Annotated in this window: 36 protein-coding genes; 18 read left to right on the forward strand and 18 right to left on the reverse strand. The window is 51.3% G+C overall.

Translation table 11 applies throughout. From position 1 onward, the window contains the following. Window positions 1-361: 361 nt before the first annotated feature. From glyS to ACJHYD_RS22420, 3 genes are all read right to left on the reverse strand, one after another. A complete protein-coding gene (gene glyS / locus ACJHYD_RS22410) occupies window positions 362-2,431 on the reverse strand; it encodes a glycine--tRNA ligase subunit beta (protein ID WP_001551819.1) in 2,070 nt (689 codons plus the stop codon). Between the two features lie 9 nt (window positions 2,432-2,440). Then, on the reverse strand, window positions 2,441-3,352 hold the full coding sequence (gene glyQ / locus ACJHYD_RS22415; protein WP_001168544.1) for a glycine--tRNA ligase subunit alpha: 912 nt from the start codon (window positions 3,350-3,352) through the stop codon (window positions 2,441-2,443). A 94-nt stretch (window positions 3,353-3,446) separates the two neighbouring features. Continuing rightward, window positions 3,447-3,755, reverse strand: coding sequence for a YsaB family lipoprotein (locus ACJHYD_RS22420; RefSeq protein WP_001551820.1), 309 nt, complete (start codon window positions 3,753-3,755; stop codon window positions 3,447-3,449). 174 nt (window positions 3,756-3,929) lie between these two features. Here ACJHYD_RS22420 and wecH point away from each other — a divergent pair, with 174 nt between their 5' ends. Further along, entirely contained in the window at window positions 3,930-4,925 is a 996-nt protein-coding gene (gene wecH / locus ACJHYD_RS22425; protein WP_001551822.1) for an O-acetyltransferase WecH, read from the forward strand. Between the two features lie 41 nt (window positions 4,926-4,966). Here wecH and yiaA read toward each other — a convergent pair whose 3' ends face one another. The 4 genes from yiaA to xylA form a co-directional block, all read right to left on the reverse strand. Next, window positions 4,967-5,404: an inner membrane protein YiaA gene (gene yiaA, locus ACJHYD_RS22430; RefSeq protein ID WP_001322902.1), complete on the reverse strand. Its 438-nt coding sequence runs from the start codon at window positions 5,402-5,404 to the stop codon at window positions 4,967-4,969. A 45-nt stretch (window positions 5,405-5,449) separates the two neighbouring features. Next, window positions 5,450-5,791, reverse strand: a complete 342-nt coding sequence (gene yiaB / locus ACJHYD_RS22435; RefSeq protein ID WP_001339904.1) for an inner membrane protein YiaB — start codon at window positions 5,789-5,791, stop codon at window positions 5,450-5,452. Between the two features lie 167 nt (window positions 5,792-5,958). Continuing rightward, entirely contained in the window at window positions 5,959-7,413 is a 1,455-nt protein-coding gene (gene xylB / locus ACJHYD_RS22440; RefSeq protein WP_001551823.1) for a xylulokinase, read from the reverse strand. A 71-nt stretch (window positions 7,414-7,484) separates the two neighbouring features. Continuing rightward, on the reverse strand, window positions 7,485-8,807 hold the full coding sequence (gene xylA, locus ACJHYD_RS22445; RefSeq protein WP_001149573.1) for a xylose isomerase: 1,323 nt from the start codon (window positions 8,805-8,807) through the stop codon (window positions 7,485-7,487). 365 nt (window positions 8,808-9,172) lie between these two features. Between xylA and xylF the strand changes: the two genes are divergently transcribed. From xylF to xylR, 4 genes are all read left to right on the forward strand, one after another. Further along, window positions 9,173-10,165: a D-xylose ABC transporter substrate-binding protein gene (gene xylF, locus ACJHYD_RS22450; protein ID WP_001306606.1), complete on the forward strand. Its 993-nt coding sequence runs from the start codon at window positions 9,173-9,175 to the stop codon at window positions 10,163-10,165. Between the two features lie 77 nt (window positions 10,166-10,242). Then, on the forward strand, window positions 10,243-11,784 hold the full coding sequence (gene xylG, locus ACJHYD_RS22455) for a D-xylose ABC transporter ATP-binding protein (RefSeq protein WP_001146509.1): 1,542 nt from the start codon (window positions 10,243-10,245) through the stop codon (window positions 11,782-11,784). Continuing rightward, on the forward strand, window positions 11,762-12,943 hold the full coding sequence (gene xylH / locus ACJHYD_RS22460; RefSeq protein WP_000045978.1) for a xylose ABC transporter permease XylH: 1,182 nt from the start codon (window positions 11,762-11,764) through the stop codon (window positions 12,941-12,943). Before xylG ends, xylH begins: the two co-directional genes overlap by 23 nt. A gap of 77 nt (window positions 12,944-13,020) precedes the next feature. Further along, window positions 13,021-14,199, forward strand: a complete 1,179-nt coding sequence (xylR, locus tag ACJHYD_RS22465; protein ID WP_000494484.1) for a D-xylose utilization transcriptional activator XylR — start codon at window positions 13,021-13,023, stop codon at window positions 14,197-14,199. Between the two features lie 107 nt (window positions 14,200-14,306). Here xylR and ACJHYD_RS22470 read toward each other — a convergent pair whose 3' ends face one another. Continuing rightward, complete coding sequence (locus ACJHYD_RS22470) at window positions 14,307-15,131, reverse strand: protein bax (RefSeq protein ID WP_001297957.1); 825 nt, start codon at window positions 15,129-15,131, stop codon at window positions 14,307-14,309. Between the two features lie 319 nt (window positions 15,132-15,450). On the opposite strand from ACJHYD_RS22470, the gene malS reads away from it, so the two are divergent. Beyond that, window positions 15,451-17,481, forward strand: a complete 2,031-nt coding sequence (gene malS, locus ACJHYD_RS22475; RefSeq protein ID WP_001551825.1) for an alpha-amylase — start codon at window positions 15,451-15,453, stop codon at window positions 17,479-17,481. A gap of 177 nt (window positions 17,482-17,658) precedes the next feature. Next, window positions 17,659-18,912, forward strand: coding sequence for a valine--pyruvate transaminase (gene avtA, locus ACJHYD_RS22480; protein ID WP_001551826.1), 1,254 nt, complete (start codon window positions 17,659-17,661; stop codon window positions 18,910-18,912). Window positions 18,913-19,062: 150 nt separating this feature from the next. Here avtA and ACJHYD_RS22485 read toward each other — a convergent pair whose 3' ends face one another. Next, window positions 19,063-19,536: a 4Fe-4S binding protein gene (locus tag ACJHYD_RS22485; RefSeq protein WP_001315901.1), complete on the reverse strand. Its 474-nt coding sequence runs from the start codon at window positions 19,534-19,536 to the stop codon at window positions 19,063-19,065. 101 nt (window positions 19,537-19,637) lie between these two features. Continuing rightward, window positions 19,638-20,486 carry an IclR family transcriptional regulator YiaJ gene (gene yiaJ / locus ACJHYD_RS22490; RefSeq protein ID WP_000514244.1) on the reverse strand — a complete coding sequence of 283 codons (849 nt, stop codon included), beginning with the start codon at window positions 20,484-20,486 and terminating at the stop codon, window positions 19,638-19,640. Window positions 20,487-20,686: 200 nt separating this feature from the next. Here yiaJ and yiaK point away from each other — a divergent pair, with 200 nt between their 5' ends. The 9 genes from yiaK to araD all read left to right on the forward strand — a co-directional run bounded on the left by yiaK (window position 20,687) and on the right by araD (window position 28,735). After that, window positions 20,687-21,685, forward strand: coding sequence for a 3-dehydro-L-gulonate 2-dehydrogenase (gene yiaK, locus ACJHYD_RS22495; RefSeq protein WP_000869042.1), 999 nt, complete (start codon window positions 20,687-20,689; stop codon window positions 21,683-21,685). A gap of 11 nt (window positions 21,686-21,696) precedes the next feature. Continuing rightward, a complete protein-coding gene (locus ACJHYD_RS22500) occupies window positions 21,697-22,164 on the forward strand; it encodes a YhcH/YjgK/YiaL family protein (protein WP_000576069.1) in 468 nt (155 codons plus the stop codon). A gap of 117 nt (window positions 22,165-22,281) precedes the next feature. Beyond that, on the forward strand, window positions 22,282-22,755 hold the full coding sequence (yiaM, locus tag ACJHYD_RS22505) for a 2,3-diketo-L-gulonate TRAP transporter small permease YiaM (RefSeq protein WP_001551827.1): 474 nt from the start codon (window positions 22,282-22,284) through the stop codon (window positions 22,753-22,755). Between the two features lie 2 nt (window positions 22,756-22,757). Then, entirely contained in the window at window positions 22,758-24,035 is a 1,278-nt protein-coding gene (yiaN, locus tag ACJHYD_RS22510) for a 2,3-diketo-L-gulonate TRAP transporter large permease YiaN (protein WP_000279612.1), read from the forward strand. Between the two features lie 12 nt (window positions 24,036-24,047). Continuing rightward, window positions 24,048-25,034, forward strand: coding sequence for a 2,3-diketo-L-gulonate TRAP transporter substrate-binding protein YiaO (yiaO, locus tag ACJHYD_RS22515; protein WP_001551829.1), 987 nt, complete (start codon window positions 24,048-24,050; stop codon window positions 25,032-25,034). Window positions 25,035-25,037: 3 nt separating this feature from the next. Further along, entirely contained in the window at window positions 25,038-26,534 is a 1,497-nt protein-coding gene (lyxK, locus tag ACJHYD_RS22520) for an L-xylulokinase (protein ID WP_001551830.1), read from the forward strand. Beyond that, complete coding sequence (gene ulaD, locus ACJHYD_RS22525; RefSeq protein WP_001551831.1) at window positions 26,531-27,193, forward strand: 3-keto-L-gulonate-6-phosphate decarboxylase UlaD; 663 nt, start codon at window positions 26,531-26,533, stop codon at window positions 27,191-27,193. Before lyxK ends, ulaD begins: the two co-directional genes overlap by 4 nt. Then, the gene (locus ACJHYD_RS22530) at window positions 27,186-28,046 is read left to right on the forward strand and encodes an L-ribulose-5-phosphate 3-epimerase (protein WP_001551833.1); all 861 of its coding nucleotides are present in this window, start codon (window positions 27,186-27,188) and stop codon (window positions 28,044-28,046) included. The genes ulaD and ACJHYD_RS22530 overlap by 8 nt, the downstream gene beginning before the upstream one ends. Then, a complete protein-coding gene (gene araD / locus ACJHYD_RS22535; RefSeq protein ID WP_000893126.1) occupies window positions 28,040-28,735 on the forward strand; it encodes an L-ribulose-5-phosphate 4-epimerase in 696 nt (231 codons plus the stop codon). The genes ACJHYD_RS22530 and araD overlap by 7 nt, the downstream gene beginning before the upstream one ends. Before the next feature lie 31 nt (window positions 28,736-28,766). Here the strand turns inward: araD and ACJHYD_RS22540 are convergent, their stop codons facing one another. After that, on the reverse strand, window positions 28,767-29,582 hold the full coding sequence (locus ACJHYD_RS22540; RefSeq protein ID WP_000891823.1) for an AraC family transcriptional regulator: 816 nt from the start codon (window positions 29,580-29,582) through the stop codon (window positions 28,767-28,769). A gap of 225 nt (window positions 29,583-29,807) precedes the next feature. Between ACJHYD_RS22540 and ACJHYD_RS22545 the strand changes: the two genes are divergently transcribed. Both ACJHYD_RS22545 and ACJHYD_RS22550 read left to right on the forward strand, forming a co-directional pair. Then, the gene (locus ACJHYD_RS22545; protein ID WP_000204811.1) at window positions 29,808-31,208 is read left to right on the forward strand and encodes an MFS transporter; all 1,401 of its coding nucleotides are present in this window, start codon (window positions 29,808-29,810) and stop codon (window positions 31,206-31,208) included. A gap of 10 nt (window positions 31,209-31,218) precedes the next feature. After that, the gene (locus ACJHYD_RS22550) at window positions 31,219-33,183 is read left to right on the forward strand and encodes a glycoside hydrolase family 127 protein (protein ID WP_001551835.1); all 1,965 of its coding nucleotides are present in this window, start codon (window positions 31,219-31,221) and stop codon (window positions 33,181-33,183) included. 71 nt (window positions 33,184-33,254) lie between these two features. Here ACJHYD_RS22550 and ACJHYD_RS22555 read toward each other — a convergent pair whose 3' ends face one another. The 7 genes from ACJHYD_RS22555 to ACJHYD_RS22585 all read right to left on the reverse strand — a co-directional run bounded on the left by ACJHYD_RS22555 (window position 33,255) and on the right by ACJHYD_RS22585 (window position 41,154). After that, a complete protein-coding gene (locus ACJHYD_RS22555) occupies window positions 33,255-33,665 on the reverse strand; it encodes a type II toxin-antitoxin system HicB family antitoxin (RefSeq protein ID WP_000499744.1) in 411 nt (136 codons plus the stop codon). A 16-nt stretch (window positions 33,666-33,681) separates the two neighbouring features. Beyond that, window positions 33,682-33,867 carry a type II toxin-antitoxin system HicA family toxin gene (locus ACJHYD_RS22560; RefSeq protein ID WP_000833473.1) on the reverse strand — a complete coding sequence of 62 codons (186 nt, stop codon included), beginning with the start codon at window positions 33,865-33,867 and terminating at the stop codon, window positions 33,682-33,684. Window positions 33,868-34,135: 268 nt separating this feature from the next. After that, the gene (gene aldB / locus ACJHYD_RS22565; RefSeq protein WP_001551836.1) at window positions 34,136-35,674 is read right to left on the reverse strand and encodes an aldehyde dehydrogenase AldB; all 1,539 of its coding nucleotides are present in this window, start codon (window positions 35,672-35,674) and stop codon (window positions 34,136-34,138) included. A gap of 200 nt (window positions 35,675-35,874) precedes the next feature. Continuing rightward, entirely contained in the window at window positions 35,875-37,026 is a 1,152-nt protein-coding gene (gene yiaY, locus ACJHYD_RS22570) for an L-threonine dehydrogenase (RefSeq protein ID WP_000741501.1), read from the reverse strand. Window positions 37,027-37,215: 189 nt separating this feature from the next. Beyond that, on the reverse strand, window positions 37,216-39,060 hold the full coding sequence (selB, locus tag ACJHYD_RS22575) for a selenocysteine-specific translation elongation factor (protein WP_001551838.1): 1,845 nt from the start codon (window positions 39,058-39,060) through the stop codon (window positions 37,216-37,218). Then, complete coding sequence (selA, locus tag ACJHYD_RS22580) at window positions 39,057-40,448, reverse strand: L-seryl-tRNA(Sec) selenium transferase (protein WP_000206248.1); 1,392 nt, start codon at window positions 40,446-40,448, stop codon at window positions 39,057-39,059. The genes selB and selA overlap by 4 nt, the downstream gene beginning before the upstream one ends. A gap of 97 nt (window positions 40,449-40,545) precedes the next feature. Beyond that, window positions 40,546-41,154: a glutathione S-transferase gene (locus ACJHYD_RS22585; RefSeq protein WP_000779792.1), complete on the reverse strand. Its 609-nt coding sequence runs from the start codon at window positions 41,152-41,154 to the stop codon at window positions 40,546-40,548. Between the last annotated feature and the right edge of the window lie 221 nt (window positions 41,155-41,375).

Below are 41,375 nucleotides of genomic sequence, written 5' to 3' on the forward strand. Positions count from 1 at the left end.
CAGTTGTGAAGTAGTGATTCACGACTTCAAGGCGCTTTTCAAAAGGGTATTTTGGCTTTGACATATTAGGGGCTATTCCATTTCATCGTCCAACAAAATGGGTGCAGTACACTTTGATTTATAGTCAGGTGGGGCTTTTCTCTGTCTGCCTTTCGGTGAATACCTGAGACAAACAGTCTCAAGCACCCGTGGCTATTCTAGCTTAATAAGTTCGTTTCTTCTCCTTGATATAATCCTAAAAAAATCTCATAAAATTAATATATGAGATAATCTTTATTCATCAGAAGATTATTAAAGGTTGCTGTATTATTTAGCGATAAAAAAAGCCTGCCAGATGGCAGGCTTTTTAATAACGACGTTATTACTGCAACAGCGAAATATCCGCAACTCGCAGGAACAGTTCGCGCAGTTTCTCCAGCATGGTCAGACGGTTGAGACGCAATTCTTTGTCATCAACCATGACCATCACTTTATCGAAGAAAGCATCAACTGGCTCACGCAGCTCTGCCAGTTCGACCAGCGCATCCTGGTAACGACCTTCAGCAAAGTACGGCTCCAGTTTATCGCGCAGCACAACCACCTGCATCGCCAGTTTAATTTCTTCCGGCTCTTTCAGAGTAGAAGCATTCACGCGATCGCTCAGCACTTCGTCAGACTTCGCCAGAATGTTAGATACACGCTTGTTTGCCGCCGCCAGTGACGCTGCCGCATCCAGAGTACGGAAGTGCGATACTGCCTTCATACGGGCATCAAAATCTGCCGGACGCGTCGGACGACGTGCCAGTACCGCCTGGATTGTGTCAACGGTGTAACCTTCGTCCTGATACCAGGCGCGGAAGCGACCGAGCATAAAGTCGATAACATCATCAACCACGTTGGCATTAGTCAGCTTATCGCCATACAGACGCACTGCTTCTTCGGTCAGCGTTTGCAGATCAAGGTTGAGGTTCTTCTCAACGATAATACGCAGTACGCCAAGTGCGGCACGACGCAACGCAAACGGGTCTTTGTCGCCTTTCGGATGCTGGCCGATACCGAAGATACCCGCCAGAGTATCCATCTTGTCAGCAATCGCCAGCGCACAGGCTACCGGGTTAGACGGCAGGTCATCACCGGCAAAGCGCGGCTGATACTGCTCGTTCAGCGCCACTGCAACATCTTCCGCTTCGCCATCGTGACGCGCGTAGTGCATCCCCATAACGCCCTGGGTGTCGGTGAACTCGAAGACCATGTTGGTCATCAGGTCGCACTTAGACAGCAGGCCCGCACGGGTAGCATGGTTAACGTCAGCGCCAATCTGTTCAGCAATCCAGCCAGCCAGTGCCTGGATGCGGTCAGTTTTGTCACGCAGTGTACCCAGCTGTTGCTGGAACAGCACGGTTTGCAGGCGCGGCAGGTTATCTTCCAGACGTTTTTTACGGTCGGTATTGAAGAAGAACTCAGCATCCGCCAGACGTGGACGAACGACTTTCTCGTTACCGGAGATAATCTGCTGCGGATCTTTCGATTCGATGTTGGCAACGAAGATAAAGTTCGGCAGAAGTTTGCCGTCGTTCGCATACACCGGGAAGTACTTCTGGTCACCTTTCATGGTGTAAACCAGCGCTTCAGACGGCACCGCGAGGAATTTCTCTTCGAATTTTGCGGTCAGCACAGCCGGCCATTCCACCAGCGAAGCGACTTCTTCCAACAGGCTTTCGCTTAAGTCAGCGTTACCGCCAATCTTACGCGCCGCTTCTTCAGCATCGGCTTTAATCTTCGCTTTACGTTCTTCGTAATCGGCGATGACTTTACCGCGCTCACGCAGAATTTCCGGATACTGATCGGCATCGTCGATAGTGAATTCCGGCTCGCCCATAAAGCGGTGGCCGCGAATCACGCGATCGGACTGAATGCCCAGAATGGTAGCCGGAATGACTTTGTCGCCCAGCAGCAGGGTCACGGTGTGCACCGGACGCACGAAGTGCACGTCGCTTGCGCCCCAGCGCATCAGTTTCGGGATCGGCAGTTTCGCCAGCGAAGTCGCAACCATATTCGGCAGCAGTGCTTCGGTGCTTTCGCCCTTCACGTGGGCGCGATACAGCAGCCATTCACCTTTATCGGTAGTCAGACGCTCAGCCTGGTCTACGGTAATACCGCAACCACGCGCCCAGCCTTCTGCCGCTTTGCTCGGTTTGCCTTCAGCGTCGAACGCCTGAGCAATCGCCGGGCCGCGTTTTTCGATTTCACGATCCGGTTGCGCTTCCGCCAGGTTAGCTACTTTCAGCGCCAGACGACGCGGAGCAGCAAACCATTGAACGGTGCCGTGTGCGAGGCCGGCGTTATCCAGCTCCGCAGTGAAGTTCGCAGCAAAGGACTCAGCCAGGCTGCGCAGTGCTTTTGGTGGCAGCTCTTCAGTGCCGATTTCCACCAGAAAAGTTTTCTCAGACATAGCCGCCTCTTACTTATCTTTGTTGCACATCGGGAAGCCGAGGGCTTCACGGGAAGCGTAGTATGCTTCAGCCACTGCTTTGGTCAGGGTGCGAATTCGCAGAATGTAGCGCTGACGCTCGGTGACGGAGATGGCTTTACGCGCATCCAGCAGGTTGAAGCTGTGGGCGGCTTTCAGAATACGCTCGTAGGCTGGCAGCGGCAGCGGATTTTCCAGCGCCAGCAGCTGCTGCGCTTCTTTCTCGTACTGCTCAAAGCAGGTGAACAGGAAGTCCACATCCGCGTATTCGAAGTTGTAAGTGGACTGCTCCACTTCGTTCTGATGGAACACGTCGCCGTAGGTGGTTTTACCCAGCGGGCCGTCGCTCCAGACCAGGTCGTAAACGCTGTCTACGCCCTGAATGTACATTGCCAGACGTTCCAGACCGTAGGTGATCTCGCCGGTAACCGGTTTACACTCCAGACCACCAACCTGCTGGAAGTAAGTGAACTGCGTCACTTCCATGCCGTTCAGCCACACTTCCCAGCCCAGCCCCCAGGCACCCAGCGTCGGGTTTTCCCAGTTATCTTCCACGAAACGGATGTCGTGGATGGTCGGGTCCATGCCCAGCTCTTTCAGAGAACCAAGGTACAGCTCCTGAATATTGTCCGGCGATGGCTTAATGACCACCTGGAACTGATAGTAGTGCTGTAAACGGTTGGGGTTTTCGCCGTAGCGACCATCGGTCGGGCGACGAGAAGGCTGAACATAAGCAGCCGCCATCGGTTCTGGCCCCAGCGCGCGCAGACAGGTCATTGGGTGAGAGGTTCCCGCGCCGACTTCCATGTCCAATGGTTGAACAATGGTGCAGCCCTGGCGAGCCCAGTAATCCTGTAAGGTCAGGATCAAGCCCTGGAAGGTCCTGGTATCAAACTTTTGCATATTATTTCGTGCTGGATACGTGTGGATTTAAAGGAAGGGATCAGTATACCCGCTGGATGGAAGATATACAGTACGAAACGGGAAAAAGCAGGGCTTAACGCATGGAAAGATGCAAAAAATGGCCATCTGCGTCAAAAGAACAGACAAACTGCTCTTTACGGAAGGTATAACCGCGCATTTCATAGCTTACCTGAAATTGTTCAAAAGCAGTGACGTCGATTTTTTGCTCGCCGGTGTTATAACGTTTTGCCGCCTGATCCTTGCATAACGCTTCCATATTCAACGAACGCAGAGGATCAACCTTTACCCGTTGTGCTTTCTGCACGGGTGGCGGTGTAGAACAACCCACTAGCGCCATAAGCACCATAAGCGCCATTGCCGGAAAGAAAGAGTTCATCATCATTAAATTACCGTCTGGTTTGCAGGTGAGTCTTATTATTTATATCGGTATAGTGGCTGATATCTTACGAATTTCCTTAAGCCTCTATAAGCTGTAGTGATAAAACTCAGATTATTCCAGTGCGCCAACCGAATGATTTATCGGTCAGACTTTTTTTAACCAGATACAGAGACACAGATGCAGCCCAAAATTTACTGGATTGATAACCTGCGAGGGATAGCGTGTTTAATGGTGGTGATGATTCACACCACTACCTGGTATGTGACCAATGCTCATAGTGTTAGCCCCGTCACCTGGGATATCGCCAATGTTCTGAATTCTGCCTCTCGTGTCAGCGTGCCGCTATTTTTCATGATTTCCGGCTATCTCTTTTTTGGCGAACGCAGCGCCCAGCCGCGCCATTTTTTACGTATCGGCTTATGTCTGCTTTTTTATAGCGCAATCGCACTGCTCTACATTGCGCTGTCTACCTCCATCAATGTGGAGTTAGCGCTGAAAAACCTGCTGCAAAAGCCAGTGTTTTACCACTTGTGGTTTTTCTTCGCGATTGCGGTGATTTATCTGGTTTCACCGCTGATTCAGGTGAAGAACGTCGGCGGAAAAATGTTGCTGGTGCTAATGGTGGTGATTGGTATTATCGCTAACCCAAACACAGTGCCGCAGAAAATTGACGGTTTTGAATGGCTGCCAATTAACTTATATATCAATGGCGATACTTTTTACTACATCCTTTATGGCATGTTGGGCCGCGCTATAGGGATGATGGACACACAGCATAAAGCACTGTCGTGGGGGAGCGCCGCACTGTTTGCGACGGGGGTTTTTATTATCTCTCGCGGGACATTATATGAATTGCAGTGGCGCGGAAATTTTGCCGATACCTGGTATCTTTACTGTGGGCCGATGGTTTTTATCTGCGCAATCACGCTATTGACTCTGGTTAAAAACACGCTTGATACGCGTACCGTTCGCGGACTTGGCTTAATCTCCCGCCATTCGTTGGGTATATACGGATTCCACGCCTTGATTATCCATGCACTGCGCACCCGGGGGATTGAGCTTAAAAACTGGCCAATACTCGATATTATTTGGATCTTTTGCGCGACGTTGGCAGCGAGTTTGTTACTTTCTATGCTGGTACAACGAATCGACAGAAACAGACTAGTGAGTTAAATAAAAGCCCGGTCACATTGGACTGACCGGGCTTATGTGAATTATTCGCTGTATTCTTCCTGGGTAATCTGTGTTTCTTTTGGTGGGTTTATTCCGGCATCACGAATATTCTTCTGCACCGCTACTGCACCAAACAAGCTTAAGAAGAAAGCCAGTCCATAAAAACCTTTCTCGCTGAGTAATAACGTCGCATTCCACAGACCTACCATCAGTAACGCAACAGAGATAATAAAGACAGTCAGGCAGGTCATATAATAAATGGAGGTGGTCGGTATGCCTTCATACTTGTCCCGAACGGTCTTTTGATAAGACGCCGCAGAAAACAGTCCTAATACCAGTACGGCAAAATAATATCCTTTTTCATTTAACTGCATCTCTGCATTCCATAGCCCTAACAGATAGGTAACGATACCACCAACGAGAGCTATCCATGACACAATACTGAATGCCGGAGAATAGGTTGATATTTTGTTGTCCATCACAGTATTCCTTTCATTCCTGAATGTGTAAGAGGTTTATGTTGCTCATGCCGAGCGAAACAAACGCATTTGACCAAACAAGCAGACAAAAAAGGCGATGGGATAAATCACCATTTCATAAGCATTGATAGGTGCGTTTAAAACACCGATAAACAAGAGACCGATAGTGATCAACGCAACTAACTGGCAGATATGGATAAAAAAATCATCCAGTTGCCCGAGTTTTTCTGCGCGAAGATATGCATAGTTACCAAAAGTTGCTGTCATTAACACGCCAAGAAAATAGCCTTTTCCACTTAACAATGGGCATGAGATCCATAGCCCAACCAGATAAACCAGCGCCCCAACAACAAATAATAGTTTTGCAACAGTCTTTGAGGTTTTCATAACGATCTCCATATCTACCAGCGATACATTACGAGTAACCAACGAAAGACAAAACTGAAAAATGCCATTAACAAATGATTTCAGAATAAATTCATACTAAATATTAATTAATTACTGATATATATAGATGTGAATTATCCCCCACCCGGTCAGGCAGGGGATAACGTTTACGCCATTAATGGCAGAAGTTGCTGATAGAGGCGACGGAACGTTTCTCGTCGTGGCTGATAAGCGGCATAACGCTGCGCATCTGGTAGATGCGACTGTTCTAACGGCAGTTGTGGCAACAACTCAATGAGCGATTTCTCTGGATTCGCCGCAATCTGCGCCAGCCTTGCTGCGCCCAGTGCTGGCCCCACATCCCCCCCCGTGCGGTAATCGAGTTGCTGACCGCTGATATCCGTCAGCATCTGACGCCAGTACTCACTACGCGCCCCGCCACCAATCAACGTAACACTTTGCGGTTTAATGCCGCAGGCATGCACGACATCCATGCCATCTGCCAGCGCATAACCCACGCCTTCCAGCACTGCTCGCGCCAGTTCATTGGGGCCATGTTGATGAGTCAAACCAAAGAAAACCCCCTTCGCCTGGGGATTATTGTGTGGTGTACGCTCGCCGGAAAGATAAGGCAGAAACCAAACTGGCTCGGCACTTTCATCAGCCTGTTGAGCAGCCGCGATTAAAGCTGGGACATTGTTCAGGCCCGTTAATTTCGCAGCCCAATCCAGACACGACGCTGCACTCAGCATCACAGACATTAAATGCCAACGCTGCGGTAGCGCATGGCAAAAGCTGTGTACGGCGCTTTCTGGCTTGCTTAAGAACCCTTCGCTGACAGCAAAATAGACTCCCGACGTCCCCAGCGATAACATTGCCTGATTAGCATCAACCATTCCTACACCAACCGCACCAGCTGCATTATCACCACCGCCTGCGACAACTGGCACCGCCGCCATACCCCACGCTTTCGCAACTTCAGGTAGCAAAGCACCAGTAATTTCGCTGCCTTCGTATAATGCGGGCATCTGGTCACGAGATAAGTGGCAAGCCTGCAGCATGTCGTCACTCCAGTCACGCTTTGCGACATCCAGCCACATGGTGCCAGCTGCGTCAGACATATCGCTGGCAAACTCCCCCGTCATACGCAGACGCAAGTAATCTTTCGGTAACAATACTTTGTCGATTTGACGGAATATCTCCGGCTCATGCCGCTGAACCCATAGCAATTTAGGCGCAGTAAATCCGGGCATCATCAGGTTACCGGTAATCACCCGCGATTGCGGAACTCGCGCTTCCAGCAAAGCGCACTCTTGCGCACAGCGCCCGTCGTTCCACAAAATGGCAGGGCGTAATAACCGTTGCTGGGCATCCAGTAAGGTTGCACCGTGCATCTGGCCGGCAATACCCAATGCTTTAACGTCCTGCAGAGAATGCTGATCGCCCAGGGCTTTCATTGCGCGATCAGTTGCCTGCCACCACTGTTCCGGGTCTTGTTCCGACCAGAGTGGATGCGGGCGCGAAACGGTCAGCTTTTCCGTTTGCGCAGCAACCACCTCGCCCTGCTCGTTGAGCAAAATAACTTTTACGCCCGAGGTGCCAAGATCTATCCCGATATACATATCGATCGTTCCTTAAAAAAATGCCCGGTATCGCTACCGATAACCGGGCCAACGGACTGCACAGTTAGCCGTTATTTGTCGAACAGATAATGGTTTACCAGATTTTCCAGTTGCTCCTGGCGACCACTCTGATGCACCGGAGACAAATTGTGTTCCTGAGCATATTTGGCTAAATCTGCCAGTGACATTTGGCCTTTCAGGATTTGCTGGCCTAATTCGCTATTCCAGCCGGAATAACGCTGCGCGATGCGTTTATCCAGCTCGCCATCTTCAATCATGCGTGCTGCAATTTTCAGCGCCAACGCCATCGTATCCATCGCGCCGATATGACCGTAAAACAGATCATATTTATCAGTACTTTGACGACGTACTTTGGCATCGAAGTTCAGACCGCCGGTGGTGAAACCGCCTGCTTTGAGAATTTCATACATCACCAACGCATTCTCTTCCACACTGTTCGGGAACTGGTCGGTGTCCCAGCCCAGTTGTGCATCGCCACGGTTAGCGTCGACAGAACCGAACAGGCCAAGCGCAATGGCGGTGGCTATTTCATGATGGAAAGAGTGACCTGCCAGCGTCGCGTGGTTAGCTTCAATGTTCAGTTTAATCTCTTTTTCCAGACCAAACTGTTTCAGGAAGCCATAGACTGTCGCAGCATCGTAATCATATTGATGTTTGGTCGGTTCTTGCGGTTTCGGTTCGATAAGCAACGTACCCTGAAAGCCGATTTTATGTTTATGCTCAACCACCATTTGCATAAAGCGGCCCAGCTGTTCACGCTCCTGACGCAAGTCGGTATTTAACAACGTTTCGTAACCTTCACGACCGCCCCACAGGACATAGTTTTCACCGCCCAATTTATGGGTTGCTTCCATCGCTGTAACAACTTGCGTTGCCGCCCAGCTGAAGACTTCTGGATCTGGGTTCGTCGCCGCACCCGCGCCGTAGCGAGGGTTTGTAAAGCAGTTAGCGGTTCCCCACAGCAGCTTCACGCCGCTCTCTTCTTGCTTGCCTGCCAGGACATCAACCATTTGCGCAAAATTATTGATGTACTCTTTTAACGACGCGCCCTCAGGGGAAACATCCACGTCGTGGAAGCAATAAAATGGCACATGTAACTTGTGGAAAAACTCAAATGCGACATCTGCTTTACGCTTCGCCAACGCCAGTGCCTCACCAGGCTGCTGCCACGGACGATTAAACGCCCCCACACCAAACATGTCCGCCCCGTTCCAGCAGAAGGTGTGCCAGTAGCAGGCGGCAAAACGCAAGTGCTCTTCCATACGCTTGCCCAACACCAGTTCGTCGGGATTATAGTGATGGAATGCTAACGGGTTAGAGGATTTTGAGCCTTCATAACGAACGCGATCGAGCTGGTCAAAATAGGCTTGCATATTGAACTCCATAATCAGGTAATGCCGCGGGTGATGGATGATGTCGTAATATTGGGCACTCCCTTTCAGTTGCTCAATTATGTTATTTCACACTGCTATTGAGATAATTCACAAGTGTGCGCTCGCTCGCAAAATAAAATGGAATGAGGAAACTGGGTAATTCCTCGAAGAGAAAAATGCAATAAGTACAATTGCGCAACAAAAGTAAGATCTCGGTCATAAATCAAGAAATAAACCAAAAATCGTAATCGAAAGATAAAAATCTGTAATTGTTTTCCCCTGTTTAGTTGCTAAAAATTGGTTACGTTTATCGCGGTGATTGTTACTTATTAAAGCTGTCCTCTACCTACAGAAGGCCCTACACCATGAAAATAAAGAACATTCTACTCACCCTTTGCACCTCACTTCTGCTTACCAACGTTGCGGCACACGCCAAAGAAGTCAAAATAGGTATGGCGATTGATGATCTCCGTCTTGAACGCTGGCAAAAAGATCGAGATATTTTTGTGAAAAAGGCAGAATCTCTCGGCGCGAAAGTATTTGTACAGTCTGCAAATGGCAATGAAGAAACACAAATGTCGCAGATTGAAAACATGATTAACCGGGGCGTCGATGTTCTTGTCATTATTCCGTATAACGGTCAGGTATTAAGTAACGTTGTAAAAGAAGCCAAACAAGAAGGTATTAAAGTATTAGCTTACGACCGTATGATTAACGATGCGGATATCGATTTTTATATTTCTTTCGATAACGAAAAAGTCGGTGAACTGCAGGCAAAAGCCCTGGTCGATATTGTTCCGCAAGGTAATTACTTCCTGATGGGCGGCTCGCCGGTAGATAACAACGCCAAGCTGTTCCGCGCCGGGCAAATGAAAGTGTTAAAACCTTACGTTGATTCCGGAAAAATTAAAGTCGTTGGTGACCAATGGGTTGATGGCTGGTTACCGGAAAACGCATTGAAAATTATGGAAAACGCGCTAACCGCCAATAATAACAAAATTGATGCTGTAGTTGCCTCAAACGATGCCACCGCAGGTGGGGCAATTCAGGCATTAAGTGCGCAAGGTTTATCAGGGAAAGTAGCAATTTCCGGCCAGGATGCGGATCTCGCAGGTATTAAACGTATTGCTGCCGGTACGCAAACTATGACGGTGTATAAACCTATTACATTGTTGGCAAATACTGCCGCAGAAATTGCCGTTGAGTTGGGCAATGGTCAGGAACCAAAAGCAGATACCACTCTGAATAATGGTCTGAAAGATGTTCCCTCCCGCCTGCTGACACCGATCGATGTGAATAAAAACAACATCAAAGAAACGGTAGTTAAAGACGGATTCCACAAAGAGAGCGAGCTGTAAGCGTTACGCCCCGGCGGGGAGCGGGGGCGTGATTTCTCTCCATGCCGCGTGAATGAATTGGCTTAGGTGGAGTCGTTATGCCTTATCTACTTGAAATGAAGAACATTACCAAAACCTTCGGCAGTGTGAAGGCGATTGATAACGTCAGCTTGCGGTTGAATGCTGGCGAAATCGTCTCACTCTGTGGGGAAAATGGGTCTGGTAAATCAACGCTGATGAAAGTGCTGTGTGGTATTTATCCCCATGGCTCCTACGAAGGCGAAATTATTTTTGCGGGAGAAGAGATTCAGGCGAGTCACATCCGCGATACCGAACGCAAAGGTATCGCCATCATTCACCAGGAATTGGCCCTGGTGAAAGAATTGACTGTGCTGGAAAATATCTTCCTGGGTAACGAAATAACCCACAATGGCATTATGGATTATGACCTGATGACACTACGCTGTCAGAAGCTGCTCGCACAGGTCAGTTTATCCATTTCACCCGATACCCGCGTTGGCGATTTAGGGCTTGGGCAACAACAACTGGTTGAAATTGCCAAGGCACTTAATAAACAGGTGCGTTTGTTAATTCTCGATGAACCGACAGCCTCATTAACTGAGCAGGAAACGTCGGTTTTACTGGATATTATTCGCGATCTGCAACAGCACGGTATCGCCTGTATTTATATTTCGCACAAACTCAACGAAGTCAAAGCGATTTCCGATACGATTTGCGTTATTCGCGACGGTCAGCACATTGGTACGCGTGATGCTGCCGGAATGAGTGAAGACGATATTATCACCATGATGGTCGGGCGAGAGTTAACCGCGCTTTACCCTAATGAACCACATACCACCGGAGATGAAATATTACGTATTGAACATCTGACGGCATGGCATCCGGTTAATCGTCATATTAAACGAGTTAATGATGTCTCGTTTTCCCTGAAACGTGGCGAAATACTGGGTATTGCCGGACTCGTTGGTGCCGGACGTACCGAGACCATTCAGTGCCTGTTTGGCGTGTGGCCCGGACAATGGGAAGGAAAAATTTATATTGATGGCAAACAGGTAGATATTCGTAACTGTCAGCAAGCCATCGCCCAGGGGATTGCGATGGTCCCCGAAGACAGAAAGCGCGACGGCATCGTTCCGGTAATGGCGGTTGGTAAAAATATTACCCTCGCCGCACTCAATAAATTTACCGGCGGTATTAGCCAGCTTGATGACGCGGCAGAGCAAAAATGTATTCTGGAATCAATCCAGCAACTCAAAGTTAAAACGTCGTCCCCCGACCTTGCTATTGGACGTTTGAGCGGCGGCAATCAGCAAAAAGCGATCCTCGCTCGCTGTCTGTTACTCAACCCGCGCATTCTCATTCTTGATGAACCTACCAGGGGTATCGATATTGGCGCGAAATACGAGATCTACAAATTAATTAACCAACTCGTCCAGCAGGGTATTGCCGTTATTGTCATCTCTTCCGAATTACCTGAAGTGCTCGGCCTTAGCGATCGTGTACTGGTGATGCATGAAGGGAAACTAAAAGCCAACCTGATAAATCATAACCTGACTCAGGAGCAGGTGATGGAAGCCGCATTGAGGAGCGAACATCATGTCGAAAAGCAATCCGTCTGAAGTGAAATTGGCCGTACCGACATCCGGTGGCTTTTCCGGGTTGAAGTCACTGAATTTGCAGGTCTTCGTGATGATTGCAGCTATCATCGCAATCATGCTGTTCTTTACCTGGACCACCGATGGTGCCTACTTAAGCGCTCGTAACGTCTCCAACCTGTTACGCCAGACCGCGATTACCGGCATCCTCGCGGTAGGAATGGTGTTCGTCATAATTTCTGCTGAAATCGACCTTTCCGTCGGCTCAATGATGGGGCTATTAGGTGGCGTCGCGGCGATTTGTGACGTCTGGCTAGGCTGGCCTTTGCCACTTACCATCATTGTGACGTTGGTTCTGGGACTGCTTCTCGGTGCCTGGAACGGATGGTGGGTCGCGTACCGCAAAGTCCCTTCATTTATTGTCACCCTCGCGGGCATGTTGGCATTTCGCGGCATACTCATTGGCATCACCAACGGCACGACTGTTTCCCCCACCAGCGCCGCGATGTCACAAATCGGGCAAAGCTATCTACCCGCCAGCACCGGCTTCATCATTGGCGCGCTTGGCTTAATGGCTTTTGTTGGCTGGCAATGGCGCGGAAGAATGCGCCGTCAGGCTTTGGGTTTGCAGTCTCCGGCCTCTACCGCAGTTGTCGGTCGCCAGGCATTAACGGCGATTATCGTCTTAGGCGCAATCTGGCTGTTGAACGATTACCGTGGCGTTCCCACTCCTGTTCTGCTGCTGACGTTGCTGTTACTCGGCGGAATGTTTATGGCAACGCGGACGGCATTTGGACGACGCATTTATGCCATCGGCGGCAATCTGGAAGCAGCACGTCTCTCCGGGATCAACGTTGAACGCACCAAACTTGCCGTATTCGCTATTAACGGATTAATGGTCGCTATCGCCGGATTAATCCTCAGTTCTCGACTTGGCGCTGGTTCACCTTCTGCGGGAAATATCGCCGAACTGGACGCAATTGCCGCATGCGTGATTGGCGGCACCAGTCTGGCTGGCGGTGTGGGAAGCGTTGCCGGAGCGGTAATGGGGGCATTCATCATGGCTTCACTGGATAACGGTATGAGTATGATGGATGTACCGACCTTCTGGCAGTATATCGTTAAAGGTGCGATTCTGTTGCTGGCAGTATGGATGGACTCCGCAACCAAACGCCGTTCTTGATTTTGATAAAAATTTTCTCAAAGCCGGTAACGTATTACCGGTTTTGAGTTTTTGCATGATTCAGCAGGAAAAGAACCATGTTTACTAAACGTCACCGCATCACATTACTGTTCAATGCCAATAAAGCCTATGACCGGCAGGTAGTAGAAGGCGTAGGGGAATATTTACAGGCGTCACAATCGGAATGGGATATTTTCATTGAAGAAGATTTCCGCGCCCGCATTGATAAAATCAAGGACTGGTTAGGAGATGGCGTCATTGCCGACTTCGACGACAAACAAATCGAGCAAGCGCTGGCTGATGTCGACGTCCCCATTGTTGGGGTTGGTGGCTCGTATCACCTTGCCGAAAGTTACCCACCCGTTCATTACATTGCCACCGATAACTATGCGCTGGTTGAAAGCGCATTTTTGCATTTAAAAGAGAAAGGCGTTAACCGCTTTGCTTTTTATGGTCTTCCGGAATCAAGCGGTAAACGTTGGGCCACTGAACGCGAATATGCATTTCGTCAGCTTGTCGCCGAAGAAAAGTATCGCGGAGTGGTTTATCAGGGGTTAGAAACCGCGCCAGAGAACTGGCAACACGCGCAAAATCGGCTGGCAGACTGGCTACAAACGCTGCCACCGCAAACCGGGATTATTGCCGTTACTGACGCCCGGGCGCGGCATATTCTGCAAGTATGTGAACATCTACATATTCCCGTACCGGAAAAATTATGCGTGATTGGCATCGATAACGAAGAACTGACCCGCTATCTGTCGCGTGTCGCCCTTTCTTCGGTCGCTCAGGGCGCGCGGCAAATGGGCTATCAGGCGGCAAAACTGTTGCATCGATTATTAGATAAAGAAGAAATGCCGCTACAGCGGATTTTGGTCCCACCAGTTCGCGTCATTGAACGGCGCTCAACAGATTACCGCTCGCTGACCGATCCCGCCGTTATTCAGGCCATGCATTACATTCGTAATCACGCCTGTAAAGGGATTAAAGTGGATCAGGTACTCGATGCGGTCGGGATCTCGCGCTCCAATCTTGAGAAGCGTTTTAAAGAAGAGGTGGGCGAAACCATCCATGCCATGATTCATGCCGAGAAGTTGGAGAAAGCGCGCAGTCTGCTGATTTCAACCACCTTGTCAATCAATGAGATATCGCAAATGTGCGGTTATCCATCGCTGCAATATTTCTACTCTGTTTTTAAAAAAGCATATGACACGACGCCAAAAGAGTATCGCGATGTAAATAGCGAGGTCATGTTGTAGCGATGATGAGAATTGTCGGCGTCGCATCAGGTAACTCAGCACAACCACCTGATGCGAGCAAAAGCCTTATCCGACTGACAAGTCGGATAAGGCTCGAGGAAATGCAATTACATATGCGCCGCGATTAACCGTTGGTTATCCTGGTACATTGCGAACAGGTAGTTGTTATAACTCTTCCCTTTGGTCGAGTAGCCCTTCAGTTTGTGAATCATCGCTGTGGCAGTCACTTCCTGATCCGCTTTACGCAGCTGTGCACGCGATTTACGGAACGAAGAGTAAGCCGGGTGAGTATTCAGGTTAGTGACATAGGCGCTCACCGATTCTTTGACAGAACTAAACTGTGAGTACCCCTTCACTTTACCCGGCGCATTAGTACAACGTCCTTTCATGCATTTCATGCCGAACAGGTTGTTGTTGTTGCGCGCCAGCTTCGACGTTCCCCAACCGCTTTCTGCTGCAGCCATCGTCGCCACCATACTAGTGGGGATAATGTCTACGCGTTCAAGCAAGGTATTCCACGGGATTTTGCGCGTATTACCAGACCACTTCACCTTGTAGCGTTTGGCGATGTCTTTCAGACGCGCACGCTCAGCAGGTGACCATTGGCCCTGATACTGTTTTGAAATGAGCCAGTTACGTTCCGCAGTAATGGCCGCATTTTGGCTGGTAATGTAAGGCATTACAGTCCGGAGAAACGCCTTTTTCCTTGGTGTTCCGGAAGGGTATTTTCGCAAATCAGGAAGTGAACTACTCTTTGCACTATTGCGAGAATACTCTTGTTTACTGCTTACCTGTTTATTACTAGCTTTAGTTAAGTGGGACTTTTGACTCGCTGTTGTTGTGTGCGTCTTCGCTAACACCTCACTCGAAAACACCAGAGTGAGTAACATAAGAATCATCGCCCCATATCGTCGTATGGGAGTCAAAATCATCAGGTCTCCTGGTCGGATTTAATCATTCCAACACCTTATATTTTTCACAAATTTGAGAGTTGAATCTCAAATCATATCAAAAATAGCTGTCAAGAGCACCCCAAGGAATAGTCCAAATCTGAAACTATGTCACGAGTTAACGATTCAGATTGGCGCTAAATCGCAGAAAATGTGGGGTTTATCGCAAAATTCAGCCGTTTTTTGCGCGCGATCGCTCACCCTTGCTTCTCATCCTGTGGACTTACCGCTCAGGGATGAGTTTTGTCTGGCTTATCGCTGGCAAACTGTCTGAAATCGCAGCAATAAGGACTCATCCGCCATGAAACTCGCCGCCTGTTTTCTGACGCTCCTTCCTGGCTTCGCCGTTGCCGCCAGCTGGACTTCTCCGGGGTTTCCCGCCTTTAGCGAACAGGGGACGGGAACATTTGTCAGCCACGCGCAGTTGCCCAAAGGTACGCGTCCACTAACGATAAATTTTGACCAACAGTGCTGGCAGCCTGCGGATGCGATAAAACTCAATCAGATGCTTTCCCTGCAACCTTGTAGCAACACGCCACCTCAATGGCGATTGTTCAGGGACGGCGAATATACGCTGCAACTAGACACCCGCTCCGGTACACCAACATTGATGATTTCCATCCAGAACGCCGTCGAACCGGTAGCAAGCCTGGTCCGTGAATGCCCGAAATGGGATGGATTACCGCTCACACTGGATGTCAGCGCCACTTTTCCGGAGGGAGCCGCAGTCCGGGATTATTACAGCCAGCAAATTGCGATAGTGAAGAACGGTCAAATAACGTTACAACCCGCTGCCACCAGCAACGGTTTACTCCTGCTGGAACGGGCAGAAACTGACGCCCCTGCCCCTTTCGACTGGCATAACGCCACGGTTTACTTTGTGCTGACAGATCGTTTCGAAAACGGCGATCCCAGTAATGACCAGAGTTACGGACGTCATAAAGACGGTATGGCAGAAATTGGCACTTTTCACGGCGGCGATTTACGCGGCCTGACCAACAAACTGGATTACCTCCAGCAGCTGGGCGTCAATGCTTTATGGATAAGTGCCCCATTTGAGCAAATTCACGGCTGGGTCGGCGGCGGTACAAAAGGCGATTTCCCGCATTATGCCTACCACGGTTATTACACACAGGACTGGACGAATCTTGATGCCAATATGGGCAGTGAAGCCGATCTACGGACACTGGTTGATAGCGCGCATCAGCGCGGTATTCGTATTCTCTTTGATGTCGTGATGAACCACACCGGCTATGCCACACTGGCGGATATGCAGGAGTATCAGTTTGGCGCGTTATATCTTTCTGGTGACGAAGTGAAAAAAACGTTGGGTGAACGCTGGAGCGACTGGAAACCTGCCGCCGGGCAAACCTGGCATAGCTTTAACGATTACATTAATTTCAGCGACAAAACAGGCTGGGATAAATGGTGGGGAAAAAACTGGATCAGAACCGATATCGGCGATTACGACAATCCGGGATTCGACGATCTCACTATGTCGCTGGCCTTTTTGCCGGATATCAAAACCGAATCAACGACCGCTTCTGGTCTGCCGGTGTTCTATAAAAACAAAACGGATACCCACGCTAAAGTCATCGACGGCTTTACCCCTCGCGATTACTTAACCCACTGGTTAAGTCAGTGGGTCCGCGACTATGGGATTGATGGTTTTCGGGTCGACACCGCCAAACATGTTGAGTTGCCCGCCTGGCAGCAACTGAAAACCGAAGCCAGCGCCGCGCTTCGCGAATGGAAAAAAGCTAACCCCGACAAAGCATTAGATGACAAACCTTTCTGGATGACCGGTGAAGCCTGGGGCCACGGCGTGATGCAAAGTGACTACTATCGCCACGGCTTCGATGCGATGATCAATTTCGATTATCAGGAGCAGGCGGCTAAAGCAGTCGATTGTCTGGCGCAGATGGATACGACCTGGCAGCAAATGGCGGAGAAATTGCAGGATTTCAACGTGTTGAGCTACCTCTCGTCGCATGATACCCGCCTGTTCCGTGAAGGGGGCGACAAAGCAGCAGAGTTATTATTATTAGCGCCAGGCGCGGTACAAATCTTTTATGGTGATGAATCCTCGCGTCCGTTCGGCCCCACCGGTTCGGATCCGCTGCAAGGTACGCGTTCGGATATGAACTGGCAGGATGTTAGCGGTAAATCTGCCGCCAGCGTCGCGCACTGGCAGAAAATCAGCCAGTTCCGCGCCCGCCATCCCGCAATTGGCGCGGGCAAACAAACGACACTTTCGCTGAAGCAGGGCTACGGCTTTGTTCGTGAGCATGGCGACGATAAAGTGCTGGTCATCTGGGCTGGGCAACAGTGACTTTTCCGGCTTCCCGTTCGTCAGTACCTCGGGAAGCCGCCAACCAGGATAAAATGTCAGAGCTAATCAGCGTTGCAGGATAAAGCACCGCTCACTCTTCAACAGAGCGATTTGCACCCCAGCAAATGTAGCGTTATTGTTACCTTCCTTGCTACAGAGTTCGACAGATATCCCGCTATGACATTCTCCCTTTTTGGTGACAAATTTACCCGCCACTCCGGCATTACGCTGCTGATGGAAGATCTGAACGACGGTTTACGCACGCCTGGCGCGATTATGCTCGGCGGCGGTAATCCAGCGCAGATCCCGGAAATGCAGGACTACTTCCAGACGCTACTGACCGACATGCTGGAAAGTGGCAAAGCGACTGATGCACTGTGCAATTACGACGGTCCACAGGGGAAAACGGAGCTACTCACACTGCTTGCCGGAATGCTGCGCGATAAGTTGGGTTGGGATATCGAACCACAGAATATTGCACTAACAAACGGCAGCCAGAGCGCGTTTTTCTACTTATTTAATCTGTTCGCCGGACGCCGTGCCGATGGTCGGGTCAAAAAAGTGCTGTTTCCGCTGGCACCGGAGTACATTGGCTACGCTGACGCCGGACTGGAAGAAGATCTGTTTGTCTCTGCGCGTCCGAATATTGAACTGCTGCCGGAAGGCCAGTTTAAATACCACGTCGATTTTGAGCATCTGCATATTGGCGAAGAAACCGGGATGATTTGCGTCTCCCGGCCGACGAATCCAACAGGCAATGTGATTACTGACGAAGAGTTGCTGAAGCTTGACGCGCTGGCGAATCAACATGGCATTCCGCTGGTGATTGATAACGCTTATGGCGTCCCGTTCCCGGGTATCATCTTCAGCGAAGCGCGCCCGCTGTGGAATCCGAATATCGTACTGTGCATGAGTCTTTCCAAGCTGGGTCTACCTGGCTCCCGCTGCGGCATTATCATCGCCAATGAAAAAATCATCACCGCCATCACCAATATGAACGGCATTATCAGCCTGGCACCTGGCGGTATTGGTCCGGCGATGATGTGTGAAATGATTAAGCGTAACGATCTGCTGCGCCTGTCTGAAACAGTCATCAAACCGTTTTACTACCAGCGTGTTCAGGAAACTATCGCCATCATTCGCCGCTATTTACCGGAAGATCGCTGCCTGATTCATAAACCGGAAGGAGCCATTTTCCTCTGGCTATGGTTTAAGGATTTGCCCATTACGACCGAGCAGCTCTATCAGCGCCTGAAAGCACGCGGCGTGCTGATGGTGCCGGGGCACAACTTCTTCCCAGGGCTGGATAAACCGTGGCCACATACACATCAATGTATGCGCATGAACTACGTGCCGGAGCCGGATAAAATTGAGGCGGGTGTGAAGATTCTGGCAGAAGAGATAGAAAGAGCCTGGGCTGAAAGTCACTAAAAATTGCCTGATGCGCTACGCTTATCAGGCCTACATGATTTCTGCAATATATTGAATTTGGTAGAATTTGTAGGCCGGATAAGGCGTTTTAGCCGCATCCGGCATAAACAAAGCGCACTATTCCGGCGTTGAGAAACGCCGGAAAACGTTTCAAACAGGCTGCTGCCGTAGCCGATGCCGCTGCACTTTCTCGACATCCATGCACTGCAACGCCTTTGTCGGGCAGGCTTCAACACAGGCCGGCCCCGTCTCCCGATGCCAGCACAGATCGCACTTAATCGCCCTCGCCTTTTTGCGCGAAGAAACGACCTCCATCGCACCAAACGGGCAAGCCAGCATACAGCTTTTACAGCCAATGCAACGTGATTGTTCAACGAAAATATGCCCATGTTCGCGGCTTATCGCGTCAACAGGGCAGACATTCGCGCACGGTGCATCTTCACACTGATGACAGGCTACCGCCGTGGTCCAGCTGTGGTCTTTAATGACACGAATACGGGAAATAAACTCGTCTGGTGACAACGCAGCGCAATCCTGATTCTCCTGATGCGACACTGCGCAAGCCACTTCACAGGTACGGCAACCGATACATTTCGTCGCATCCGCAATAATAAACCGGTTCATGATCACTCCTTTGCACTAAAACAGCAGAGTGCCAGAGAGCGCGTCTCTACTGCTTTGATCCAACGAAGGAAATGTTAAAGTTTTGGCACTTGTCCAAAGCGTTATGTGATCGCGCCCTGGTCGTCCCTGACAGTAAATCCCAGTTCATTAGAAATAGCCTGCGCGGTTTCACGCAGTGGTTTCAGGAGATTTTTCTCCCCCACCTGTTTCAGACGTGATGTCGAAAGAGAAATCGACACGGCGTACGGCACCCGCCCATGAATATCAAACACCGGAACAGCAATACAGGAGACGCCGAGTTCGTTTTCTTCTCTGTCCATCGCCGCTCCGCTTTCACGAATGTGCGCCAGTTCGTCGAACATCGCGGGCAGCTCGGTAATGGTATTGCGGGTTAACGGCTGGATCTCATGCTGATGGCTTTTCCAGTATGACTTCACGTAGTCCGGGTGACCAAACGCCATGTAGATCTTGCCCATTGCGGAACAGTAGAGCGGCATATGCTGGCCTATATAGGCACGGGTTCGCAGCATCCCGGTTGTGGGTTCCAGCTTATAAATCAAAATAGCGTGATCGTCTTCGCGGCTGGAGAAGTTAATGGTTTCACCAGTGGCGATGTTCAGTGCCTCAAGATGCGGAGCGGCGATATGAATGATATTCAGCGAAGACAGCGCCTTCTGCCCGACGGCAATAAATTTGGTAGTCAGGCGGTAACTCCCTGCGGCGGGCGCGGTGGTCACATAGCCGCAGGACTGTAATCCCTGCAATAAGCGATGGACGGTACTCTTATTTAAACCAGCCAGCTCCGAAAGATGCGCCAACGGACAACCGTTTGGATAGTTGCTCAAAATCTCAATCAGCATCAACCCGCGAAACAGACTCTGGCTTCCGGCTGGACGCTCTTTTTCCTGCGCCATCTCGTTCTCTTTTTTTCCCATCACTTCTTTCCCCATTTTGTCGCGTCCTGATGGTAGCGCAAAGTGTGTCGTAGTTCACGATCTCGACAGATAATTTATAACCAATTGATTTTTAAGTTTTTTGAAATTCATCAATCAGATTGCTTTGTTAAAAAGCGATCGATATATTTGAAATTAGATTTCGCATATTGAAATTTTAAGCCAAAAAAGCGATCAAAAAAACAAGGAAGCCAGGGATGAAAGTGACATTTGAGCAGTTAAAAGCAGCCTTTAATCGAGTCTTAATTTCACGCGGCGTTGACAGCGAAACGGCTGATGCCTGTGCCGAGATGTTCGCCCGCACCACCGAATCCGGCGTTTATTCTCACGGCGTCAACCGTTTCCCTCGTTTCATTCAACAACTGGAAAACGGCGATATCATTCCTGATGCCCAACCCAAACGTATAACCAGCCTCGGCGCAATTGAACAGTGGGACGCCCAGCGTTCGATCGGTAACCTGACAGCGAAAAAGATGATGGATCGCGCCATCGAACTGGCTGCCGATCATGGTATTGGTCTGGTGGCACTACGTAATGCCAACCACTGGATGCGCGGCGGCAGCTACGGCTGGCAGGCGGCGGAAAAAGGCTATATTGGCATTTGCTGGACCAACTCCATCGCCGTAATGCCGCCGTGGGGCGCAAAAGAGTGTCGCATCGGCACCAACCCGCTGATCGTCGCCATTCCTTCTACCCCAATCACCATGGTCGATATGTCGATGTCGATGTTCTCTTACGGCATGTTAGAAGTTAACCGTCTGGCAGGTCGTCAGCTCCCGGTTGATGGTGGCTTTGATGATGAGGGCAATTTGACCAAAGAACCTGGCGTTATCGAGAAGAATCGCCGCATTTTGCCGATGGGCTACTGGAAAGGTTCTGGCATGTCGATTGTGCTGGATATGATCGCCACTCTCCTTTCCGACGGCGCATCGGTTGCCGAAGTCACCCAGGACAACAGCGACGAATACGGCGTTTCGCAAATCTTTATCGCCATCGAAGTGGATAAATTGATCGACGGCCCCACCCGCGATGCAAAGCTGCAACGCATCATGGATTACGTTACTACCGCTGAACGCGCTGACGAAAACCAGGCCATCCGCTTACCCGGCCACGAATTTACTACCCTGCTGGCCGAAAACCGCCGTAACGGCATCACCGTTGATGACAGCGTGTGGGCCAAAATCCAGGCGTTATGAGGAGATAAGTCATGATTTTTGGACATATCGCGCAACCCAATCCGTGCCGTTTGCCTGCCGCCATTGAAAAGGCGCTCGATTTTCTGCGCGCTACCGATTTCAACGCCCTGGAGCCGGGTGTTGTCGAAATCGACGGCAAGAATATTTATGCGCAAATTATCGATTTAACCACACGCGAAGCGGCGGAAAACCGTCCGGAAGTGCATCGTCGGTATATCGATATTCAGTTTCTGGCGTGGGGTGAAGAGAAAATCGGCATTGCTATTGATACGGGAAATAATAAAGTCAGCGAATCACTATTAGAGCAGCGCGATATTATTTTTTATCACGATAGTGAACATGAATCATTTATAGAAATGATACCGGGCAGCTACGCTATTTTCTTCCCGCAGGATGTTCATCGACCAGGTTGTATTCTGCAAACAGCCTCTGAGATACGAAAAATTGTGGTTAAAGTCGCATTAACAGCGCTGAATTAATCGAATAATCGTCTACGCCAGAACGCCTGGGTAATGTTATTGCTCTAACTATATTAATAATTTAGGTTGCTGCACATGCAACTTGAATTATGACAGACATAGCCTCAAGGAATAGCTATGAAAAAAATACTTGAAGCAATACTGGCGATTAATCTCGCCGTACTTTCCTGTATTGTGTTTATAAACATTATTTTAAGATATGGTTTTCAGACAAGCATTTTATCTGTAGATGAATTGTCACGTTATTTATTTGTCTGGTTAACATTTATTGGCGCGATTGTGGCTTTTATGGATAACGCCCACGTTCAGGTCACCTTTCTGGTGGAGAAACTCTCCCCCGCATGGCAGCGACGAGTCGCTCTGGTTACCCATTCCTTAATCTTATTTATTTGTGGCGCACTGGCCTGGGGCGCAACGCTAAAAACAATTCAGGACTGGAGCGATTATTCACCGATCCTCGGTTTGCCCATCGGCCTGATGTATGCCGCTTGTCTGCCCACCAGCCTCGTTATCGCATTCTTTGAACTGCGTCATTTATATCAACTCATCACGCGTAGCAATTCTCTAACGACGCCACCGCAAGGAGCTTAATCATGGCTGTGCTGATTTTTCTGGGCTGTCTGTTGGGTGGTATTGCTATCGGTTTGCCTATTGCCTGGGCACTGTTGTTGTGCGGGGCGGCGTTAATGTTCTGGCTGGAGATGTTTGATGTCCAGATCATGGCACAAACGCTGGTGAACGGAGCCGACAGCTTCTCCCTGCTGGCGATTCCGTTCTTTGTGCTGGCGGGTGAAATCATGAATGCGGGCGGCTTGTCAAAACGCATTGTTGACCTGCCGATGAAACTGGTGGGGCATAAACCAGGCGGGCTGGGCTACGTCGGCGTGCTGGCGGCTATGATTATGGCAAGCCTTTCTGGTTCTGCCGTTGCGGATACCGCCGCCGTTGCCGCTCTACTGGTGCCGATGATGCGCAGCGCCAACTACCCGGTCAACCGGGCGGCGGGGCTGATTGCCTCTGGCGGCATTATCGCGCCAATTATTCCCCCTTCCATTCCGTTTATTATTTTCGGCGTTTCCAGCGGATTATCCATCAGTAAGCTGTTTATGGCGGGCATTGCCCCTGGCATGATGATGGGCGCAACGCTGATGCTTACCTGGTGGTGGCAGGCCAGTCGCCTTAATTTACCCCGCCAGCAAAAAGCAACGATGCAGGAAATCTGGCACTCTTTTGTCTCCGGTATCTGGGCGCTGTTTCTTCCAGTCATCATTATTGGCGGGTTTCGCTCCGGTCTGTTTACCCCTACCGAAGCCGGGGCCGTTGCTGCTTTCTATGCGTTGTTTGTCGCCACAGTTATTTACCGTGAAATGACCTTCGCCACACTTTGGCATGTGCTTATTGGCGCGGCGAAAACGACCTCAGTGGTGATGTTTCTGGTGGCCTCGGCACAAGTTTCCGCCTGGCTGATCACCATTGCTGAACTGCCGATGATGGTTTCTGATTTACTGCAACCGCTGGTCGATTCACCGCGTCTGCTGTTTATCGTCATTATGGTGGCTATCCTGATTGTCGGCATGGTCATGGATTTAACGCCGACGGTATTAATTCTTACCCCGGTATTAATGCCTTTAGTTAAAGAGGCAGGAATCGATCCGATTTATTTCGGTGTCATGTTTATCATTAACTGCTCAATCGGCTTAATTACACCGCCTATCGGTAATGTGCTTAACGTTATTTCAGGGGTGGCAAAACTCAAATTCGATGATGCAGTCAGAGGCGTTTTCCCTTACGTCCTGGTTTTATATTCATTATTAGTCGTATTTGTTTTTATTCCCGATCTCATCATCCTCCCTTTGAAATGGATTAATTAAAAGGAAAATATTATGAAATTACGCTCTGTAACCTACGCATTATTCATTTCTGGCCTGGCTGCATTCAGTACATCTTCACTGGCGGCACAATCTTTACGTTTCGGTTATGAAACCTCACAAACCGACTCGCAACATATTGCAGCGAAAAAATTCAATGAATTATTACAGGAAAAAACCAAAGGCGAACTGAAATTAAAATTGTTTCCGGATAGCACCCTCGGTAATGCACAGGCGATGATCAGCGGCGTGCGTGGCGGCACCATCGATATGGAAATGTCCGGCTCGAATAACTTTGCCGGATTGTCACCTGTGATGAACCTGCTTGATGTCCCTTTCCTGTTCCGCGATACCGCCCACGCGCATAAAACGCTCGACGGCAAAGTCGGTGATGACCTGAAAGTCTCCCTTGAAGGTAAGGGACTGAAAGTACTGGCCTATTGGGAAAACGGCTGGCGCGATGTCACCAACTCGCGTGCGCCAGTGAAAACACCTGCCGACCTGAAAGGGCTGAAAATTCGCACCAACAATAGTCCGATGAATATCGCCGCATTCAAAGTCTTTGGCGCTAACCCGATCCCGATGCCGTTTGCCGAAGTCTATACCGGGCTGGAAACCCGCACTATCGACGCTCAGGAACACCCTATCAACGTCGTCTGGTCAGCAAAATTTTTCGAAGTGCAGAAATACCTTTCTCTGACCCATCACGCCTATTCCCCGCTTCTGGTGGTGATCAACAAAGCGAAGTTTGACGGCTTAACCCCGGAGTTCCAGCAGGCGCTGATCTCATCTGCGCAGGAAGCGGGTAACTACCAGCGCAAACTGGTTGCCGAAGATCAGCAAAAAATCATCGACGGCATGAAAGAAGCGGGCGTGGAAGTCATCACCGATCTCGACCGCAAAGCCTTTAGCGACGCACTGGGTACTCAGGTCCGCGACATGTTTGTTAAAGATGTTCCGCAGGGCGCTGAGCTGCTGAAAGCCGTGGATGAGGTGCAATAAACCATGACGCAATACTGGCTGGGGTTAGATTGTGGCGGTAGCTGGCTGAAAGCCGGGCTGTATGACCGCGAAGGCCGGGAGGCAGGCGTGCAGCGCCTGCCTCTGTGCGCATTAAGCCCGCAGCCAGGCTGGGCAGAGCGCGATATGGCAGAACTGTGGCAATGCTGCATGGCTGTCATTCGCGCCCTGCTTACTCATTCTGGTGTCAGCGGGGAGCAAATAGTGGGTATCGGTATCTCCGCACAGGGAAAGGGCTTGTTTTTGCTGGATAAAAACGACAAGCCGCTCGGGAATGCTATTTTGTCCTCGGACCGCCGGGCGATGGAAATCGTTCGTCGCTGGCAGGAAGATGGCATCCCGGAAAAACTTTACCCGCTGACCCGACAAACCTTGTGGACCGGGCATCCGGTGTCGCTGTTACGCTGGCTGAAAGAGCACAAACCAGAACGCTACGCGCAAATTGGCTGCGTGATGATGACGCACGACTACCTGCGCTGGTGTTTAACCGGCGTCAAAGGCTGTGAAGAGAGCAATATTTCCGAGTCCAACCTCTACAACATGAGTCTTGGGGAATATGACCCGTGCCTCACCGACTGGCTTGGGATCGCTGAAATCAACCACGCCCTGCCGCCTGTTGTCGGATCTGCCGAAATCTGCGGGGAGATCACCGCTCAGACAGCCGCACTGACCGGTCTGAAAGCGGGTACGCCCGTTGTCGGCGGCCTGTTTGATGTGGTTTCTACCGCACTCTGCGCCGGGATCGAAGACGAATTTACCCTCAATGCGGTAATGGGCACTTGGGCGGTGACCAGCGGCATAACCAGCGGTTTGCGTGACGGTGAAGCGCATCCGTATGTCTATGGTCGCTACGTTAACGATGGTCAATTTATCGTTCACGAAGCCAGCCCCACCTCTTCCGGCAACCTCGAATGGTTTACCGCACAGTGGGGAGAAATCTCGTTTGATGAGATCAACCAGGCCGTTGCCAGCTTGCCGAAAGCCGGTGGCGATCTCTTTTTCCTGCCGTTCCTGTACGGCAGCAACGCCGGACTCGAGATGACCAGCGGTTTCTACGGGATGCAGGCCATTCACACCCGCGCACACCTGTTGCAGGCCATTTATGAAGGGGTGGTATTCAGCCATATGACCCATCTCAACCGGATGCGCGAACGTTTTACTGATGTGCACACCCTGCGCGTCACTGGCGGCCCGGCGCATTCCGATGTCTGGATGCAAATGCTGGCGGACGTCAGCGGACTGCGTATCGAGCTGCCGCAGGTGGAAGAAACCGGCTGTTTTGGCGCGGCGCTTGCCGCCCGCGTCGGCACCGGGGTTTATCACAACTTCAGCGAAGCCCAACGTGATTTACAGCACCCGGTACGCACCCTGCTGCCGGATATGACCGCCCATCAGCTTTACCAACAAAAATACCAACGCTATCAGCATCTCATTGCCGCACTTCAGGGCTTTCACGCCCGCATCAAGGAGCACACATTATGAGCCGACCACTTCTGCAACTGGCCCTCGACCACTCATCACTTGAAGCCGCGCAGCGCGACGTGACGCTGTTAAAAGACAGCGTCGATATCGTCGAAGCGGGCACCATTCTCTGTTTAAACGAAGGGCTTGGCGCAGTGAAAGCCTTACGCGAACAATGCCCGGACAAAATCATCGTTGCTGACTGGAAGGTCGCCGACGCTGGTGAAACGCTCGCGCAACAGGCGTTTGGCGCGGGTGCCAACTGGATGACCATCATCTGCGCCGCGCCGCTCGCGACGGTGGAAAAAGGCCACGCGATGGCGCAACGCTGCGGTGGTGAAATTCAGATCGAGTTGTTCGGTAACTGGACGCTGGACGACGCCCGCGACTGGCATCGTATTGGCGTGCGGCAGGCCATTTATCATCGCGGTCGTGACGCACAGGCCAGCGGGCAACAGTGGGGCGAGGCCGATCTGGCACGCATGAAGGCGCTTTCCGATATCGGCCTTGAGCTTTCCATTACCGGCGGGATTACCCCTGCTGACCTGCCGCTGTTTAAAGATATCCACGTGAAAGCGTTTATTGCCGGACGAGCACTGGCAGGCGCAGCAAATCCGGCGCAGGTGGCTGGCGATTTCCATGCGCAAATTGATGCCATCTGGGGAGGCGCGCGTGCGTAATCATCCGTTAGGGATTTATGAAAAAGCGCTGGCGAAAGATCTCTCCTGGCCTGAGCGGCTGGTGCTGGCAAAAAGCTGCGGCTTTGATTTTGTCGAAATGTCGGTGGATGAAACCGACGAACGTTTGTCACGCCTTGACTGGAGCGCCACACAAAGGACTTCGCTGGTTGCCGCGATGATCGAAACGGGTGTTGGGATCCCGTCGATGTGCCTGTCCGCACATCGTCGCTTTCCTTTTGGTAGCCGTGACGACGCGGTACGCCAGCGAGCACGGGAGATCATGAGTAAAGCGATTCGTCTGGCGCGCGATCTCGGCATTCGCACCATTCAACTGGCGGGTTATGACGTCTATTACGAAGACCACGACGAAGGCACCCAGCAACGTTTTGCAGAAGGGCTGGCGTGGGCGGTCGAACAGGCGGCGGCATCACAAGTCATGCTGGCAGTGGAGATTATGGATACCGCGTTTATGAACTCCATCAGCAAATGGAAAAAATGGGACGAGATGCTCGCCTCGCCGTGGTTCACCGTCTACCCGGACGTCGGCAACCTCAGCGCCTGGGGCAATGATGTTCCCGCCGAACTGAAACTGGGCATTGACCGTATCGCCGCGATCCACCTGAAAGACACCCAGCCAGTCACCGGGCAAAATCCCGGACAGTTCCGTGATGTGCCGTTTGGCGAAGGCTGCGTCGATTTCGTTGGCATCTTCAAAACGCTGCATGAACTGAACTATCGCGGTTCTTTCCTGATTGAGATGTGGACCGAAAAAGCCAAAGAGCCGGTGCTGGAGATTATTCAGGCGCGGCGCTGGATTGAAGCGCGTATGCAGGAGGCTGGATTTATATGTTAGAGCAACTGAAAGCCGACGTGCTGGCGGCGAATCTGGCGCTTCCCGCTCACCATCTGGTGACGTTCACCTGGGGCAATGTCAGCGCGGTAGACGAAGCGCGGCAATGGATGGTAATCAAACCTTCCGGCGTCGAGTACGACGTGATGACCGCCGACGATATGGTGGTGGTTGAGATAGCCAGCGGTAAGGTGGTAGAAGGCAGCAAAAAGCCCTCGTCCGACACGCCAACGCATCTGGCGCTTTACCGTCGCTATGCCGAAATCGGTGGCATTGTGCATACCCACTCGCGCCACGCCACCATCTGGTCACAGGCCGGGCTGGATCTCCCCGCCTGGGGCACCACGCACGCCGATTATTTCTATGGTGCCATCCCCTGCACGCGACAGATGACCGCAGAGGAGATCAACGGCGAGTATGAATACCAGACCGGCGAAGTGATCATTGAAACTTTCGAAGAACGCGGCAGGAGTCCGGCGCAAATCCCGGCGGTACTGGTGCATTCTCACGGCCCGTTCGCCTGGGGTAAAAACGCCGCCGATGCGGTGCATAATGCCGTAGTGCTGGAAGAGTGCGCCTATATGGGCCTGTTCTCGCGCCAGCTTGCGCCGCAACTCCCTGCGATGCAAAACGAACTGTTGGATAAGCACTACCTGCGTAAGCATGGGGCCAATGCCTATTACGGGCAGTAATCCCTCACGCCGGGGCTTCATCGCCCCGGCACTACGAATTGATATGTTCCTTGCTGTAACGTCGCTTCCACGCAGCTGGCGTTAAACCGGTGTGTTTGCGAAAAATCTGTCGGAAATAACCAACGTCATTAAACCCGCACAACGCCGCCACTTCCGTGAGCGATCGCGCTTCGCTAATTAACAGCTTTTCGGCTTCGCGCACTCGCTGGCGATGGATTGCTTCTGTTAACGTCAGATGAAACACCCGCCGATAGACACGCCCAAGATAATCGGCATTGCAGTACAGCTCGCGGGCTAAAAGCGCCGTAGAAAGCGGGCGATGATATTGCGTGCGGATCAGTTTCTGCGCTTTCCAGGCAAGCGTGGTACCTGCGGCATCGGCCTGTTCATCAAGACGCGCGTCACGGGTGAGTTGCTGCAAAATCAGCAGCACAATAAACTCCAGCGCCGGAGTGCGTTGATGCTTTTCCTGTTCGCTTAAGAACTGGCGAAACAGGGCCACCAGCGCCTGCGGATCGGCAACCTTCGTTTGTTGCGGCACGCTAAGATGAGTGAGCCAGCGCGGGTCGCTATCCGGCGCTTTAACCTCAAAATGCAGCCAGTAAAATTTGAGATCGGCGGGAAAATCCTCTACCCCAACATGCTGTCGGTTCGGCCAGAGTAATAAACTCTCTCCCGCATCGACCAGAAATATCCGCTCTTCTTCCTGAATCGCTAATCGACCTTTTTCGACAAAGATAATTTCCCATGACTCCAGCCGCCTTGCCGGATGCCTCCCTACGCCACGGGAAATAAATAATCCACCATTTTGCACTTTAATCGGTAACGTCATGGATAATTCGAGCATTAATATGTAATTTCCCGCTTATTCATTAATGATTAAACACATTACCTTTTGATTATTAATCAAAAACATTAATTTCACCTGATCCAATTCACACTTTTAAATTCAGGTCGGAATCGTCACCTTTTTTTACTCTTTTCTCGCCTTGTTGATATTCCCGTTCACGGCAGAATTAATCATGTCATTGCAATAAAACTAAAAATTGCACCCTATTCACGAGGAACATCTATGACCTCTACACCGATTACTACCGCTGATATCGCTAAAGGTAAAATTGACGATGCGTTATCTGTACGGGAAAAAATAGGCTACGGCCTGGGTGACGCAGGCGGCACCGTAATAACTTGCCTGATCATGAACTTTCTCACCTTTTTCTACACCGACGTTTTTGGCTTAACTCCGGCGCTGGTCGGCACGCTGTTTATTGCACTGCGCGTGTTTGATGCCATCTCCGACCCGGTGATGGGCGTCATTGCCGACCGGACGCAAAGTCGCTGGGGGCGCTTTCGTCCGTGGCAGTTGTGGATTGCCATTCCCATCGGCATTATCGGCATCCTGACGTTCACCGTGCCAGATGCCAGCATGGGAGTAAAAATCGCCTGGGCGTTCGGCACTTACCTGCTCCTTTCAGTCGGTTATACCGCCATCAACGTGCCGTACTGCGCGCTGATCAACACCATGACCACCCGCCACAATGAAGTGATCTCCTGCCAGTCCTGGCGATTCGTTCTCTGCGGCGTGGCGGGATTTCTGGTTTCGGTAGGCTTACCGTGGATGGTAGATCTCTTCGGTCAGGGTAATGCCGCGCGCGGCTATCAACTGGGCGTCGGCGTATTGTGCGCCATTGCCGTGGTGATGTTCCTGTGCTGTTTCTTCTGGGTTCGTGAACGGGTGCCACTCTCCACAATGGGGAAATTTACCCTGCGCGAACATCTTGCCGGGCTGCGAAACAACGACCAACTGCTGCTGATGCTGGTCATGTCTTTCCTGCTGATTAACGTCTTTAATATTCGCGGCGGTGGGTATATGTACTTCATTACCTACGTCTTACAAGGCAGTACGGGCTACACGTCGCTGTTCTTCACCATGGTCACCTTCGCCTCCATTATCGGCTCGGTGATTGTCAGCCCATTAACGCGGCGTTTCGATACCGTCAAAATTTACTACTACACCAACCTGCTCCTCGCTGCGCTGGCGGTGTTGATGTGGTTCCTGCCTTCTGGCCCGGCTTATCAAACGCTGTGGCTGGCGGTGATCCTCGGTAATGGCGTGATTCTTGGCTTCACATTGCCACTGCACTTCTCATTGATGGCCTTTGCCGATGACTACGGCGAGTGGAAAACCCGCGTACGTTCTTCCGGCATGAACTTCGCCTTCAATCTGTTTTTCATCAAGCTGGCCTGGGCCTCCAGCGCCGGGATCATCAGCCTGCTGTTTATTTTTGTCGCCTACCAGCCAGGCGTGGAAAACCAGACCGCCAGTTCGCTTGGCGGGATCGCGGCGATGGAAACATTGCTGCCTGCGCTATTCCACCTGCTGCTGGCGATGGCGATCCGCTTTTGCAAACTCAATAACCCTATGATGTCACGCATAGCTAGCGACCTGCGTCAGCGTCATGTACAGCCTTAAGGAGCACAAGATGAACATTTCGGAAGTCGATCTGCATAAACTGACGGTCAGCGATCCGTTCCTCGGTCAGTACCAACAACTGGTCCGCGACGTGGTGATTCCTTATCAGTGGGATGCCTTGAACGATCGTATCCCAGAAGCGGAACCTAGCCATGCGATTGAAAACTTTCGCATTGCCGCAGGACTGCAAGACGGTGAATTTTACGGGATGGTGTTTCAGGACAGCGACGTCGCCAAATGGCTGGAAGCGGTAGCCTGGTCGCTGTGCCAGAAGCCGGATGCCGAACTGGAAAAAACCGCTGACGAGGTAATCGAACTGGTCGCTTCCGCCCAGTGCGAAGATGGCTATCTCAATACTTACTTTACGGTAAAAGCGCCCGAAGAACGCTGGAGCAATCTGGCGGAGTGTCATGAACTTTACTGCGCCGGTCATCTGATTGAAGCCGGAGTCGCCTTCTTCCAGGCCACGGGCAAGCGGCGCTTGCTGGAGGTCGTTTGCCGCCTGGCCGATCATATCGACAGCGTATTTGGTCCAGGTGAAAGTAAGTTACACGGTTATCCCGGTCACCCGGAAATTGAACTGGCACTAATGCGCCTGTATGAAGTGACTGAAGAGCCGCGCTACCTGGCGCTGACGAACTATTTTGTCGAACAGCGTGGTGCGCAACCGCACTATTACGACCAGGAATATGAAAAGCGCGGGCAGACCTCGCACTGGCACACCTACGGCCCGGCGTGGATGGTGAAAGACAAAGCCTACAGCCAGGCGCATTTGCCCATCGCACAGCAGCAAACCGCCATTGGTCACGCAGTACGTTTTGTCTACCTGATGACCGGCGTCGCGCATCTCGCGCGTTTAAGTCACGATGAAAGCAAGCGTCAGGACTGCCTGCGGCTGTGGAACAATATGGCCCAGCGTCAGTTATATATTACCGGCGGCATTGGCTCACAAAGCAGCGGCGAAGCGTTCAGCAGCGATTACGATCTGCCGAATGACACGGTATACGCCGAAAGCTGTGCTTCCATCGGCCTGATGATGTTCGCCCGGCGAATGCTGGAAATGGAAGGCGACAGTCAATATGCCGATGTGATGGAGCGCGCACTGTACAACACCGTGCTCGGCGGCATGGCGCTGGATGGCAAACATTTCTTCTATGTGAATCCGCTGGAAGTGCATCCAAAAACGTTAAAATTCAACCATATCTACGATCACGTTAAGCCGATCCGCCAGCGTTGGTTTGGTTGCGCTTGTTGTCCGCCAAATATCGCCCGCGTGCTAACCTCGATTGGTCATTATCTCTACACGCCGCGTGAAGATGCGTTGTATATCAACATCTACGCAGGAAACAGCATGGAAGTGCCGGTAGAAAATGGCACGCTGCGTCTGCGGGTTAGCGGAAACTATCCGTGGCAGGAACAGGTGACAATTGCGGTTGAATCGCCCCAGCCGGTGCGTCATACGCTGGCTTTACGTCTGCCGGACTGGTGCATACAGCCGCAGATCATATTGAATGGGGAAGAGGTCGAGCAGGATATTCGTAAAGGGTATTTGCACATTACCCGCGAATGGCAGGAGGGCGACACGCTGAATCTGACTTTGCCAATGCCGGTACGTCGCGTTTACGGTAACCCTCTGGTGCGTCACGTCGCCGGAAAAGTGGCGATTCAGCGCGGCCCGCTGGTGTATTGCCTGGAACAGGCCGACAACGGCGAGTCACTGCATAACCTGTGGCTGCCTACCGATGCGCCATTTACGACCTTTGACGGCAAGGGATTGTTCCGCCATAAGATCTTAATCCAGGCACCGGGTTACCGGTGTGAACAGAGCAATCCAGAACAACAACCGTTGTGGCATTACGACTATGCCCCAGCCAAACGCCAGCCGCAAACTCTGACATTTATCCCGTGGTTTAGCTGGGCTAACCGGGGTGAAGGCGAAATGCGGATCTGGGTGAATGAGGAAACCAGCGCATGATGCGACGCTTAACGCGTCTTATCAGTATCAACATATCGGTGCGGTTGCCCGCCAACCATCGAAACGCGAGATTAAACGCCCGGCAATACACGCCGGGCAGCTTCTGCCAGAAACGCACTTCTGTTGGCGTAGTCTGGGTTATTGCGCACGTAGGTATCAATCTTGTTCAGTAACCTTTTCGGCATCGTAATATTGATACGTTCAGCCCGACCTTCGAACTGATTCATATTGATATCCACCAGCAACCATTGCCCACCAATAAAGTCCTGCGCACGCTGGACCAGATGTGTTTCCACAGAGCCTGGAAGCGGCAACTCTTCATTCATCTCGCATAAGGTTTCGAAGTGCGCGACCAGTGCACTTCGCGCATCCTGGAAAGCGTTGTCCAGCGTATCACCAGCAAAATAACAGCCTGGAACATCAGGGAAAAAACCGCTGGCGCTGCCGTCAGGATCACTGTGGATATAGGCGGGATAAAACATATTGCCTCCTGAAATTTTAAAATGTTAAACCAGCCTGACGCCCAATTTGCGCCAGCGTACCGGGCTTAATATCTTTTTTAGGGTGCGGAACCGTCACCAGACCCGGATGAACAGGGTGGCGGAACTGATGATGACTGCCACGGGTTCGAATATGTTCCCAGCCATGCTGCTTCAGGATGGCGATCACGTCTGCACTTTTCACATCCCTGCCCTTCCATGATTATACACACGATACACACACAATTAGCGATAACAATCACGATAGCGCGATTTATATGGGCCGTCAGGGGGATAAAGTTGACTCGCTCGGAAGGAGAATAACGGTGTGCAGTAACTTGTTGAAAAGATGCGAGGAGACTCGTAATTAAGTTCAATCAATATTCAGTCATTCAAGACGTAGACATTTGAATTGGTAAAACGCGCAAACGTCGCATCAGGCAATGAATACCCGATGCGACCAGCTTCTTACATCAGAACAGCCCCAACGGTTTATCCGAGTAGCTCACCAGCAGGCACTTGGTTTGCTGGTAATGCTCCAGCATCATCTTGTGGGTTTCACGGCCGATACCTGATTGTTTGTAGCCACCAAACGCCGCATGTGCCGGGTAAGCGTGATAACAGTTGGTCCACACGCGCCCGGCCTGTATGCCGCGCCCCATCTTATAGGCCAGATTACCGTTGCGGCTCCAGACGCCCGCGCCCAGGCCATATTGCGTGTCATTCGCCAGCTCCAGCGCCTCGTCCATTGTTTTGAAGGTGGTTACCGCCAGCACCGGGCCAAAAATCTCCTCCTGGAACACGCGCATATTATTCTGACCAAACAGAATCGTCGGTTCGAGGTAGTAGCCGTCTTTCAGTTCGCCTTCCAGCAGCTTGCGCCGCCCGCCGGTGAGCACGTCTGCGCCCTCTTTTTTACCAATATCAATGTAGTTGAGGATGGTTTCCAGTTGCCCGTGAGAAACCTGCGCGCCCATTTGCGTCACGCTGTCGAGCGGGTTACCGCTACGAATACTTTCAACACGGCGGATGGCGCGTTCCATGAAGCGTTCGTAGATAGACTCCTGCACTAAAGCACGGCTTGGACAGGTGCAAACTTCGCCCTGGTTAAAGGCAAACAGTGCAAAGCCTTCCAGCGCTTTATCGAAAAAGGCATCTTCTTCATCCATCACATCAGCAAAGAAGATATTTGGCGACTTACCGCCCAGTTCCAGGGTTACCGGAATAATATTTTGCGTGGCGTACTGCATAATTTGTTGGCCCACTTCCGTTGAGCCGGTAAACGCCACTTTGGCGATGCGTTTCGAGGTCGCCAGATATTCGCCAATTTCCCCACCAGCGCCGTTAACCACGTTCACCACGCCCGGCGGCAGTAAATCACCGACGATTTCCATTAGCAGCAGTACAGAAAGCGGGGTAAGACGTGCGGGTTTCAGCACCACACAGTTGCCCGCCGCCAGCGCGGGAGCCATTTTCCAGCTCGCCATCAGCAGCGGGAAGTTCCACGGGATAATCTGCCCCACCACGCCTAACGGTTCATGGAAATGATAGGCCACGGTTTCGCTATCAACTTCACTGATCCCGCCTTCCTGCGCCCGAATACACGAGGCGAAATAGCGGAAATGGTCAATCGCCAGCGGTACATCAGCAGCACTGGTTTCGCGAATGGGTTTGCCGTTATCCCAGGTTTCAGCCGTCGCTAACAGTTCAAGGTTTTGTTCCATTCGATCGGCAATCTTAAACAGAATCGCCGCACGATCCTGCACCGAAGTATGCGCCCATTTATCTTTCACTTTGTGCGCAGCATCCAGCGCCAGATCGATGTCTCGTTTGCCCGAAGACGCCACTTCGCACAGCAGCTGCCCGGTCACCGGCGTCAGGTTCTGGTAATACTCACCATCGGCAGGGGCTACCCATTCGCCGCCAATAAAGTTGTCATAGCGGGTTTTTAACTTGAGGGGGAAACCATACTCGCCGGGCTTAATCTGTGCTGAAGGGGGATTATTGGTCATGATCGTCTCCTTGCGGTGTGAGGTATAACAAGGGTAGACGTGGCTGGCGAAATCTTCGCCAGTCGGTAACAGCTTTACGACGGCTATCACGAATTTACGGGCAAGGATTACAGAGATAACTAAAACTCTCTCAAAAATCGCAAATTTTGAGATAGTTTAAAAAATGGCTGACAATTAGCCAGCCATTGGGGGAATGATGATTACATCGCAGCGCGATAAATTGCCACAATCTCTTCGTGAGTTGCCTGAATCGGGTTAGTAAACCCACACGCATCTTTCAGGGCATTGGTGGCCAGTACCGCGAAATCCTCTTCTTTCACGTTCAGGTCACGCAGGCCTGCCGGGATATTCACTTTCTTCGCCAGTTCACGGATGGCATTGATGCACGCTTCTGCGCCTTCCGCGTCATTTTTGCCTGTCACGTTAACGCCCATGGCAGCAGCACAGTCACGCAGACGCGCAGCAGCGACTTTGCTGTTGAACACCTGAACGTGTGGCAGCAGAACAGCATTACATACACCGTGTGGCAGGTTGTAGAAACCGCCCAGTTGGTGCGCCATCGCATGAACATAACCAAGAGATGCGTTGTTGAACGCCATACCAGCGAGGAACTGGGCATAAGCCATTGCTTCACGCGCTTTAGCATTGCTGCCATCTTCAACGGCTAACGGCAGGTTTTCGGCAATCATGGTCACCGCTTTCAGTGCACAAGCGTCAGTGATCGGCGTTGCAGCGATAGAAACATACGCTTCGATAGCGTGTGTTAAGGCATCCATACCCGTTGCGGCGGTCAGTGACTTCGGCATACCGATCATCAGCGAGGAGTCATTGACAGAAAGCAACGGAGTTACATGTTTATCAACAATCGCCATTTTGATATGACGCGCTTCGTCAGTGATGATGCAGAAACGGGTCATTTCAGAGGCCGTACCCGCCGTGGTATTGATGGCGATCATCGGCAGCTGCGGTTTTGCAGAGCGGTCAACGCCTTCGTAATCGCGAATATCGCCACCATTGGCTGCCACCAGCGCAATACCTTTTGCGCAGTCGTGTGGAGAACCACCGCCTAAGGAAATCACGCTATCGCAATTATTTTCTTTAAGTAATTTCAAACCTGCAGCGACGTTTTCCGTGGTGGGGTTAGGTTGGGTGCCATCATAAATAACGCTAAAAATATTGCGTTCTTCCAGTGCTTTTTGCACATCACCCGCCATACCCAATTTCGTTAACATATTGTCAGTGACAATTAAGGTACGGGTAAATCCATAATCTGCCATCATATTCATTGCATCATTCAATGAATCAGCACCAATAACATTCACGGAAGGAATAAAAAAGGTTGAAGCTGCCATAACACACTCCTGAAAGTGTAAAAAAGGGCGGGCAGCTTACTGAGGATTTTCATTCAAAAATATGATCAGTATTATTGATTATCAAAATTAATCTAATAAAAAGCACATTGTATTCATTAAACAATGTGCTTTTTTTAAATTCATAAGAATTTTGTATTAATTTATTTTAAAACTTAATTAATCATTTCCTTATTTTTCCGGAAATAATAATGCGTCGCGCAATAAATGATCATTTCCACGACGACGCGTAAAGCCAATGCGGTCAAAATATTCCAAAATCTGAATTGCCAGCTTTCGGCCTACGCCTAAGCGATCGCGGAAATCCGCCGCGCAGGTTGAACCACATTCCTGATCGAGATCGCGGATCATATTGGCAAACTCGACAATCCGATCGTTACGGTAATAACGATCTTTAACGATCGCGGTAATTATCCCCTGCTGCGCCGCCTGACGTAGCGTCAGACGCATTGCCTGCTCGTCGGTTCCCGTCTCTTTTGCCAGGTCTCGCACCCACCACGGTTCGTCACCAAACAGTGGCTCTGCTTTTTGCCAGATGGCCTGCTGCTCTTCGCTGAAGCCCGCTTTGTGATCCGGCAGATGCAGCCAGCCGTGATGACTGAGGATGTCGCCGCTTTCGCGCATCTTTTCAATCAGCAACAGTACCAGCGCTTCATCTTCCATTGGCAACGCCATACGTCGCAGACGTTCGCGCCCAGGACCAGGTTCATCGCGATGTTGCTCATGATAAGTCGCTAATGTGTCGAGAATTTTCCGCTGCCAGCGGGCGGCAACCGGCGCATTCAACAAGCTATAACCAGCCTGAATATAGCCAGGCTGTTGCAGCAGTTCGCGCATCCCTTCGCCGTTGAGCTGCCGTGCCCAGGCGAAATCTGCAAGGTTAACCGCTCCGCGTTCCAGATGAACAGATAACGCATCGGCATCGCTCTGCGCTCGTGCAAGAGACGCCAGCCATTGCAGATATTCCGGCTTACGCTTACCGCGACGCGGCGGGTTAAGCATCACCACACGCGCCCCCGCCAGCGTGTTGCGGGCCGAGATATCGCGCAGCACTAAGCGATCGTTATCCGCCAGCCACAGCGGCGTGTCGAATACCAGCTCGGCAAGGTTATCTTCCAGCAGCGAAACGCGTCCCGTGACGTGGCTGGCGGCGTGGTGAATATGCAGCGGCTGCCACTGGGTCAGCGGTGTATGGGTTTGAAGCTCGACAATCACCCGTGTGAACGGCTCCGGCGGCGCATCGGTAAGCAGCCAGTCGCCACGGTTAATCTGCTCTTTTTCCGCATCACCCGCGATGTTAAGCGCGATACGCTGCCCGGCATGGGCGGTTTCTGTTGGCTGGTTTTGTGCATGCAGCGCACGTACACGCATCGGTTTATTTACACCAGTCAGCCAGAGTGAATCGCCTACCTTCACTTCCCCGCTTAACGCCGTACCGGTGACGACCAGCCCGGCACCTTTTACGGTAAATGCACGGTCGATCGCGAGGCGGAAACTATGTTGGCTGGCGTGTTCACGTTCTGGTAACTGAAGCAAATGCTCGCGCAGGGCATCAATTCCCCGACCTTCGGTTGCTGCGGTGATAAACAGTTTTGCCTCAGCAAAACCGTATTCCCGCAGCACCTCCTTTACCTGGCGTTCAACCTCATCAACACGCGCTTCGTCCACGCGATCGGCTTTGGTCAGCGCCACTGTCAGCATCGGGTTACCGGTCAGCTGCAAAATCGCCAGATGCTCACGAGTCTGAGCCATCACGCCGTCATCGCACGCCACCACCAACAGCGCGTGATCGATACCACCAACGCCCGCCAGCATGTTGGAAAGAAACTTTTCATGACCGGGTACGTCGATAAAACCAGGCACGCGACCATCCGGCTGCGGCCAGTAGGCATAACCGAGATCGATGGTCATGCCGCGCTTTTTTTCTTCCGGCAGACGGTCGGCATTTACGCCAGTAATCGCCTGCAATAAGGTTGTTTTGCCGTGGTCAACGTGTCCGGCAGTCGCAATAATCATTTCAACAACATCTCCAAAAACCGTTGCTCATTTTCAAGGCAGCGTAAATCCAGCCACAATCGTCCGTCATAAATACGACCAATCACCGGCACTGGCAATTCACGCCAGCGGGCGGCTAATGACTCAAGGTGGCTACCGCGTCCATCATGGGGTGTAAACGTTAATGCCGCGCTCGGCAGGCGATCAACCGGCAGCGAACCACTGCCAATCTGCGAAAGACATGGCATAACCTGTACCGCAAACTCCGCGCCGTAATGTGCGGCAAGGGGGGCCTGTAAACGTTGTGCCTGGATTTGAATGACCTCTGCGCTGCGGGTAAGCAGGCGCAGGGTCGGTAATTTTTCACTCAGTGCTTCAGGGTGTAAATAAAGACGCAACGTGGCTTCCAGCGCCGCGAGGGTCATTTTATCCGCGCGTAATGCACGCTTCAGCGGGTGGCTTTGCAGGCGGGCGATCATCTCTTTTTTACCAACAATAATTCCTGCCTGCGGCCCGCCTAACAACTTGTCGCCGGAGAAGCTCACCAGACTGACACCCGCCGCAATCAACTCCTGCGGCATTGGCTCTTTCGGCAAACCGTACTGGCTAAGATCAACCAGCGAGCCACTGCCTAAATCAGTCACTACGGGAACATCCAGCTCTTTGCCGAGCGCCACCAGTTCCGCTTCATCTATCGCTTTGGTGAATCCCTGAATGCTGTAGTTACTGGTATGTACTTTCATCAACAGCGCGGTATTTTCATTCACCGCCTGACGATAATCATTAGCGTGCGTGCGGTTGGTGGTCCCCACTTCGTGTAGGGTGCAGCCTGCCTGACGCATGACATCAGGAATACGAAACGCGCCGCCAATCTCCACCAGTTCGCCGCGAGATACCACCACCTCTTTCCCGCTGGCAGTGGCCGCCAACATCAATAACACCGCCGCCGCATTGTTATTAACGATACAGGCATCTTCCGCTCCCGTAATGCGGCACAGCAGCTGCGCCAGCGCCCGATCGCGATGTCCGCGTCCGGCGTCGTCCAGATCGTACTCGAGGGTCACTGGCGAACGCATAGCCTGCGCAACGGCTTCCACTGCGGCTTCTGCCTGTAAAGCTCGCCCAAGATTGGTATGCAGCACGGTTCCCGTCAGGTTGATCACCGGACGCAGCGCGCTCTGCGCCTCCTTCGTCAGTCGGGCATCGACTTCTTGCGCCCAGTTTTCACACCATGCGGGCAGCGTCTGGCTGTCACGAATCACTTCTCGCGCTTCGTCAAGCATCTGACGCAGCAATTCCACCACGCGGGTGTGACCATAAGTATCACGCAAAGAAAGGAAGGAGCTATCGCGCAATAAGCGATCAATAGCCGGAAGTTGACTATAGAGGGAACGCGTTTCGGTTGTCATAGGAAACCTGGCTGATCAAGGCCCTCTCACACGGAGAAGGGCGTTTAACATAACCACGGATTGTAACGTGAGATGGGTCAGGAGGACATATCGCGCATCAAGCCTTTGGCGGTTCGGTGCGAGCAAAACTTTCGCGGCTAAACAGGTTTTCGACCAGTTTGACTAAGTGTGGGCGGTCGACACACCAACCTGGCGCAACGCGGCGGAAATTGAGATATCCGACGGCACAGGCAATGGCGATAGTCGCCAGATTGACCGTATCGGTTTTGAGTGTGCCATCGACCAGATATCCTTCCAGCACATCCAGACTGCGGTTGATTTTCTCCCGCTGGCGTAACAATTCATCTTCAGACTGCTGCGCCGCCGGACGCGCCTGTTCACGCACCGATACCAGTCCGGCATCCATAATGCCATCCGCCAGCGCCTCAATTTTGCGCACCCGCAACGACTCCAGCGGATCGCGCGGCAACATCGCCGGAGCGACATTCATTAATTCAATATATTCAGCGATGATCGGCGAATCAAACCAGCATTCGCCCTCTTCGGTCACCAGCACCGGCACTTTTCCTAACGGGTTAAATTGCGCCACGCCGTTGTCCGCGTTATAGGGCAGTTCATTAATAAATTCGAAAGTTATGCCCTTTTCTAACAACAGAATAGAAAGTTTGCGTACAAACGGGCTGGTGTAGCTACCGACGAGTTTCATGCCGAGTCCTTTGTGCGAGGAAAAATATCAGTATGGCCTGGTGATGGGAAAAAGGGCAGAAAATGTTGATGGTTTGTTACTTCCCAATAAATCACATATTTATCATGGTGATATAAATATTTTCCTAATTGTTCTTATCTGACAGATATCTCACTTAAGGCTTTCTTATAAATCTGTAGGGTTTCGCCTGTCAGCAGACAAATAACCCGATAAAACAAGGA

Origin of the sequence: Escherichia sp. WS1368 (assembly GCF_046487485.1) — a bacterium.
Lineage (GTDB): Bacteria > Pseudomonadota > Gammaproteobacteria > Enterobacterales > Enterobacteriaceae > Escherichia > Escherichia coli.

What these genes read in the sequence shown, in the direction of transcription:
- glyS (WP_001551819.1), bottom strand. Translation starts at nt 2,431, where the DNA reads ATGTCTGAGAAAACTTTTCTGGTGGAAATCGGCACTGAAGAGCTGCCA.
- glyQ (WP_001168544.1), bottom strand. Translation starts at nt 3,352, where the DNA reads ATGCAAAAGTTTGATACCAGGACCTTCCAGGGCTTGATCCTGACCTTA.
- ACJHYD_RS22420 (WP_001551820.1), bottom strand. Translation starts at nt 3,755, where the DNA reads ATGATGATGAACTCTTTCTTTCCGGCAATGGCGCTTATGGTGCTTATG.
- wecH (WP_001551822.1), top strand. Translation starts at nt 3,930, where the DNA reads ATGCAGCCCAAAATTTACTGGATTGATAACCTGCGAGGGATAGCGTGT.
- yiaA (WP_001322902.1), bottom strand. Translation starts at nt 5,404, where the DNA reads ATGGACAACAAAATATCAACCTATTCTCCGGCATTCAGTATTGTGTCA.
- yiaB (WP_001339904.1), bottom strand. Translation starts at nt 5,791, where the DNA reads ATGAAAACCTCAAAGACTGTTGCAAAACTATTATTTGTTGTTGGGGCG.
- xylB (WP_001551823.1), bottom strand. Translation starts at nt 7,413, where the DNA reads ATGTATATCGGGATAGATCTTGGCACCTCGGGCGTAAAAGTTATTTTG.
- xylA (WP_001149573.1), bottom strand. Translation starts at nt 8,807, where the DNA reads ATGCAAGCCTATTTTGACCAGCTCGATCGCGTTCGTTATGAAGGCTCA.
- xylF (WP_001306606.1), top strand. Translation starts at nt 9,173, where the DNA reads ATGAAAATAAAGAACATTCTACTCACCCTTTGCACCTCACTTCTGCTT.
- xylG (WP_001146509.1), top strand. Translation starts at nt 10,243, where the DNA reads ATGCCTTATCTACTTGAAATGAAGAACATTACCAAAACCTTCGGCAGT.
- xylH (WP_000045978.1), top strand. Translation starts at nt 11,762, where the DNA reads ATGTCGAAAAGCAATCCGTCTGAAGTGAAATTGGCCGTACCGACATCC.
- xylR (WP_000494484.1), top strand. Translation starts at nt 13,021, where the DNA reads ATGTTTACTAAACGTCACCGCATCACATTACTGTTCAATGCCAATAAA.
- ACJHYD_RS22470 (WP_001297957.1), bottom strand. Translation starts at nt 15,131, where the DNA reads ATGATTTTGACTCCCATACGACGATATGGGGCGATGATTCTTATGTTA.
- malS (WP_001551825.1), top strand. Translation starts at nt 15,451, where the DNA reads ATGAAACTCGCCGCCTGTTTTCTGACGCTCCTTCCTGGCTTCGCCGTT.
- avtA (WP_001551826.1), top strand. Translation starts at nt 17,659, where the DNA reads ATGACATTCTCCCTTTTTGGTGACAAATTTACCCGCCACTCCGGCATT.
- ACJHYD_RS22485 (WP_001315901.1), bottom strand. Translation starts at nt 19,536, where the DNA reads ATGAACCGGTTTATTATTGCGGATGCGACGAAATGTATCGGTTGCCGT.
- yiaJ (WP_000514244.1), bottom strand. Translation starts at nt 20,486, where the DNA reads ATGGGGAAAGAAGTGATGGGAAAAAAAGAGAACGAGATGGCGCAGGAA.
- yiaK (WP_000869042.1), top strand. Translation starts at nt 20,687, where the DNA reads ATGAAAGTGACATTTGAGCAGTTAAAAGCAGCCTTTAATCGAGTCTTA.
- ACJHYD_RS22500 (WP_000576069.1), top strand. Translation starts at nt 21,697, where the DNA reads ATGATTTTTGGACATATCGCGCAACCCAATCCGTGCCGTTTGCCTGCC.
- yiaM (WP_001551827.1), top strand. Translation starts at nt 22,282, where the DNA reads ATGAAAAAAATACTTGAAGCAATACTGGCGATTAATCTCGCCGTACTT.
- yiaN (WP_000279612.1), top strand. Translation starts at nt 22,758, where the DNA reads ATGGCTGTGCTGATTTTTCTGGGCTGTCTGTTGGGTGGTATTGCTATC.
- yiaO (WP_001551829.1), top strand. Translation starts at nt 24,048, where the DNA reads ATGAAATTACGCTCTGTAACCTACGCATTATTCATTTCTGGCCTGGCT.
- lyxK (WP_001551830.1), top strand. Translation starts at nt 25,038, where the DNA reads ATGACGCAATACTGGCTGGGGTTAGATTGTGGCGGTAGCTGGCTGAAA.
- ulaD (WP_001551831.1), top strand. Translation starts at nt 26,531, where the DNA reads ATGAGCCGACCACTTCTGCAACTGGCCCTCGACCACTCATCACTTGAA.
- araD (WP_000893126.1), top strand. Translation starts at nt 28,040, where the DNA reads ATGTTAGAGCAACTGAAAGCCGACGTGCTGGCGGCGAATCTGGCGCTT.
- ACJHYD_RS22540 (WP_000891823.1), bottom strand. Translation starts at nt 29,582, where the DNA reads ATGCTCGAATTATCCATGACGTTACCGATTAAAGTGCAAAATGGTGGA.
- ACJHYD_RS22545 (WP_000204811.1), top strand. Translation starts at nt 29,808, where the DNA reads ATGACCTCTACACCGATTACTACCGCTGATATCGCTAAAGGTAAAATT.
- ACJHYD_RS22550 (WP_001551835.1), top strand. Translation starts at nt 31,219, where the DNA reads ATGAACATTTCGGAAGTCGATCTGCATAAACTGACGGTCAGCGATCCG.
- ACJHYD_RS22555 (WP_000499744.1), bottom strand. Translation starts at nt 33,665, where the DNA reads ATGTTTTATCCCGCCTATATCCACAGTGATCCTGACGGCAGCGCCAGC.
- aldB (WP_001551836.1), bottom strand. Translation starts at nt 35,674, where the DNA reads ATGACCAATAATCCCCCTTCAGCACAGATTAAGCCCGGCGAGTATGGT.
- yiaY (WP_000741501.1), bottom strand. Translation starts at nt 37,026, where the DNA reads ATGGCAGCTTCAACCTTTTTTATTCCTTCCGTGAATGTTATTGGTGCT.
- selB (WP_001551838.1), bottom strand. Translation starts at nt 39,060, where the DNA reads ATGATTATTGCGACTGCCGGACACGTTGACCACGGCAAAACAACCTTA.
- selA (WP_000206248.1), bottom strand. Translation starts at nt 40,448, where the DNA reads ATGACAACCGAAACGCGTTCCCTCTATAGTCAACTTCCGGCTATTGAT.
- ACJHYD_RS22585 (WP_000779792.1), bottom strand. Translation starts at nt 41,154, where the DNA reads ATGAAACTCGTCGGTAGCTACACCAGCCCGTTTGTACGCAAACTTTCT.